Source organism: Streptomyces olivochromogenes (assembly GCF_001514115.1).
Taxonomy (GTDB): domain Bacteria; phylum Actinomycetota; class Actinomycetes; order Streptomycetales; family Streptomycetaceae; genus Streptomyces; species Streptomyces olivochromogenes.
The window spans coordinates 1-57232 of sequence record NZ_KQ948487.1 but is presented as its reverse complement, the minus strand read 5'-3'; the positions used below and the strand labels follow the sequence as shown (position 1 = coordinate 57232).

At 69.2% G+C, this 57232-nt stretch carries 52 protein-coding genes, 1 tRNA gene and 7 pseudogenes (1 of these 60 cut by a window edge); 42 read left to right on the top strand and 18 right to left on the bottom strand.

Going from position 1 to position 57232, the window contains the following annotated elements:
• A protein-coding gene (locus AQJ27_RS47945) for an SMI1/KNR4 family protein (RefSeq protein ID WP_235613961.1) crosses the window boundary here: on the bottom strand, positions 1-163 show its start. Its footprint begins 575 nt before the window's first position; only the first 163 of its 738 coding nucleotides appear in the window; it begins with the start codon at positions 161-163; its stop codon lies beyond the left edge, outside the window.
• Between the two features lie 62 nt (positions 164-225).
• Positions 226-1380, bottom strand: coding sequence for a Gfo/Idh/MocA family protein (locus tag AQJ27_RS47940; protein ID WP_067384534.1), 1155 nt, complete (start codon positions 1378-1380; stop codon positions 226-228).
• Positions 1381-2064: 684 nt separating this feature from the next.
• Between AQJ27_RS47940 and AQJ27_RS47935 the strand changes: the two genes are divergently transcribed.
• Entirely contained in the window at positions 2065-2949 is an 885-nt protein-coding gene (locus AQJ27_RS47935; protein ID WP_067384532.1) for an NmrA/HSCARG family protein, read from the top strand.
• A 330-nt stretch (positions 2950-3279) separates the two neighbouring features.
• Here AQJ27_RS47935 and AQJ27_RS54080 read toward each other — a convergent pair.
• Positions 3280-3676 (bottom strand): annotated as a pseudogene (locus AQJ27_RS54080) (transposase); the annotation flags it as partial.
• A gap of 562 nt (positions 3677-4238) precedes the next feature.
• Here AQJ27_RS54080 and AQJ27_RS47930 point away from each other — a divergent pair.
• From AQJ27_RS47930 to AQJ27_RS47920, 3 genes and pseudogenes are all read left to right on the top strand, one after another.
• Positions 4239-4543 (top strand): annotated as a pseudogene (locus AQJ27_RS47930) (helix-turn-helix domain-containing protein); the annotation flags it as partial.
• A gap of 366 nt (positions 4544-4909) precedes the next feature.
• A complete protein-coding gene (locus AQJ27_RS59805; RefSeq protein WP_235613960.1) occupies positions 4910-5401 on the top strand; it encodes a hypothetical protein in 492 nt (163 codons plus the stop codon).
• 37 nt (positions 5402-5438) lie between these two features.
• The gene (locus AQJ27_RS47920) at positions 5439-5789 is read left to right on the top strand and encodes a hypothetical protein (RefSeq protein ID WP_159064636.1); all 351 of its coding nucleotides are present in this window, start codon (positions 5439-5441) and stop codon (positions 5787-5789) included.
• A gap of 160 nt (positions 5790-5949) precedes the next feature.
• Here AQJ27_RS47920 and AQJ27_RS59800 read toward each other — a convergent pair whose 3' ends face one another.
• Entirely contained in the window at positions 5950-6138 is a 189-nt protein-coding gene (locus AQJ27_RS59800) for a hypothetical protein (RefSeq protein ID WP_235613959.1), read from the bottom strand.
• A gap of 74 nt (positions 6139-6212) precedes the next feature.
• Positions 6213-6284 (bottom strand): annotated as a pseudogene (locus AQJ27_RS59795) (hypothetical protein); the annotation flags it as partial.
• Positions 6285-6983: 699 nt separating this feature from the next.
• Here AQJ27_RS59795 and AQJ27_RS47910 point away from each other — a divergent pair.
• Genes AQJ27_RS47910 through AQJ27_RS47890 form a run of 5 tightly spaced genes read left to right on the top strand, consistent with a single transcriptional unit; the run spans position 6984 to position 11158 of the window.
• Positions 6984-7544 carry an RNA polymerase sigma factor gene (locus AQJ27_RS47910; protein WP_067384527.1) on the top strand — a complete coding sequence of 187 codons (561 nt, stop codon included), beginning with the start codon at positions 6984-6986 and terminating at the stop codon, positions 7542-7544.
• Positions 7541-8359: a zf-HC2 domain-containing protein gene (locus AQJ27_RS47905; protein ID WP_067384525.1), complete on the top strand. Its 819-nt coding sequence runs from the start codon at positions 7541-7543 to the stop codon at positions 8357-8359. The genes AQJ27_RS47910 and AQJ27_RS47905 overlap by 4 nt, the downstream gene beginning before the upstream one ends.
• On the top strand, positions 8356-9189 hold the full coding sequence (locus tag AQJ27_RS47900; RefSeq protein ID WP_067384523.1) for an ABC transporter ATP-binding protein: 834 nt from the start codon (positions 8356-8358) through the stop codon (positions 9187-9189). Before AQJ27_RS47905 ends, AQJ27_RS47900 begins: the two co-directional genes overlap by 4 nt.
• Complete coding sequence (locus tag AQJ27_RS47895; RefSeq protein WP_067384521.1) at positions 9186-10580, top strand: hypothetical protein; 1395 nt, start codon at positions 9186-9188, stop codon at positions 10578-10580. Before AQJ27_RS47900 ends, AQJ27_RS47895 begins: the two co-directional genes overlap by 4 nt.
• Positions 10577-11158 carry a hypothetical protein gene (locus AQJ27_RS47890; RefSeq protein WP_067384519.1) on the top strand — a complete coding sequence of 194 codons (582 nt, stop codon included), beginning with the start codon at positions 10577-10579 and terminating at the stop codon, positions 11156-11158. The genes AQJ27_RS47895 and AQJ27_RS47890 overlap by 4 nt, the downstream gene beginning before the upstream one ends.
• Before the next feature lie 1008 nt (positions 11159-12166).
• Here AQJ27_RS47890 and AQJ27_RS47885 read toward each other — a convergent pair.
• On the bottom strand, positions 12167-12520 hold the full coding sequence (locus AQJ27_RS47885) for a DUF6417 family protein (protein WP_067384518.1): 354 nt from the start codon (positions 12518-12520) through the stop codon (positions 12167-12169).
• 240 nt (positions 12521-12760) lie between these two features.
• Here AQJ27_RS47885 and AQJ27_RS47880 point away from each other — a divergent pair.
• The 3 genes from AQJ27_RS47880 (at position 12761) to AQJ27_RS47875 (ending at position 15271) form a co-directional block, all read left to right on the top strand.
• Positions 12761-12834, top strand: a tRNA-Met gene (locus tag AQJ27_RS47880).
• A gap of 311 nt (positions 12835-13145) precedes the next feature.
• Positions 13146-13277, top strand: a complete 132-nt coding sequence (locus AQJ27_RS60415) for a hypothetical protein (protein WP_268814648.1) — start codon at positions 13146-13148, stop codon at positions 13275-13277.
• 1091 nt (positions 13278-14368) lie between these two features.
• Positions 14369-15271, top strand: coding sequence for an SAM-dependent methyltransferase (locus AQJ27_RS47875; RefSeq protein WP_067384516.1), 903 nt, complete (start codon positions 14369-14371; stop codon positions 15269-15271).
• On the opposite strand, the pseudogene argS reads toward AQJ27_RS47875, so the two are convergent.
• A pseudogene (argS, locus tag AQJ27_RS54055) lies at positions 15272-15793 on the bottom strand (arginine--tRNA ligase domain-containing protein); the annotation flags it as partial.
• 238 nt (positions 15794-16031) lie between these two features.
• Here argS and AQJ27_RS47870 point away from each other — a divergent pair.
• Both AQJ27_RS47870 and AQJ27_RS47865 read left to right on the top strand, forming a co-directional pair.
• Complete coding sequence (locus AQJ27_RS47870) at positions 16032-16700, top strand: hypothetical protein (RefSeq protein ID WP_159064635.1); 669 nt, start codon at positions 16032-16034, stop codon at positions 16698-16700.
• Positions 16681-17250 carry a hypothetical protein gene (locus AQJ27_RS47865; protein ID WP_159064634.1) on the top strand — a complete coding sequence of 190 codons (570 nt, stop codon included), beginning with the start codon at positions 16681-16683 and terminating at the stop codon, positions 17248-17250. Before AQJ27_RS47870 ends, AQJ27_RS47865 begins: the two co-directional genes overlap by 20 nt.
• Before the next feature lie 109 nt (positions 17251-17359).
• Here the strand turns inward: AQJ27_RS47865 and AQJ27_RS47860 are convergent, their stop codons facing one another.
• Positions 17360-18628: a hypothetical protein gene (locus AQJ27_RS47860; RefSeq protein WP_159064633.1), complete on the bottom strand. Its 1269-nt coding sequence runs from the start codon at positions 18626-18628 to the stop codon at positions 17360-17362.
• A gap of 817 nt (positions 18629-19445) precedes the next feature.
• Between AQJ27_RS47860 and AQJ27_RS47855 the strand changes: the two genes are divergently transcribed.
• The 10 genes from AQJ27_RS47855 (at position 19446) to AQJ27_RS47820 (ending at position 28890) form a co-directional block, all read left to right on the top strand.
• The gene (locus AQJ27_RS47855) at positions 19446-21482 is read left to right on the top strand and encodes an ATP-binding cassette domain-containing protein (RefSeq protein ID WP_067384507.1); all 2037 of its coding nucleotides are present in this window, start codon (positions 19446-19448) and stop codon (positions 21480-21482) included.
• 121 nt (positions 21483-21603) lie between these two features.
• Positions 21604-23070 (top strand): NUDIX hydrolase, encoded by a 1467-nt coding sequence (locus AQJ27_RS47850; RefSeq protein ID WP_067384505.1) that lies wholly within the window; start codon positions 21604-21606, stop codon positions 23068-23070.
• A complete protein-coding gene (locus AQJ27_RS59790; RefSeq protein WP_235613958.1) occupies positions 23067-23204 on the top strand; it encodes a hypothetical protein in 138 nt (45 codons plus the stop codon). The genes AQJ27_RS47850 and AQJ27_RS59790 overlap by 4 nt, the downstream gene beginning before the upstream one ends.
• Entirely contained in the window at positions 23205-24335 is a 1131-nt protein-coding gene (locus AQJ27_RS47845; RefSeq protein WP_235613957.1) for a methyltransferase domain-containing protein, read from the top strand.
• Positions 24336-24365: 30 nt separating this feature from the next.
• Positions 24366-24896 (top strand): methyltransferase domain-containing protein, encoded by a 531-nt coding sequence (locus AQJ27_RS47840; RefSeq protein ID WP_067384503.1) that lies wholly within the window; start codon positions 24366-24368, stop codon positions 24894-24896.
• A complete protein-coding gene (locus AQJ27_RS59785) occupies positions 24893-25741 on the top strand; it encodes an NUDIX hydrolase (protein ID WP_235613956.1) in 849 nt (282 codons plus the stop codon). Before AQJ27_RS47840 ends, AQJ27_RS59785 begins: the two co-directional genes overlap by 4 nt.
• Positions 25742-25744: 3 nt before the next feature.
• A complete protein-coding gene (locus tag AQJ27_RS59780; RefSeq protein ID WP_341866168.1) occupies positions 25745-26275 on the top strand; it encodes a phosphotransferase in 531 nt (176 codons plus the stop codon).
• A gap of 44 nt (positions 26276-26319) precedes the next feature.
• Positions 26320-26940 (top strand): class I SAM-dependent methyltransferase, encoded by a 621-nt coding sequence (locus AQJ27_RS59775; RefSeq protein WP_067384500.1) that lies wholly within the window; start codon positions 26320-26322, stop codon positions 26938-26940.
• Positions 26826-27584 (top strand): NUDIX domain-containing protein, encoded by a 759-nt coding sequence (locus AQJ27_RS59770; protein WP_167552158.1) that lies wholly within the window; start codon positions 26826-26828, stop codon positions 27582-27584. The genes AQJ27_RS59775 and AQJ27_RS59770 overlap by 115 nt, the downstream gene beginning before the upstream one ends.
• Positions 27585-27723: 139 nt before the next feature.
• A complete protein-coding gene (locus AQJ27_RS47820) occupies positions 27724-28890 on the top strand; it encodes an alanine--tRNA ligase-related protein (protein ID WP_067384495.1) in 1167 nt (388 codons plus the stop codon).
• Positions 28891-29081: 191 nt separating this feature from the next.
• Here the strand turns inward: AQJ27_RS47820 and AQJ27_RS47815 are convergent, their stop codons facing one another.
• Positions 29082-29450, bottom strand: coding sequence for a hypothetical protein (locus AQJ27_RS47815; protein WP_067384491.1), 369 nt, complete (start codon positions 29448-29450; stop codon positions 29082-29084).
• A gap of 145 nt (positions 29451-29595) precedes the next feature.
• Between AQJ27_RS47815 and AQJ27_RS58185 the strand changes: the two genes are divergently transcribed.
• The 6 genes from AQJ27_RS58185 (at position 29596) to AQJ27_RS57700 (ending at position 33248) form a co-directional block, all read left to right on the top strand.
• Positions 29596-30474: a hypothetical protein gene (locus AQJ27_RS58185; protein WP_067384487.1), complete on the top strand. Its 879-nt coding sequence runs from the start codon at positions 29596-29598 to the stop codon at positions 30472-30474.
• 93 nt (positions 30475-30567) lie between these two features.
• Positions 30568-30918, top strand: coding sequence for a hypothetical protein (locus AQJ27_RS47805; RefSeq protein ID WP_079065856.1), 351 nt, complete (start codon positions 30568-30570; stop codon positions 30916-30918).
• Positions 30919-30957: 39 nt separating this feature from the next.
• Positions 30958-31506: a GNAT family N-acetyltransferase gene (locus tag AQJ27_RS47800; RefSeq protein WP_067384559.1), complete on the top strand. Its 549-nt coding sequence runs from the start codon at positions 30958-30960 to the stop codon at positions 31504-31506.
• A gap of 183 nt (positions 31507-31689) precedes the next feature.
• The gene (locus AQJ27_RS58180) at positions 31690-32028 is read left to right on the top strand and encodes a hypothetical protein (protein ID WP_235613955.1); all 339 of its coding nucleotides are present in this window, start codon (positions 31690-31692) and stop codon (positions 32026-32028) included.
• 7 nt (positions 32029-32035) lie between these two features.
• A complete protein-coding gene (locus AQJ27_RS47795) occupies positions 32036-32524 on the top strand; it encodes a DUF4265 domain-containing protein (protein WP_067384558.1) in 489 nt (162 codons plus the stop codon).
• 490 nt (positions 32525-33014) lie between these two features.
• The gene (locus tag AQJ27_RS57700) at positions 33015-33248 is read left to right on the top strand and encodes a hypothetical protein (protein ID WP_162489377.1); all 234 of its coding nucleotides are present in this window, start codon (positions 33015-33017) and stop codon (positions 33246-33248) included.
• A 302-nt stretch (positions 33249-33550) separates the two neighbouring features.
• Here the strand turns inward: AQJ27_RS57700 and AQJ27_RS47785 are convergent, their stop codons facing one another.
• Positions 33551-34216 (bottom strand): hypothetical protein, encoded by a 666-nt coding sequence (locus tag AQJ27_RS47785; protein ID WP_067384481.1) that lies wholly within the window; start codon positions 34214-34216, stop codon positions 33551-33553.
• Between the two features lie 425 nt (positions 34217-34641).
• Positions 34642-34767 carry a hypothetical protein gene (locus AQJ27_RS60410; RefSeq protein WP_268814647.1) on the bottom strand — a complete coding sequence of 42 codons (126 nt, stop codon included), beginning with the start codon at positions 34765-34767 and terminating at the stop codon, positions 34642-34644.
• Positions 34768-35113: 346 nt separating this feature from the next.
• On the opposite strand from AQJ27_RS60410, the pseudogene AQJ27_RS54030 reads away from it, so the two are divergent.
• Positions 35114-35356: pseudogene (locus AQJ27_RS54030) on the top strand (DNA glycosylase AlkZ-like family protein); the annotation flags it as partial.
• Positions 35357-35358: 2 nt separating this feature from the next.
• Here the strand turns inward: AQJ27_RS54030 and AQJ27_RS61120 are convergent.
• Positions 35359-36437 (bottom strand): IS630 family transposase gene (locus tag AQJ27_RS61120; protein WP_425275291.1). Its coding sequence is split into 2 segments (ribosomal slippage): positions 35359-35957 and positions 35957-36437, totalling 1080 coding nucleotides; the frame shifts between segments, so codons are not numbered across the junction.
• Positions 36438-36475: 38 nt separating this feature from the next.
• Here AQJ27_RS61120 and AQJ27_RS47770 point away from each other — a divergent pair.
• Positions 36476-37423 (top strand): winged helix DNA-binding domain-containing protein, encoded by a 948-nt coding sequence (locus AQJ27_RS47770; protein ID WP_235613954.1) that lies wholly within the window; start codon positions 36476-36478, stop codon positions 37421-37423.
• A gap of 20 nt (positions 37424-37443) precedes the next feature.
• Here the strand turns inward: AQJ27_RS47770 and AQJ27_RS47765 are convergent, their stop codons facing one another.
• Both AQJ27_RS47765 and AQJ27_RS47760 read right to left on the bottom strand, forming a co-directional pair.
• Entirely contained in the window at positions 37444-37626 is a 183-nt protein-coding gene (locus AQJ27_RS47765; RefSeq protein ID WP_067384475.1) for a hypothetical protein, read from the bottom strand.
• A gap of 276 nt (positions 37627-37902) precedes the next feature.
• Positions 37903-38898 carry a TrmB family transcriptional regulator gene (locus AQJ27_RS47760; protein WP_067384472.1) on the bottom strand — a complete coding sequence of 332 codons (996 nt, stop codon included), beginning with the start codon at positions 38896-38898 and terminating at the stop codon, positions 37903-37905.
• 878 nt (positions 38899-39776) lie between these two features.
• On the opposite strand from AQJ27_RS47760, the gene AQJ27_RS47755 reads away from it, so the two are divergent.
• The 6 genes and pseudogenes from AQJ27_RS47755 to AQJ27_RS47730 all read left to right on the top strand — a co-directional run.
• Entirely contained in the window at positions 39777-43946 is a 4170-nt protein-coding gene (locus tag AQJ27_RS47755) for a S8 family serine peptidase (RefSeq protein WP_096240542.1), read from the top strand.
• 983 nt (positions 43947-44929) lie between these two features.
• Positions 44930-46171 (top strand): aminotransferase class I/II-fold pyridoxal phosphate-dependent enzyme, encoded by a 1242-nt coding sequence (locus AQJ27_RS47750; RefSeq protein WP_067384466.1) that lies wholly within the window; start codon positions 44930-44932, stop codon positions 46169-46171.
• Positions 46168-47304 (top strand): GNAT family N-acetyltransferase, encoded by a 1137-nt coding sequence (locus tag AQJ27_RS47745; RefSeq protein ID WP_067384463.1) that lies wholly within the window; start codon positions 46168-46170, stop codon positions 47302-47304. The genes AQJ27_RS47750 and AQJ27_RS47745 overlap by 4 nt, the downstream gene beginning before the upstream one ends.
• On the top strand, positions 47301-48221 hold the full coding sequence (locus tag AQJ27_RS47740; RefSeq protein WP_067384460.1) for an NAD-dependent epimerase/dehydratase family protein: 921 nt from the start codon (positions 47301-47303) through the stop codon (positions 48219-48221). The genes AQJ27_RS47745 and AQJ27_RS47740 overlap by 4 nt, the downstream gene beginning before the upstream one ends.
• Positions 48222-48231: 10 nt before the next feature.
• Entirely contained in the window at positions 48232-49431 is a 1200-nt protein-coding gene (locus tag AQJ27_RS47735; RefSeq protein WP_067384457.1) for a condensation domain-containing protein, read from the top strand.
• 318 nt (positions 49432-49749) lie between these two features.
• Positions 49750-49965, top strand: a pseudogene (locus tag AQJ27_RS47730) (response regulator transcription factor); the annotation flags it as partial.
• Positions 49966-50148: 183 nt separating this feature from the next.
• On the opposite strand, the gene AQJ27_RS47725 reads toward AQJ27_RS47730, so the two are convergent.
• The gene (locus AQJ27_RS47725) at positions 50149-50712 is read right to left on the bottom strand and encodes a TetR/AcrR family transcriptional regulator (protein ID WP_067384450.1); all 564 of its coding nucleotides are present in this window, start codon (positions 50710-50712) and stop codon (positions 50149-50151) included.
• Between the two features lie 122 nt (positions 50713-50834).
• Here AQJ27_RS47725 and AQJ27_RS47720 point away from each other — a divergent pair, with 122 nt between their 5' ends.
• Positions 50835-51665, top strand: a complete 831-nt coding sequence (locus AQJ27_RS47720; RefSeq protein ID WP_067384447.1) for an SDR family oxidoreductase — start codon at positions 50835-50837, stop codon at positions 51663-51665.
• Positions 51666-52176: 511 nt separating this feature from the next.
• Entirely contained in the window at positions 52177-53151 is a 975-nt protein-coding gene (locus AQJ27_RS47715; RefSeq protein WP_067384444.1) for an NAD(P)-dependent alcohol dehydrogenase, read from the top strand.
• Between the two features lie 88 nt (positions 53152-53239).
• Here the strand turns inward: AQJ27_RS47715 and AQJ27_RS47710 are convergent, their stop codons facing one another.
• The gene (locus tag AQJ27_RS47710) at positions 53240-53611 is read right to left on the bottom strand and encodes a hypothetical protein (RefSeq protein ID WP_067384440.1); all 372 of its coding nucleotides are present in this window, start codon (positions 53609-53611) and stop codon (positions 53240-53242) included.
• Positions 53612-53800: 189 nt separating this feature from the next.
• Positions 53801-54766 (bottom strand): alpha/beta hydrolase, encoded by a 966-nt coding sequence (locus AQJ27_RS47705; protein ID WP_067384437.1) that lies wholly within the window; start codon positions 54764-54766, stop codon positions 53801-53803.
• Positions 54767-54936: 170 nt separating this feature from the next.
• Between AQJ27_RS47705 and AQJ27_RS47700 the strand changes: the two genes are divergently transcribed.
• Complete coding sequence (locus tag AQJ27_RS47700; RefSeq protein ID WP_067384435.1) at positions 54937-55842, top strand: helix-turn-helix transcriptional regulator; 906 nt, start codon at positions 54937-54939, stop codon at positions 55840-55842.
• Positions 55843-56418: 576 nt separating this feature from the next.
• Here AQJ27_RS47700 and AQJ27_RS47695 read toward each other — a convergent pair.
• Positions 56419-56886 (bottom strand): GtrA domain-containing protein, encoded by a 468-nt coding sequence (locus tag AQJ27_RS47695; RefSeq protein WP_079065853.1) that lies wholly within the window; start codon positions 56884-56886, stop codon positions 56419-56421.
• A 123-nt stretch (positions 56887-57009) separates the two neighbouring features.
• On the opposite strand from AQJ27_RS47695, the pseudogene AQJ27_RS60635 reads away from it, so the two are divergent.
• Positions 57010-57232, top strand: a pseudogene (locus tag AQJ27_RS60635) (hypothetical protein); the annotation flags it as partial.

The window sequence follows — 57232 nt, the reverse complement described above, 5'->3', positions numbered from 1 at the left end:
CCGCGATCCGCGGTCGGCGCAGAGTGACGGCGGCCCGCATCCGTCCGTGAATACGCGACACCTCATCATGCGAGCCCACCAGTCCGGGGCCGGTTTCGCAGATCGCCCGGAAGCTCGTCATCACCTCGGGCAAGAACCAGGGCAAGCGCCCCTCGGCTGCCACGGCCTACCGCATCCTCGCCGAGGGCGAAGCGGTTGAGTTCATGGCCTGACTCACTTCGGGGCTTACGCGCCCTGCTCTGCAAGTGTGACCTTCCGGCCCGTGCGCGCCGCCTCTCGGACCCGTTCCAGCATGGCGTGCCGCCGTACGGCGTGCCGGAAGTCGGGAACGCCGTCCTCGTCCGGCGCGAGGCTCCCGTTGATCTGGTCGCGCAGAAGCGCGTACTCGTGAGCGACGCTGCAGGCGGGCTCGGCGGATCGCTCGGTCCATTGCGTCAGCGAGCGCTGATAGCGGGCGGGAACCGGAAGTCCGGTCAACGCGCCTGCTTCTCCCCGGGCGCCGTACAGCTGTGTCCCCCCGTACCACCACTGAGCCCGGTCGGCCTTGACGACGAGATCACCCTCCGTGCCGTTGATCTCCCAATGAAACGCAGTGGCGCGGGACGTCCCACCGCGGAAGTGCATCGCGGCCACGGCCCCCGACTCGAGCACACCAGTGACGGCGATCTGGTCCTCTGCGCTCTTGGCCGCGACCGCCCCGCTCGTGACGTTCGTGACCTCCGGGCGCAGGTTCTCGATGAGAGCTGACACCTCGCGGAACTCCCCGAGCACCATGGTCAGCGCGTCGACCGAGTGCCCGAAGGGGATCGACAGCAGCGTGGCGCCGCTCGTGACGTCCAGCACGTACGCGTAGTTGTCGTCGTATGTGGCGCCCCCGATCCAGCCCGACCCGAGCATGCTGGTCGACAGCACCCGCCCCACGTAGCCCTCGGCGACCAGGTCCCGCAGATACCGAAGCGGCGGAGCCGACCGGGCCTGCAGACCGACAGCCGTGAGAACTCCCCTGCGATGCGCGAGGTCGGCCAGTTCCTCGGTCTGCGCGAGGTCGGCACCGAGCGGCCACTCGCTGAACACCATCTTCCCCGCTTCCAGCGCGGGTCGGATGAGCTCCAGGTGATGCGGAACCTTCACCGTCACCACCACGAGATCGACTTCCTCACTGCGGGCCAGCTCCTCTGCACTGGCGAAGGCCAGCGGCACCGCGTACTTCTCGCCGGCCGCACGCGCAGATTCGGCGCTGCTGGCGCTCAGCGCCCGCAACTCGTATCCGTCGAGCCCGGCCAGCGCCGGCACATGGGCGGTGGCCGCCCATCCGCCGCTCGCGCTCAGCCCCACGACACCGACACGAATCAACTCCCGATGAGGGGAAGTGGACGTCATGTGCACCCCAGCGTTCGTGACCGGCTGCTCTCTCACTTCAAAACGGCCCATCGCCATGGAGGACACGGTCTGAGCATCACGTTCAGCTACATGTCGATGGTTCGCCGTTCGTCAACGACACGAAGCCCGCGGGTTCAAGCGAACTGAAGGGTCATCAGCGGGAATCCGAGGGTGCATTGGCGCCTTCGCGGAGTCAGCTCCTTGGGGTCGAGGTGAACCGGCGACCTTGGAGGCCGTCCACGGCGCACGCCGAGGACGGGCTCACCTCGACTCCATGGGCAGGACACTGCGGGCGGCGACTCGGTGGACCCAAAGGCGCTGGCAGTAGTGAGGTGACCAGTGCCGACGCTAGCCGGCTTGCCCGGCTCGACCGGAGACTGCTCGACCGACCGCCAAGCCCCGAATTCGCCCGGAGTGGGCTTCTCCTTCTCCGAGCGGAGAGTCGGGGGCCCTTGTCGTTCACCGGGGTGGCAGGGCGCGTAGGTGCTCAATCTGTCGCTCAGCGAGTTCGGTTGTGCGGCGCGTGTGTCGGCTGAGCAGGGCCATCTCTTGTCCGGCGCAGCCGTCGAACATCGCCTGCCAGTCCTCGGCGGGCGAGTCCCAGAAGTCGCCGAGGCGCTGCATGGCGGCGGGCACCCAACTAAATACCTGCGTGACACAGAGAATGTGTCGTACATTGGCTGCATGACACAGGCAATCTACCAACCCACCGTCACTGTCACTGGCGCGACCGGCGCCCAGGGCGGCGCTACCGCCCGGGCCCTGCTCTTCCACGGGTTACGGGTCCGCGCGCTGACCCGTAACCCGTCGTCCGCGGCCGCCGAGCAGTTGCGCCGGCTCGGCGCGGAGGTGACGTACGCCGACTTCGACGACCGCGTCGGCCTGGATGCCGCGCTCGCCGGGGCCGACGCACTGTTCGCGATGTCCACGCCCTTCGGCACCGACACCGACGCCGAGGTGCGGCAGGCAGTCGCGCTGCTCGACGCCGCCGCCGCGAGCGGGACCGTCCGGCACATCGTGTTCACCTCGGCCGCCAACGCGGACCGCGGCACCGGCATCCCCCACTTCGACAGCAAGCACCGCATCGAGCTCCACCTGCGGAGCCTGGGCATCCCCTGGACCGTTATCGCCCCGGGCGTCTTCATGGACAACTACACCGGCGAGTGGACGATGAGCGGCCTACGCGAGGGCCGGTTCGCCCTGCCTCTGCCCGCCGACCTGCCGCTGCCGTTCATCTCGGCCGCCGACATCGGCGCGTTCGCGGCGCTCGCCCTCCGGCACCCCGAGGAGTTCGCCGGGCGCCGCATCGACCTCGCCTCCGATCGTGTGACGTGCTCCGAGATCGCCGAGACCCTCTCCACCGCCTGCGGTCGTCCGATCGAATTCGTGCCGGTCCCCCTCGCCGAGATCGAGGCGTACTCCGCCGATCTCGCCGCCATGTTCCGCTACTTCGCCGGTACCGGTCTCGACGTGGACGTCGAAGGGCTGCGGCGCGACCACCCCGAGGTGGGCTGGCGGAGCTTCGCCGACTGGGCAGCCGCCCAGCACTGGGATCTGGAGGCTCGGTAAAGGCGAAGGGGCCCATCGCCCCGAGACGGCGATGGGCCCCTTCTGATGCCGAGAGATCAGCCCCTGTACTCTCACAGGCCCTTCAACACCTGGTCGAGCAGGGACTGACGGCACCCGTCGGCTCGGCCTCCGGTTTGGCGACCGTCGAAAGGGTGACGCCAGCGGCCAGGGGAGGCACTGGCCGAGTTGCCCCTCGCCGCCCTCACCAAGTTACTGGCGGGTTACTTGCTACCTGGTTTGCTGCTCGTCAGTACCGTCAACTCGGTGAGTTCGCCCCGCCGCGCCCTACCCTGCAGTTCGTCGACGCCTTCGAGCCGGCCGAGGGACAGAACGGCTGTGGTGCATGAGCCAGCCGAAGGTCCGCTCGACGACCCAGCGTCGCGGGCTCACCTTGAATCCCTTCGCGGTCGGATCCCGGTGGACGGCTTCGACGTCGATACCGAGGCGGGCGCCGTGGTCGATGGCTTTGGTGCGCGATCATCTTGCCTGCGTCGATGCCCTGACCCGCGATCGGCACGTTCGCGGAGGTCTTGACGCTCTGGGCGTCGAGCACACAGGCACTCGGCTCGGCGTCCCGGCCTTCGGCCTCGCGCACCAACTGACTTAGGAGACCGTTCAGTTGGTCAAGGATGCCGTCCTTCTGCCAGGCTGCGAAGTACCCGTAGACGGTTTCCCACAGCGCGAAGTCCCGCGGCAGGCAGAGCCAGGGGAACCCGGTCCGGTCGACACGTCTGACTCAGAGGGTCGTATCGGCGCTGAACCCGGATGTCGACCTCGCCGATCTCGGTGAGGATCTAACACAGATTGGATATCTCGTCCCGTCGGTGAGACGTTCCAGGAGTTGGTCGAGGGAGGCCTGGCCGTCGTCCACGGCGGCGCGTTCGTCGTCGGTGAGGGGGGATGTTGGCCAGCATCTTCTGCAGGTTCTCCTTGGCCTCCAGCAGCTGACCCTTGCTGGAGCCCTTGGGAGCGTAGATTCAGACCGCTGCCACACGGAACCGGAGAGTGCCGAGTAGGCTGCTTTCGCGTTCACGCTCGAAGACCGCTCGGTTCGGTTTCGCGTGGCCAAGACCACCCCGGCGAAGGTGTGCCAGTTCGTCACCCGCGCCGGCGGTGAAGTCGCCGTACCGGGTTCCGGGACGGTGACGCCGCTCGGCCCCCGCCCGTGTTCCGTTCCCGGGCCGGTCCTGCGTCCCGCTCGTGGCTCCGAGTGCGCTGGCGCCAGCCGCTTGCAGCCTGCCCTTGCCAGCGTCAGGCTGCCTGGCGTCCTGGTGCTCGATACTCGGCTCATGGACAAGAAGCCGCGGTTGGGGGAGGTCCTCAAGATGCGTCGGTCGCAGTTGCAGCCGGCGGATGCGGACTCCGGGATTTCGGAGAGCGCCGTCGCGTGCCGGGTCTGCGCCGTGACGAGCCGGCACAGCTCGCCGGGGTGGGCCTGTCCTACTACACGCGGCTGGAGCAGGGGCTCTCGCTCAACGCGTCACCGGAGGTGCTGGACGCGCCGGCCCGCGCCCTCGGGCTGGACGAGGTGGAGCGGGCCCATCCGCACGACCTGGCCCGCGCCTCGCGTCGCACCGGCACCCGGCGCAGGCCCGCGCGTGTGGAACTACGAGTTCCGCGCCACCGCGATCAACGGAACGGCCGAATCCGGCACATCCAACTGCGTGGTCGCACCAAAACCTCCAGGCTACTGACCACCACCCCCTGACCGACCCGACCCACCGGCGATCAGAGCCCCGGAACTCCTGCCCCTTGGGTTCCTGGGCTCTGCCGAAGCCGAAGTCGCAGGTGCCGGTTGCCGTGAGGGGCCTGGTCAGTGCTGTGAAACCTGCGCCTGAATGGCCTGACATGTATTCCATTGACGGCATGCAGCCAACGATGAAACGGTGAAACGGCGCCACCAATGGGGCGCTTCGTACACCAACTCCCCGCTGACCACGGGGAGAACAGAGGGGAACGCATGCTTCACAACACTGCCGTCAAGGCAGCGCTGTCTGCTGCTGCCGTCATATCGGCCCTACTGATTCCGGCAGCCGGTTCTGCGTCCGCCGCGCCCGCCGCGCCCGCCGTCTCAGGGAAGACCGGCACCGCGGCGGCCGACAGCTTTGACGCCAAGTGCAGGAGCCACAGCCGCAACTACGTCCTGAAGAAGTACTACCGCCAGGTGCCCGTCGGTCCCCCCACCTTCTACACCCTGCGCTGCGGCACAAGCACGTGGGGCTGGAAGCACATCAAGGCGGGGCACGGCTGGGACAGTACGATGGACCGGAAGATAAGCACTGCCATCGGGTCCGGGGACGGCAATGGCCGCGGTGGTTACTCCACCTACACCAATCAGTGCCCGCGAGTGGAGAAGTTCCGCACCATCATTGGTACCCCGGCCGGGAGGAACGACCTCCTGACGGCCTACAAGGTCGACCAGCCGGCCGTCGCCGGCGCTGCTCGCTGCTGAACACGGTGTTGGGGTGCGGGCCGAGGTGAAAGGGTGGTTGCCCTCTGTGGAGGAACGGACACCAGCCGAGCAGGCCCTGAGCCGCTCGTACGTCACCGCTGACGGACTGCGGTTCGACGTCGTCAGAATGACGGTCGAGCACCATCCGGACCGCAGCGCGACGTTGACGTACTGGCTGACTGTAGGCCGACAAGACCACCCGGATGAACGTTGGGTCGTCACCCTCCCCTGGGACGACAAGTCCTGGACGGATGTGCTCACCTCGCCCGCACCCTCTCCCGACCGACTGCTGCAGCTCGTGCACCTCGTCCACGCCCATCTGGAAGAGTGGTGGGACACGAAGGGACACAACCGGAAGTCAGCAAAGATGGGACGGCGACTTACCTGACCCATCCCGCCCACGCAGCCAACACCTCCCTTCCTCGGGCGAAGTCGCGTGTCTGGCGCTGTGCGGCTTCCAGGCCATCCGGGCGGGCCCGTGCCATGGCCCGCCCGCGGGGCGGTGGCCGGGCTGCGGGGTCAGCCGGGCGGACAAAGTCACGTCGTGGTCAGTTTTCGGTGAGGCGGCCCTCGAGATCGGCGATACGCCGGTCCTGAAAATGAAGGTTGGAGCGGGCGGCCTTGAGTCGTTCGTCAAGGGTGCGGTTGTCGGTGTTGAGTTGGCGGACGCGCTGTTCGTGGGTGGTGTTCTCGGTGGTGATTCGCTGGATGACGTCCTCGGTCCACTCAGCTGGCAAGTCGCGTAACTGACCGACTGCGGCATCACTGTGGTGACCGCGGTTCTGGCCTCGGCGTCGTCGTAGAGGAAGGTGCGTGAGACGTACGCCCGGCGGGCGACGACGGCGACACTGACCTGGGCTGTCTCGCGGCGGAGCCGGGCGATGGCCTGGTGGACGCACGCAAGGGCGGCTTCGGTCTTGCGGCGGCGGGCGGCCAGGGCCGCGGCGGTGCGGGGTTCGGGAACGGTGGTGGTGTTCGTTCAGCCTCCTGTTCGAGGTCGTCGCCGTCGGCTGTGCACGTATCGCTGCATTCGTCCGGCTCGTCGCTGCCCGCGTCGGCGAGGTCGGCGGCGCGGAAGGCAGTGGACCACACGCGGTGGAAGTAGTGCTGGGGTTTGCGCAGGTCGAGGGCGAGGGCGTCGTCGAGGAGGCCGAGTCCGCCCAGCGCCTTCTCCAGGCCGTCGATGACGCGGGCGGTGAGCTCGAAGTACCGGTGGATGTAGTCGGTCTCGCGGGGCGGGGCAGCTCGGTCCACGCCGAGCCCGGCCTGCGTACGGCCGGGGTCGGCACGTTGAGCGCCTTGGCGAGTTGGGGCACGAGACGGAGGCCGGTGGTGTGTCCTGGATGGCCACCGTGCCCTTCCCGGTCCGGCACGGAGAGCCCGCCGGGGCGGCACAGGTGGACATCGGGCAGTCGTACGATCCCCCGCGCTTGAAACCGTCGCTCACGAGCCCAGTTCCATGGGGGTGTTTCACGAGCGACCACTCGTGAAACACCGATGAGTGAAGCCCACGGGTTTCCCACATGTGGCGGGGATCACGTCGAGGGGAAAACCTGCGGCCCGGCTCGGGCGTCTAGCCGGTGTGAGATCAGTCAGGAAGGCACCGCGCGCGCTGGACGAGGAGCGTCTCGTCCAGCTGGTGGCCAGGGGTGACCGCGCGGCGTTCGAGGAGTTGTACCGGCGCACCGCGCCGTGGATGGCGTTGCGGTTGCGCCGTCGCTGCGCCGACGAACAGATCGTCGCCGAGGTCATGCAGGAGACGTATCTGGCGGTGTGGCGCGCGGCGGGCGCGTTCGCGGGGTCATCGACGGGCGGGACGGCCGCCGGATGGCTGTGGACGATCGCGGCACGCCGCCTGGTGGACGCCTTCCGGCGCAGGGCCCACCACGCCGAGCCGCCGGCGGCCGCCGCGCTCCCCGACGCGGCGCCCGCCGCCGAGGAGGAGGCACTCGCGACGACCGTAGGCGGCGACGTCGGCGACGCGCTGCGGCGCCTCGCGCCGGAACTCAGACAGGTATTGCAGGCCATGGTGCTCGACGGGCTGTCCGTCCGGGAGACCGCGGTCCTGCTCGGACTGCCCGAGGGCACGGTCAAGACCCGTGCCCGCCGGGCCCGAATCGCGATGCGGGAGGCGCTGGCATGAGCGTGGAACACGCGTCGATGCGGATCATCGACGGTTACGCACGCGGCGACACGGATTTCGCCGCCGACGAGGTATGGGCCCTGGAGGCCCATCTGGAGGCGTGCGAGGGGTGTCGTGACCGGCTCTCGGCCGCCGTCACTGCCGAGGCGCCCGCCGTGGCGGCGCTGGTCGGCACCGTGTGGTCCGACCTCGAACCCCAGCTGGCAGCCTCCGCCACGATGCCGCGCCAACGACGGTGGTCGGCGCGGCTGTCGAGGTGGATGACGCCCACGATGGTGCCGTGGCTGGCCATGGTCGTGAGCGTGACACTGCTCGCGCTGCTGCTCGACCTGGTCGACACGGGCTCCGGCGAGGTGTCGCTGGTGCTGCTGCTCGCCCCGATCCTGCCCGTCCTCGGCGTCGCGGCGTCGTGGTCGCGCGGCCTGGACCCGGCGTACGAGCTGACGGCCTCGGTGCCCAGGGCCGGGCTCTATCTGGTGCTGCGGCGCACCGCGTCCGTGCTAGCCGTGGTCGTCCCCGCGCTGCTGGTGGCCGGATGGGTGACCGGTGTGACGGCCGCGCAGTGGCTGCTGCCCTGTCTGGCCTTCACCTCGACGACCCTGGCGCTCGGCGGCGTCGTCGGTGTGACCCGGGCCGCTGTCGCGCTGGCGGCCGTGTGGGCCGCCGCGGTCGTGGCGCCGACCCTGGCCACCAGCCGTACGACCTTCGCCCTGCAGACGGGCAGCCTGCCTGTGTGGGGACTGGTCCTCGCGCTCGGTACCGCTGTCGTGATCGCCCGCAGGGGCGCGTACTCCGTATTGGGAGCCCATCGATGACGATCGGAAAGGAACACCACATGACGTCCGCGGTGAGTGCGGCCGACATCGCGCCGACGGCCTACGCCTGGGAGATCCAGGCGACCGGGCTGAAGGTCAGGGTCGGCCGGAAACGGATGGCCGTCGACGGCCTCGACCTGTCGCTGGGCACCGGCGTACACGGCCTCCTCGGCCCCAACGGGGCGGGCAAGACCACTCTCATCCGGACGCTGGCCACCGTACTGCGCCCCACCGAGGGCACTCTGGAGATCCTCGGCGAGTCCACGGGCGGCATGGGCGAGCACCGGGCGCTGCGCCGCCGGATCGGCTACCTGCCGCAGGAGTTCGGCTACTACAAGCGCTTCACGGTGCGCGAGTTCGTCGAGTACATGGCGTGGCTGAAGGAGGTGCCCAAGGCGGACATCCCCGCCGCCGTGCAGCGCGCCGTGGAGAGAGTCGGTCTGGCGGACCGCGCCGACGACAAGATGAAAACCCTCTCGGGCGGCATGGTACGCAGGGTCGGCATCGCCCAGGCCATCGTCAACGACCCGACGATCCTGCTGCTGGACGAGCCGACGGTCGGCCTGGACCCGGCGCAGCGGCTGCGCTTCCGTGAGCTGCTGCAGGAGTTGGGTACGGACACCTGCGTGCTCGTCTCGACCCATCTCGTCGAGGACGTCGCCGCCGCGTGCACCGACGTGGTGGTCTTCGCCGAGGGGCGGCTGGTCTTCCAGGGCCCTCCGGACGAGCTGGCCTCGGTGGGCGGCCCCGAGCACGTGGGTGACAGCCCGCTGGAGCGCGGCTACTCGGCGCTGCTGCTCAACCCCGAGCAGGGAAGGGGCACTTGGTGAACGTCCGCGTCCTGCGTATCGAGCTGAAGCGCTCCGTCGCCCCGTGGGCCGGCGCCGTGATCCTGACGCCGGCGTTGGCGTTCCTGTACCTGATTCCCGGATCGTGGTGGACGGGCACCACGGCGTGGACGGCCCAGTGGACGTCCATGGCCCTGTGGACCCGCTCCCTGCTGTTCTACCTGTGGCCGCTCGCCGTAGGACTCGGGGCGCTGCAGGGCCTGCGCGACCACCGCTCGAAGATGTCCGAACTGCTGACGAGCACGCCGCGGCCCGCCCGGCACCGCGCGGCCACACTGGCGGGCGCGACGGCGATCACGCTGGCCTCGGCCTTTGCGCTCCTCGTCCTCGTGGGCGCGGTCCAGGTGGTCGCCAACACCGAGTACACGCACCTGGGGTGGCTGCCGATCTCGCTGGTAGGGGCCCTCTCTCTCGTCGCGGGGGCCGTGCTGGGCATGGGGGCCGGGCGGGCTCTGCCGTCCGTGCTCACACCGCCCGCGCTGGCCATGGGCGCCTTCGTGTTCACGGCCCTCATGCAGATGTCGTTGGGCCGGACGGAGACCGCCACGGCGACGGGGCTCCCGGGCACGGAGCCGAACCGGATCTCCCTGCTGTCACCGGCGGTGCAGGAGGTGCGCGATGCACTCGTCACGCTCTCCGCCTCCGTGCACGTCGGGCAGACGATCTGGCTGCTCGCCATGGCCGCGACCGGCTTCGCGCTGCTGGTCGCCGCGACCCCGCGCACCCGGCTGCTGTCCCTGACGCCCGTCCTGGCGGGCGCGGTGATCGCTCTGCTCGTCCTTCCCTCCGACCCGCGCCGGATGTATGTCGTCGACAAGGCCGCCGCTGAGCTGGTGTGCGACGGCCCGGTGTGCGTGACGAAGACGCAGCAGGCGCGACTCGCCGACCTCGCGGGTCCGGGTAAGAAGGCGCTGCGCCTGCTGCATGGCGCCCTGGGCAGCCAGGCGCCGGTCTCGGTCCGGGAGAACACCGCCGTGCTGCCGCAAGGCTCCACGCCGCAGTGGTCCCGCAAGACGGTGCTCTTCGACTTCGACGACGACATCATCGCCGCTGCGAAGGGCGAGCAGCTGACCTGGGCCCTGATCGCCAAAGGCATGGTGCCAGGCTGCACCCCCGTCGGCTGGAGCAGCTTCGGGGGAGATCTGTTCGCGCAGACCGTCGCGGCGGGCTGGGTCCTCGGGGACCTCAGGCCGCTTCCTGGCACACCGGCAAGTCTGCGCCGCGAGGTCGACGCCGAGACCCGCCCGGTGTGGAAGGAACTCAAGGCACTGCCGCGGGCCGAGCAGCTCTCGCGGATCAACGCGATGCGCGCCGCCGCGTTCTCCTGCAAGGGCGACCCGTTCGACGCGCTGAAAGGCGGTGCGTCCCGGTGAGATGGCTGACGCTGTACGCGCGCTCACGGCAGGTACCCGCGTCGCTCGCCGCGGTGGTGATCAGCGTGGTGGCGGTGTGGGCACTCGCCCGGAACGGCAGCGGGGGGCCGGGGCCCGGTGATCCGCGGCTGCCCGTGCTCGTCCTCGCTACGGGGGCTATGGCAGCTTCAATCGGGCTCAGCGGGCAGGACCTCGCGCTGGACCGGACGGCCGCGATCCGCTGGGTGCCCCGCAGAGCGGCACATGTGCTGCTCTGCGGGGTGGTCGTCGGCGCGGTGCTGCTGGCCGTGCAGGCGATGGGCGAGTCCATGGCCACCACCGCGTTCGTCGTCCGGGACAGTGCGGGCCTGATGGGACTGGTCGCCCTGGGCGCGGCGCTCTCGGGCGCCCTGTACGCCTGGACGCCGCCGTTCGCCTGGCTCTCGTTCTCCTTCTTTGCCCCGCCCCCGACGAGTGCGCCGATGCAGGTGGCGAACTGGATGTTGCTGCCGCCCGGCACGGCAGCGGGCACCTGGACGGCCGTGGTCCTCGCGGTTACCGGCACCGCGGCCTACGCCGTCGCGGGACCGAGACGGTGACGCCCGCGGCGCGGTCGCGTGCGGCATGCGCACGCATCGGATCGAGCACCCACCACGCTGCCTTGTTCATCTGGGGACCAGGAGTACTTCAGTGTGTCTCCGTGTCCGATCGGTCGGCGGTGTCTGCCCAAGTGCCGGGGGGCGGGGCGCCGTGAGCCCCAGGCCGAGGCGCTTGTCCATGTCCATGTCCAGGCGGATGGTGCCGTACGGGTTGACATTGGACCAGAACAGCGCGGTCAGACCACGCCGGTCCTCGTCGCTGAGCTTCTTCGCCCACTTCAGCTCGGCCAGGACCTGCTGGAGCAGCGGTGCGCGGACGTGTTCTCTGGACTTCGCTTCGCCCCGGTTCAGGCCCTTGGCCGCTCGGCCGCGGTGACCGTGCGACCGGCGACTTCGCGGAAGGCCGACAGGCCGGCATGCCGAGCCGATGCCGCCGCCTCCGGCACCCGGCTACGACCCGGAAGCCATGGACGTGCTCTTCGGGCGGTCTTCATGACCATCACCACAAGGCACTCGACGCGCCGACAACTGCAGACCGCGCATGCACCAGCCGAACAGGCCCGGGCACGGAACAACGTACTGCGGGAACGGTTCCCGCCCCGCGCCGCGGAGGCGCGGTGGCCGGTGGCCGGTGGCAGCGCAGTCGGCGGATGAGGTGCTGCGGCGGCTTACGCCGCCATCGTTCTTGCCAGCGGCCAGCGCCACCCGGGCCGGGCGACGGCGCGGAGTCGCAAAACTTCGGCGCCGGCTGTCCAGCCTCCCAGGGGAGACCTGGCAGCAGCATTGGAAGACCAGCCGCGTCGAGGAGATCCCCGGCGCGGACTGGACAGATCTCCCGCTGCGCTTCTTGCGCCAGGGTGGGCCGTCGCCGTCGTATGAGCGCGTGGACTTGACCTCCGGGCTGCTGATGCTGGTCTGCGGCGATGTCATCCGTCCCGACCTGGCCTGGATGCCCACCCGCTCCCACAAGCACCTGGCCCCGGTCATGACCGAGGTCCGCGACGCCGATCAGACGCAGCTCAGATGCAGCTGCCACCGCTTGATCCCGTGGCCGCACGAGGTCGTACGGACCTGCTCGGCCAGACCCGCAACCGGCGGCACCCAGAGCCGGCCAGTGAGGCCGACGAACACGCGCAGTGCCGCCATCTGCCAGGGAATCAGTTTCACCAGCTGCCGTTCCGGGTCCGCCTCACCGGACGTGGACTCGGGCCGGGGACGGGACTCGGCGTAGGCAAGGGTGTCGTGGCCATACGGCGTCAGACGGGCCGCCCACCGCACGGGCCAACCCTCCAGCGCCGACAGCTCCGCGCGGTCCTCCCGGCAGGCAAGCTCCACCAGGCCCTGGCTCTCCAGGGCGTTCACCTGCTGCTGGTGCGCCGGGAGGAGCTCCGTGCCCAGCGTCCAGCCGTGCCCGGCCGCTCCTGCCCGCGCTCGCGCAGCGCCTCCAGCACCGACAGCGCACTCTCGGTAACGGACGGATTCACGGCCTGGCGCGAGTGAGGGGCCGGAGGAAGTGGCAGCCGCGACTGCCGATACCCCTCGCGGCAGGCAGGCGATGATGGTCTCCAGGCCGGGATAATTGGCGTAGGGTGGAGGAACCGACGCGGGGTGGAGCAGCTCGGTAGCTCGCTGGGCTCATAACCCAGAGGTCGCAGGTTCAAATCCTGTCCCCGCTACTGAAACCTGAGGGGCCGGCACATGGTGCTGGCCCCTCAGGCGTGTCCCACCCCGGGGAGAGCCGACGACGCTGCCGTCAATTCTCGTGAGCATCTGCCAGCGCGCTGATCGCCAACTGCTGATGAAACCCATCGGCAACACTGCCGCTGAACGTGAACGAAACCACCCCTGATCGCCCCGCGTGCTTACGGCAGTCGCGCGCACGCGCCCCCACCCGGGTGCCCGACTCCCGAACGGCGTCCCGCGCGGCGTCGCGCCCGATACGATCACTGGTAGGTGTTGCGTCAGGTGATCGGGCTCGGGAGTCGCGGTGGCTGAGCTGATCCAGCAGCAGAAGCTTGATGTGGAGTTCGACTTCTACGGTTTCGCTCTGCAGGACCTCGACGACGCACAGGTCCCCCAGCGTATCCGGAAGGCCGCGAGGCCGGCGGTGCGTTCCTGACCGCCCATGAGGGCCGGCTGGACGTCAAGAGCGCCGGCCACACACACCGCCGCCATGACCACACAGAAGTACGGGACGGGCAGCCACCCGCCGCCGATGACCACGGCGACTGGGAGGAAAAGTCGGAAGCCCAGCTCCACTCCCCCTCAGGTGAACTGGCGCTGTGGAGTGTCGCAGCCGGGCCCATGGACGCCCATGTACACCTGTCCGATACGGACGACATGTGGCAGGCACTGGTGTACTGCGAGGGCCGCCGCGAGGTGGCACGCCTGACATGGGAGGCCGTGCCGGAGGGCGTCGAGCGGTACCTGGTCCAGATCTGGCCCGCCGCCTCGAGCACACTGACAGCGACGGCCATCACACCCTCCCCTGGTCTTCACCTACCTGATGAGTCCCGCGAAGGCCGTTCCATGTCCCCCACCTCACCGGTGTACTCGGGGACGGCGCGAGATCCACTCCTGGCGCACGGCGATGCGGTCGGAGGGGGGACGCGACCGCCGACAGGTTCCTGCGGATCGTCTCGAACCAGGCGCCAGGCAGGTCGAGTTCGTCGCGCGGGACGGGGTCCGGCGACAGCGGCGGCTCGTCGACGAACGCGGACAACTCAGCGCGGTAGGCGCATCCATCGCTGGTCCGGTCGAACAGGGCGTGGAGCGCCGGTTTGCGGACGCCAGGGAACGCGGCGGCGGCCCGCTCGAAGCCTTCCCAGAGTTCCCCGCCCGGCCGCCCGGCCGCCCGGCGGAGACGGATGCCAGGCGCAGCCGGCACGCACCATGAACGGGGTGCGCGGCGCGGTGGCCGAGGGTACGGCCGCACCAATCCCAGGCCCGCGGGTCATGAACCGTGGCGCCGAGTTTGTCGGCGGCGTGCGTGTGCGCAGCGGTCATGCGTCACGAGTCGGTGTCGTCAAAGGGTGGCGAGTACATCAGGAGCCGTCCGGAGACGTCTCTGGAGAGATATCCCGGGAAGGTCGTGTGATGCGAGGGGCGCGGCTCCGTACGTGAAGGTCTTGTCGACCCCTCCCCGATCAACTCACCCCGGGGGCTAGGTTGTTTGCCCTTGAACAACGCGGCTCTCCGGGGAGAGGCTTTATGTTCGGTGATGCTTTGGGTCAGGACGCCGCCGTGCTGAGGTGGCGGGTCGACATCACCAAGGCGCACCCGGCGCGCGTCTACGACCTGTTTCTCGGAGGCACGGACAACTACCCGGTCGACCGGGCCGCGGCCACCGCGGCGCTCGCCGCCAACCCACGGGGTTACCTCGACATCCGCCACAACCGGGACTTCCTACGCCGGGCGGTGACCAAACTGACGGCGCAGGACGGCATCCGGCAGTTCCTGGACATCGGCACGGGGCTGCCGACGCAGGAGAACGTCCATCAGATCGCCCAGCGGATCAACCCGGACTCACGGGTCGTGTACGTCGACAACGACCCGGTGGTGCTGGCCCAGGTGTACACCCTGCTCACCAACGGCCCCGAGGGCCGTACGGACTACATCGACGCGGACCTCAAGCAGCCTGCCCGGATCCTCGAACAGGCTGCCAGGACCCTCGACCTCGACCAGCCGGTCGCACTCGTGCTCGCGGCCGTCCTGCACTTCGTCGAGGACGAGGAGGCCTACCGGGCCGTACGTGAACTGGTGGACGCGTTGCCGTCGGGCAGCCGGCTCGTCCTCAGCCATCTCACCGAGGACGTCAACCCCGAGGCCATCCGCGCGGTGCGACGGACGTACACCGAGCGCGGTTTCACCTTCGTGCTGCGCTCGAAGCGGGACGTCGAGCGGTTCTTCACGGAGACCGGGCTCGAACTGGAGGAGCCGGGTGTCGTCCCGGTCCACCGCTGGCGCCCCGACGGCGCGGCCCCCTCCCCCGAACAGGCCGACCCCGCCCACCTCGCCACCCTCGACGCCATCGACATGATTCCCTTCCATGACATCAACGACGTCGCGGAAGCCGACATCAACATCTACGCGGCGACAGGCCGCAAGGCCTGATCACGGTTCGATCAGGCCTTGACCAGGGATCGGCCAGAGGCGCTCGGGCGTCCTGTGCCCAGCAGGGCCATGCCCCGGTGCAGGGTGCGGGCCGTGAGGTCGCGCAGGAACGGGCGGTTCTCAACCTGGGCCGGGGTGGCTTCCTTCAGGACCGGGCACTCCGAGTAGAAGGTCGTGTGCAGGGACGCCGGCTGGTACAGGTCGAACTCGTAGTCGCGATTCGCCGACGCGACAGGTCGGCGTACTTGACCGCGCCGATGCCCACCTGCGTGCCTCGCTCGGAGATCTCTTCCTCCGACAGCTGTCCCTGGGCGCCCTTCTCCCGCACGACGGCGGTGGCCCGCTCGATCGCCTCGTCCAGGAGATCCACCAGCCGGGCCGTCTCACCCTAGCCGGACCGTCTCACCCTCACGCGTAGACGTGGGTGTTCGCCTTGGGGTTGAAGACACGGTCCCTGATCGCCATGAGGTCGGTCGCCGCGTAGCCGTAGCCGCCGTCTGACTTCTTCACGATCAGCGGGACCGCGCCTCGGCACCGTCGGCGAGCAGGCAGACCTGTTCCGGCATGCACACGCCGGGGACACATTCTGGTACGGGCCGTACTCGCCCATGCGCGCAGAACCATCGACCAACTGCCCTTACCCGTCAGCCTCACACGGGCTCGAGTGACACAGCTTCTTCACATGTGATCAAATCCAGGTGTTCCAGCAGGTCAGACCTCTGCTGGGCATCCTTCTACTTGCACCGCAGAAAGGGACTCCATGAGAGTCCGGGCATCCCGCCACGCGCACCCGGCCATGATCGCCGCTGCCCTTGCCGGGAGTGTCGTGGTTCCGCTGGCCGGCGCACAGCCGGCTGCGGCCGCCGACTGTCTCACCTCCGTACCGACCTACGTGTGGGAGCCGAACACCACCGGCAACATGGCGGCGCCGCGCGTGCTGCACAAGTACATGGACTGGGGACCCCAGATCGTTACCACGGACACGTTGATCGACACCCTCTACACGGCGAACCTGCCGACCACCAGCGATCCCGACACCACCGGTCAGATCGCCAAATACTCCACCGGGCCGTGGGCTCAGCTCGATCCAGAGGTCCGCGCCGGAATCGTCGGCACGATCACGGCGGACGCCGGACCCCGCCTCGCGGACCCGGACCCCTCTGTGCGGCCCTACTTCACCACCCCGCCGGACGAGACCGGAGAGGTGGAGGCCGTCGACCCGGCCGAGGAGCCCGCCCAGACCCCGTCGAACACGGTCACCGGGAAGTTCACCCTCGGCAACGGGCAGCCCGCCGCGGGCCTTCGGGTCACCCTGACCGCGAACGACCTCGGCGACGGCGCCACCGGCCAGACGCAGGTGCCGTTCCCAGGCATGGCGACGACCGCGTCGATCAGCAGCGGCAAGGCCGATGTCTTCTACTCCAAGTAAGCGCGCCCGGCTGATCGCCGGAATCGCGCTGCTGATCGTGGCGGCGGCCCTGGCAGCCTGGCTGGTCCCGCAGCGACCAGACGACACAGGTGCATGGAAGGGTCACGCGCTGGGTGCAGGACTGCTCGAGCAGGCCAACCTGGAGTACGACCAGCTGCGAATCGGCAAGGAGTACTGGCTGAACCTGCCCCAAGCGACCAACACCAGCGGTGTACCGGTGACCATAACCAAGGCCCAGTTCGTCAACCTGCCGAAGGGGCTGGAGCTGATCGGCTACAAAGTGGTGAGCGTCTACGACACCGGCGGATACGGAATCGGTGTGCGCCTGGTGAAGTCACCGAACGATGACATCACCGGCCTGCCGGAGCGATCGAGCACTTTCACCGTGAAAGCCCACAAACCGGCCAACAGTTTTCACATGGCCCGGTTCAGGGTGACCGGTCCGGTGACGGGCGACACGTCGCAATGCCGGTTCTGGTACCAGCAAGGTTCGGTGAAGTACCGGCAGGACCTGCGGTGCGTCAACCAGCTCCGCCTCGCCAAGAAATAGAGCAACCAAGCGCGCCCCCCAGAACAGGTGGTTCTGGGGGGCGTCTTGACGTCGCGAACCGGGGCGATGGACTCCGGGCGCCGACCGAGTTGTTGCTGCCCCCGACCGCTCAGTTCACGGTGAGGTCGGCGGAGTCGTTGCGGCTGTCCGGATCGAAAGCGGGCCGGTGGGAGTCGGCCGGATCCGGGCCCCAGACCAGCTGGACGCCGCCCTTGGCGTGCGTGACCACGTCGTCGACCCGGACGGTCAGGGAGAAGTCGGTGACCTGTCCCTTGGGCACGATGATGCCCGGCAGGCTGCAGACGTACGGTCCCTTTGCCTCGGCTGCCGGATTGTTCTCCTGCCACGGGGCGCAGTTGGCCGAATGGCCGACGGCGGTGGTGCCGGGCGGGAGCGTCACCCAGGCGGTGGGCACTCCCTCACCGCCGCTGCGGTCGTACAGGGTCGCCGGACCGTTGGCGCTGAGGTGGAAGGCGAGGGTCGCGGTCTTGCCCGCCCCGGCCTCAGCACTCGCGCCGGACACTGCGAAGTCGGCCGTGTTGCGGGCCCTCAGGGTGGCGATCCAGTAGTCGGTGACGCTGCCCGTCTGCGGCAGGGAGACGGAGCCCGCCGGGGCCGAGGACCGCCGGCCCGCCTTGATCACCTTCAGCTTGAGCGCGGCCCCCTTGCCCCACGTCCACTTGATGCCCTGGCCGTCCGGCCAGCCTGGCTGCCCGAGGGGCGCGGTGAGCGCGTCGAGGTAGGTGTTGAGGGCGGTGGAGCCCACGTGCAGACGGACCGGGGCGGCAAGGGCGGCCGTCTCGCCGATGTTGATGGCGCCCTTGGGGTAGCACTCCGCGAAATGGATCGCGCCGTTGAACCCGTACTTGCAGTTGGAGTAGTGGTCGGCGAAGTCCAGGCCGGGTGAGGCGGCCAGAACGGTCTGCACGCCGCGGGCCGGACGGTTGCCCACGTTGGTGAACCGGACCGGTTCGGCGACGTTACTGCCGACCTTCAGGTTGGTGTGGTCGGCGAGGCGGTCCAGGCCGAAGGACGGCCCTCCCACGGTGACCGATCCCGTGCCGCCCACGATCTGCGCATGCGCGGACCGGCCGGTGATCTTGTACGTTCCCGTGGCACCCAGTCGGCTGCCCCTGAGCGCGGTCAGGGTCAACCGGGTCATCGACCCGAGGCCGATCTTCGGGTTGGAGCCCGACTCGAACGACTCCGAGCACGTGGCGACCAGGCCACGGACGGTGCAGTTGCTCGAGAACGCCACCTTGGCGATCTTCGCCAGACCCCGGGCGTCCACGGTCAGCGTGGCATCGTCAACCGTCAGGTTCTTGGCCTTGGTGTGGAAGTCGAAGTACACGCCTGCCGTGGCAGGAGCAGCCGGCAAGGCCGCCGGCGTCGGCGCGTCAAGAGTGATCACCGGCCGGCCGGAAGCAGCAACAGCACCGGCAGGGCCGGCGCCCAGCAGCGACGCGGCCAGACCCGCAGCCGAAACGAACACCGCGGCTAAACCGGTGAGGGAATTACGTCTCATCAACGTCCTTGCGTTTGAAGGGGCTTTACGTAGATTCACTGAACGACCGGGTGGGACTCCAGCCCCCCGGCCGCACCACGCCGACCGCCGGTCGGCGGCATCGTCCGGTCTCCTTCGCGGCTGTTGCTTGAGCACCGCATCGGCAAACCGGTCGCGCGGCCACACCCCCGGTGGTGACGAACAGCGCGACCTTAGATCACCGGTACGACAAACGCCCACGCCTTTTCCTTTGAGGGACCGTCCCTCCCAAGGCAGGGGATCGGGCCTGCAAGGGATCGGGCCTGCAGGGGATCGGGCCTGCAGGGGATCGGATCTCATGGTCGGCGAACGAGTCCGTCTGGGGAACGGCCCAGTCCTCCTGCAGCATCCTCGACAGCAACTCCGCCTGCTCCTAGAGGAGTTGGTCGGCGATTCATGTCGCGCGACCGCTATATCCCTGCAGCCCCGCCCGGGGGCTCTGGGGCGTCGGCCTTGCTCCCGACAGAACATCGGCGTTTCGGCCAACCAGCCCTTCCGAAGTGCTCTTGCGGGACAAGGGTCCTTGTATTTCGCACCTTCCCGCAGCCGCACAGCGCCGGACTTCGCAGACCGACCGAAAAACACGTGTTCGAAAGCCAGGTGGCGTCGTTGAACTCGATGACACCGCCACGACCGTCAGAGGGGAGCGACGTTGACAACGGCCGGACCACACCGTGACACGCCGCAGGATGCGAAAGCCACGGCAGTTGAGGACGGGATCTCAAATGCGGAACGCGAGCTCTACGGGGGCCGGCTCCGCTACGACCAGTCCTACGTGCGCCACGAGGGCCCGCTGACCAGGCTCTCGTTCGGGCACATGGCCGCCGCGCTGCCGCGCATGGTCGGCATGGTGCTGCGTACCGGCTGGGAGACGGACCGGCGGGCGCTGGCCGGGGTCGTGGTGGCGCAGCTCGGGCAGGGGGTGACGGCCGCGTGGGGGCTGGTCGCGGTGAACTCGGTGCTCACACGGCTGTTCGCGGACGGTCCGACCGCGGACAAGCTCCGCGACGCCCTGTCGTCACTGGTGGTGCTGGCTGTCACCGCGGTGGGGGCGGCGCTGTTGTCGGCGTGGTCGACGGCGATGTCGGGCCGGCTGGAGCCGCAGGTGGAGCGGGTGGTCTCCGCGCGGTACTACGCGGCCGTCACCCGGGTCGAGGTGGCGGCGACCGAGCGGCCGGAGATCCAACGCGTCCTGGAGGCAGGCAAGTTCGGCACCGACTCCGCCCGCAGCATGCTGCGGCTGTCGGTCGGCGTGGGCAACGTGCTCATCGGGATGGTGGCGGCCGCCGCCGTCCTGGCGTCCCTGCACTGGACGCTTCTGCCGATGCTGCTGGCGATCGCGTTGCCCAAGGGGTGGGGCGCGGTCCGCTCCGCGCGCCGCGACTACGTCTCGCGGCTGAACTGGGTCGATCACCGGCGGGCCATCGCGTCACTGCTGGCCTACCTGACCCGCCCGCACGCGGCGGGCGAGATCCGCGTGCACGCGGCCGGGACCAAGCTGCTGGACAGCTACGAGGAGATGTCCCGGCAGACCGAGGCCGAGCTGCGGAGGCTGGCCCGCGCGCAGGCATCCACGGACCTGGTCGCCGGGACCTTCGCCGGCCTGGCGTCGCTCGCCTGCTACGGGGTGCTGTGGTGGCTGCTGGCGAACGGCAATCTGCCGCTGGCCGTCGGCGGGACCGCCGTCATCGCCATCCGCACCTCGACCGCGCGCCTGACCTCTCTCATCCAGCAGGTCAACCGCCTCTACGAGGAACTGCTGTTCCTCACCGACACCGAGACCGCCATCGAACTGGCCACCAAGCACGCCATCCCGTCCGCCGGCACCCCGCTGCCCTCCTGCGTTGACCAAGTACACGTGGAGGACGTGTCGTTCACCTACCCCGGCGCCGACTCCCCAGCACTGAAGGGAGTGAGCCTGTCGGTACGCCGGGGCAAGGTGACCGCGCTGGTGGGCGCAAACGGCTCCGGCAAGACGACCCTGACCAAGCTGCTCGCCGGGCTGCTGCTGCCCACCGAGGGAAACGTGTGGTGGAAGGACGACAAGGGCGGACAGGTCGAACTCCGAGAGGCCGACCGGGCCCAGGTCTTCGCCGAAGTGGGGCTGCTCGCCCAGGACTTCCCGCGCTGGGAGATGACCGCCGCCGCGAACGTGGCCATCGGCGCCGGTAACCGCCTCCGGGACATGGGCCGCGTCAAGGACGCCGCCCGGGCAGCGAACGTGCTCACGCTCGTCGAAGGACTGCCGCACGGCTGGGACTCGATCGTGTTCAAGGGCTACGAGCGCGGCGTCCAGCTCTCGGGCGGGCAGTGGCAGAAGCTCGGCACCGCCCGCAGCCTGTACCGGGGCGCACCGTTCCTCCTCGTCGACGAGCCGACCTCCGCGCTCGACCCGCACGCGGAGATCACCGCGTTCGAAGGGCTGTGGGCCCTCGCCGAAGAAGGGGACGCGGTCGTGCTCGTCACCCACCGGCTCGCAGCGACCGCACACGCGGACCGTATCTACGTCCTCGATCAAGGGCGTGTGGCCGAAGAAGGCACACACGATGAGCTGATGGCTCTCCAGGACGGGCTCTATCAAGGCATGTTCACCGCCCAGGCCGCCCAGTTCGGGCTCACCATTCCCCCGGAATCACCGGTGCCCGTACCCCGGCGCGCGTCTCCGCCCGTCCAGGAGGACGCCTCGTGACACGACGACCGTGCCCGGCGCCCGCCCGACCGCCCGACTCCTTGGCCGACGGCCGAAGCCGAGCGTCGGGATCCGCGTCTTGTCCGCGACAGCAAGCCCCCGTCGACCGTGAGGTGATGACGTGCCGCCCACCCGTTCCCACATCCGCCAAGCCGTCGACGCGTACCTGGACCGCCATCCGCAGGAGCGGGATGCCCTGGACGGGCTGCTGGCCGCCCTCGACGGCCCCGCCGACCCATGCAGCCGCGCCACGCTCCCGGGTCACATCACCTGCAGCGCAGCCATCATCGACCGCGACCGACGAGTGCTGCACATCGGGCACAGAGCGACCGGGCTGCTGCTCACCCCAGGCGGCCACATCGAGGCTGACGACCACACCCTCCTGGCCGCGGCCCTGCGGGAAGTGCGCGAGGAGACAGGGATCCGGTCCGGGGACCTTTGCCTGACCCCGCTCCTGGACGCTCCGATCGACGTCGACGTCCACGACATCGACGCCAGGCACCATCGCGGCGAGCCCGAGCACCGGCACTTCGACCTCCGGTTCGTCTTCTACCTTGCCCACAAAACCCCTGAGCTCGTCCTGCAGGACGAAGAGGTCTCGGGTGCGCAGTGGCGCCCTTTCGACGAGGTCAGCTCTCCGACACTGCGCGCCAAGCTGCTGGAAGCCGGCCTGGACGGTCGGATCGAGCCGGTGAACGCCTCAGCATTGATCTTCGACGATGCCGGCCGCTACCTCCTCCACCTTCGCGACAACTACCCGGACATCTGGGAGCCGGGTGCCTTCGCGTTGCTCGGTGGCGGCCGAGAGCCAGGAGACCGGTCGCTGGAAGCCACGCTCCGTCGCGAACTGGCCGAGGAAGTGCCCGGTCTGCACCTGTCCGACCTCAAGCCCTTCGCTGTGGAAGAGGCCACCGGTATCGACGGCATACGCGTACCGATCCAGATTTTCGCCGGTCGATGGAACGGTGACCCCGACGCCCTGACCTTGAATGAGGGCATCCTGCTGCGCTGGTTCCCACGGGAGATGCTGCACCGGCTGCCGCTGAGTCCATCGACGGCCGACCTCCTGCACCGGCACGCCGACCAGCGCACCCCGGCGAACGGCCCGTCGAGCAGTGCGCGCCCGGTGCGGGAGGAGGCACCGGGCGGGACGGAGCTTCATGTCGTCGGCGTCCACCTCTACGTTGAAGACGGCCGCGGCCGTCTCCTGCTCGGTCTGCGCCACCCCGACTCCGCGTACGCGGGGAACCTCTGGCACTTCCTGGCCGGGCACTGCGAGAGGGAGTCCGCCGTCAGCTGTCTGGTGAGGGAAGCCGAGGAAGAAGCCGGCCTGATCATCGACCCCGCCGACGTCGAGTTCGTGCACGCGGTCCACCTCGTCGACTCACCAGGCGCCCGGCCGCGCATCCAGCTGGTCTTCCGGGCCCGAGCATGGTCCGGCGCCCCGAGGGTCCTGGAGCCCGACCGATGCGTGGAGTGGCGGTGGTGGCAGCCCAAGGACCTTCCGGCGGAGCTGGTTGCGTATACCCGCACAGCCATCGAGGGCATCCTCGCGGGCCGCCTGTACTCGGAAATGGGCTGGCAGTGACCGCAGAGTTCACCACCGCGACCGCTTCCGCCAGCCGTCCTCTCCCCCGGAAGGCGAGAGCCATCTCTCCTGACCTGCTCGCCGTCACGACCGCCGCACGCGCCGTCATGGTCGACCGCCTCGACGCCGACTGAGTGCTGACCGACCCGCTGCTGCGCGACGCCCTGCTCCGAGTCCGCCGAGAACTGTTGCTCCCCCACGCGGTGAGCAAGCCCGGCATCGAACCGATCGAGTGGCGGCTCCTGGACGGCGCGCATCCCGACGACCAGGACGAGTGGCTCGACCTCGTGCACGGGGCGGACTCCGTGCTGCTGCAGCGCGACGGGGAACCGCTCGACTCCCTGGAGCGCGGACGGCTCTCCGGCGGGCACATGACGTCGATGTCGACGTACACCCCGCTCACCGCCGAGGCGCTGCAGGCCCTGCGGCCGACCCCCGGCGTGCGGTACCTGGACCTGGGCACGGGCCCGGCGGTGTCGCTGGCGTACGCCGCTGCGATCACCGGCCCCGGAGACGCGACCGGCGTCGAACGGGATGGGCACATGGCCGCGTTCGCGCGGCGGAACCTCGAGCGGCTCGGCGTCGGTGCGACGGTGGTGGCCGGTGACGCACTGGAGGGGCACGCGGCCGGGGCACCGTACGACCTGGTGCACTCCGGGATCGGCGTGCCCTGCCTGCCGGCGGCGTGGGTGGAGCAGCTCGCGCCCGGCGGGCGGCTGCTGACGACGGTGACGACCCGTACTCCGAGCTGGGTCGGCCAGGTACTCGTGACCCGCACCCCGGCCGGCCGGGTCGAAGCAGTCCTCACGGGCGGTCCGCGCGGGCACCGGCCGCTGCACGGCTACGCCTGGCTCACCGCTGTGGACCACCGCTCGCGGATCGCCGCCAGTCCTGGGCGCCCACGGCCGACGCGGCTGACGCCGCCGCCGGACGACGCGTACGGGTTCTGGCTCGCCGCCGCATACCTCGCCCCGGGCCTGGTGCGCGACTTCCAGGCCGAGACGATGACGATCGTCGCCCCCGAGGAGGACTCCTGGGCTGTCGCCGATCCCGACGGCACCACGGTGCGGGTCCACGGCCCGAGGGATGTGTGGGCCGACCTTGAGGACATCCACACCCGCTGGGTCCGGGCCGGCCGACCCGGTGCGTTCCGTGTCGACGTACCGGAGGACGGTGGGACACAGCACGTCGCCTCCGGCACCGGTCCCGACGCCCTGGAGTGGGTTCTGCCCGCGTCTTCAGCCCCACCCCGGCAACCCGCCTGACGCCCAACCCCCTGATGTGAAAGGAACGCTGTGAGCCTGTTCGAGTCCGCGGCCGTCGACTACGCCCGCCACCGCCCCGGCATTCCCGATGAAGTGGTCCGGCTGTTGGCCGGAGTCCTGGAGGGAATCGACCGACCGGTGCTGCTCGACCTGGGTGCGGGCACCGGCCAGGTTCCGGCCGCCCTGGTCGCCGCGATGCCGGGGATCGTCCGGGTGGACCTCGTGGACGCGGACGAAGGCATGCTCCGCGAGGCCGCCGCCCGGCTTCCGTCTCTGCCCAGCGCGGGCACGATCGCCTTCCACACCATGTCGGCCGAGGAGTTCACCACCCCGCACGCCGGCAGTCGCGCCCATCTGATCACCTGCGCGTGCCTTCCACTGGATGTCCAGGCCCGCAGTTCTGGCGAAAGCTTCGCCCGCCCGGCCCTGTTCAGAGGCCGGCACGCACGGTTCGAGCAGGAGGCCCACTCGCTGCTGGAGGAGCATGCCCGCGGCGAAGGGCTCGTCAAGGACGCCGTGTTCACCGTGCTGCTCGCGCGCCGCCCTGGTGGTGACCTGTGAGCGGCGGGCGGCACACCGAGCCGCTGGACGTGCACCTGATCGCGCTCCGCGACAGTGAGACCGGACCCGAGGTGCTGCTGTCCCGGCGGGCCGGCGATGTGTACGCGGCAGGCCTCTGGCACCTTCCGTCCGGGCACCTCGACGGGCCCGGGGAGGACGTCGTCACCGCGCTCGTGCGGGAGACCCGGGAAGAGACCGGCGTCCTCGTCGCCCCCGCTGCTGTCCGCGCGGCCGTCACCGTGCACCACCGCTCCCCGGGCGGCGGCGCACGCGTCGGGTTCTTCTTCGAGGTGCGGTGCTGGAGCGGCACGCCGCGCGTCATGGAGCCGGACGTGTGCGACGCCATGGGCTGGTTCCCGCTTGATGCACTGCCGGAGCCGATGGTCGCCTACTGCCGGGCCGGGCTGGACGCATACCGGGTCGGCGCCCGGATCGCCCTGCACTTCCAGGAGCCTGGCGATCCGATCGCCTACACGTCGGCCGTCGACCGGCTGCGCCTCGTTTCCGAGGCCGGTTCCGACAGCGTGGTGCCCGAGGACGCGGTACGGGACTTCGCCGAGCGGGCGGTCGGCCGGATCACCGGCTGGACGGATGCCTCCTGGGTGCGGAAGGGAAGCCAGGTGTGGCGGGCGGATGGCGCCGAGGACGGGGTGTGGTTCGTCAAGGTCCACCAGAACGACCGATTCCACCAGCGCGAGGTGGGCGCATTCCGTACCTGGGTCCCGAATCTGGGCCCGGCCGCGCCCCGCCTGGTGGCCGCCGATGAGTCCCTGCGGGCCGTCGTCATCACCGCGGTGCCGGGCCGCGCCCTGCACGGTGCCGTCTACCCGCCCGCAGAGGAGTAGCGGATCTTCCACCGCATCGGACAGCTTGCGGCCGCCATTCACCGCAGCGCCCCGGCCCGGCCGACCACGCACGACGCCTTGCCGCTCGGGAAACTGGAACGGCACCTCGATGGTGCGCGCGCCTACTTCGCGCCCGGGGACGAGGCGTTCATCCGCGCGATCGCCGAGAGAGCTTCGGGTCTGCCCGCCCTGGCGGTGGGGGCCACGCACGGTGACTTCCAACGGCGGAACCTTCGCTGGGAGGAGACCGCCGGCACCTTGTGTGTGATCGATTTCGAGCGCAGTGAAGACGGCCCGGCTGTACGGGACTTCGTGCGCCTGTCCGACGCCTGGCACGGGCGGCCGGACCTGTATGAGGCCGTGGCGGACGGCTACGGCCGCCCCCTCACCCCGGCCGAAGAGGAGCACCTGGCCGTCCTCTCGGTACTGGACGCCGTCTCCGGCATTCAGTACGGCATGGCCCATGGCGATCTGGAGCTCGCTGAGCGAGGCCGCCGCACCCTGGCCCGGCTGCGCTCCACGAGCCCTCCGTGAACACCACACCGCCCACCGCATCACAGCAGTCGAGGAGTAGCACCGTGGGGTACATCGTCCGCGATCAATGGCAGCAGCACTATGCCGACGGGAAAGGGTTTCGGCAGCTCGGTGAGCGTGAGCGGGCACTGCTTGCCGAGCACACCCCCGTGCCCGACGGCGGTGGACGGGCGCTCGAGGTGGGCTGCGGCGCCGGGGGCCTGGCCGTATACCTTGCGTCCCTCGGCTACGCGGTGGATGCCGTCGACTTCACCGACAGCGCCCTCGCGCGGGCTCGGGACGAACACGCGGATTCCGTGGAAGTGCGCTGGATCTGCCTGGACATCGAGCGCGACGACTCGGCAGAGCTGGACGAGGACGGCTACGACCTGATCACCATGCGGCTGATGTATCCGTTCCTGCGGGACCGCAGCCGCGTCCTGCACGCGCTCGGTGAGCGGCTGCGGCCCGGCGGCGCACTCGTGGTCATCACGCCCACCACCGAGCACACCCCTGAGGAGCGGCGGCACATCGCTCTCGACGAAAACGAGATCCGCCTGCTCACCGCGGGCTGGAAACAGGTGGAACGGCTGGACGCGGACAACCTCGCTGTCCTGGTCCTGCGCGGCCCCTGCCACGCCCGCACCACAGCGGTGGAGAAACGCCCGACCACCGGCCACGCCTGACCGGAGCCGTCGCCGTCGTCACCGACGAGGCCGGGAAGGTCCTGCTCGGCCGGTCCACCCGGGGCACGTGGGAGCTGCCCGGCGGCAAGACCAACGGCCAAGAGTCCTTCGAGCAGGCGGCGGTGCGGGAACTCGCGGAGGAGACCGGCCTGAGCGCCTCGGCCTCGGACACGTACGCGGTGACGATGCTGGTCGACGACAGCCACGGCGTGCCCCGGCTCACCGCCGTCATCCGGATCACCACCTGGTCCGGCACTCTCACCAACCCCGAGAAGCGCCTGTTCGAACGATGGGAGTGGCACGACCTGCACGCCCTGGCCTGCGTCGGCGACGTTGTCACCCCGGCCGCGCAGTTCCCTGCCAAGTTCCTCTGTTCAGACCCGCAGGCTGCTCCTGACGTCCGGGAACAGGTACGACTGAGCGCTCGTGTTGGCACTGCTGAGCATCAGAGGTGGCGAGGCAGCTTCACCGCCATCGAGTTCCCGGCCGCCTGCCTGGCGGGACCCGCGCGAGGCCAGACGTTCTGGCGGAAAATTCGTGTGCCTCAAAGGACTGGGCGCTCTATTGTCGCCCGCATGAACGTCACCGGCCGAAGCATCATCGCGACCGCGCGAGCGACCAGCTCGCCGGTTGCCGCCGTCTGACCTCCTCCCTTTCCCACCGGCGACCGGAAACGGCCCGTCGGTGGTCCCGTGGCGTTCTTGGCTTCTTGCCCCGGTGCGATGACCAGCGTGGTCCCGTTATCCGGTGCCTTCCCCGCTGTGACGCGAAGGAGCCACCCTCATGAACACGGAGAAGATTGTCCGCACGTTCGTCGAGTACTTCCAGGAGCGTGATCACCGCCGGATCACCGGCTCGACGCTGCTGCCACCCCCTGGCGACTCGGTGCTGTTCACCACCTCCGGCATGCATCCGCTCACCCCGTATCTGGAGGGGCGCCCCCATCCGCTGGGCCGGCGACTGGTCAATGTGCAGCGCTGTCTGCGCACCACGGATCTGGAGGAGGTCGGCGATGCCACCCATCTGACTGTGTTCGAGATGCTCGGCACCTGGTCGCTGGGCGACTACGAGGGCTCACTGAGTCTCGACTGGGGGTACAGGCTGCTCACCGATGGACTGGGTGTCGATCCGGGCTTGCTGCATGCCACCGTCTATGGCGGCGATGACCAGACCGGGCCAGACACTGCTTCCCTGCAGTTGTGGCAGGACCTCGGCGTTCCCGTCGAGCTCACCGTGGAGGACAACTGGTGGTCCAACGGACCGGTCGGCCCGTGCGGCCCCGACTCGGAGATCTTCCTGTGGAGCGGTGACACCCCACCCCAGTCGACACCCACACGCGACGACCGCTGGGTAGAGGTCTGGAACCACGTGATGATGCGCCATCGTCGACTCGAGGACGGTTCCCTTGTACCGCTTCCCCAACGCAACGTCGACACTGGGCTCGGCCTGGAGCGGCTGGCCTCTCTGCTGCAGGGCCAGTCGTCAGTGTTCGAGTGTGACGTCTTCGACCCATGGCGCCGTATCGTGCCAGCTCTGTGGCCACTTGACGAACCGTCGCTGCGCCTGGTCTACGACCACCTGCGCTCGGCCATCGTGGTACTCGGCGACGGAGTGCGCCCCGCCAACACTGGACGGGGCTACGTGCTCCGCCGCCTGCTGCGACGAGTGCTCACCGTTCTGTGGCGGGACGATCCGTCGCGCGGTCTCGGAGATCTGCCGGACGAGTTGGTCTCACACACCCTGGACCACTTCCGCCAGAAAGTAGATCCCAGCGACGTGCGCCGACTGCTGCTCGAGGAGGAGTGCCGGTTCAGTCGGCTCCTTGAACGAGGTAGGCAGGTGCTTGCTCGATCCCGGTTCCAAGGCCCGCTGAAGGATGAGGACTTCCAGTACCTCCACGACACCCACGGTCTGCCTCGCGATCTGGTCACAAGCCTGCGGCAAGAGTGATGGCGGGGATGAGCGCGGGTGCAGACCAAAATGATGGAACCGGCCCTACGGCCCGACCTTATGGACTGCGACGTGATTCCTGAGCTGAGCGCTTCACCTGACGGATGGCGCCAACGGGAGGGCTCAGTCACAACAGGACGGGGCCGCCCCGGTGTTCAGTCGACCGGGGCGGCCCTGTGTAGGTGGGGATCTCAGGTGGTGGGTGGATGAAGCGGGATGACGTTGTCAGAAGCCGTGACGGGGTTCGTTGACGCGCTCTTCTCTTCTTCGGTGAGAACGGCGCTGGCAAGGGTGAGGTTGGTTACCAGTTGGCGGAGTTCTTCGATCTCGGCTTTCTGGTTCGCGATGGTCCTTTTGAGTTTGGTGACGGTGTCTCTGAGTCGTTTCTCCGTTTCTGGAATCTGCCTGGCCTCCTTGCGGACGCGTTCCTCGAACTCGCGCTTCAGATCGACGTGTCTCTTGTAGAGAGCCATGCGGTGGACGCCGACTTCGGCGGCGAGGGCGGCCGCGGTCATGCTTCCGTTGGAGACGGTGGCCTGACCGGTGAGGAGCCGGTCCATGGCCCCGCGGATGCGGGTCCGTTCGTCTTGGTGGTCCTGATTCCTGCCAGGGCCTCGGCGGTCTGGGCGGCAGCATCGTGGGCGTCAGCGGTGGCCCGGAGCTGGTCGGCGTTGTTCGCAGGCGCTTGCCGATGGGCTCTGGCGTGTGGGCGGCCAGCTTGTCGATTTCGTCGGCTCGCTCGCGCGGGAGGGGAGCGTGTGTGTCGGTGCGGATGGCGTTGCCGCAGCCGGGGCGGCAGTCGTACTGCCTGGGGGCGGTTGCTCCGAGGTCGGGTTCGCAGAGCGCGTTGTCTCGTTTGAATGCGCAGATCAGGAGAGCGTCGGGGTTGTCGAAGAGTACGACGCCGTCTTGGGCGAGGAACTTGGCTGCCTTCTTGGCGAACGTCTTGGGGACGATGCGGTCTTCGAAACGCGGTGTCTGGGCGGCAGCGGTGAGGGCCCGAAGGGCAGCGGGCCCGGAGATCTTCTCTCCGGCGGCGATGCGGTCGCGCAGGCGGGCGGCGGTGTCGGCGGCTGCGAGGACGGTTTCGACGTCGAGGACGCTGTGGATGCCGCGGCGGCTGCGGCTGCCGTAGCCGCTGGAGGTGCAGGCGTCCAGGACGGTGCGCATGTGTCCGTACTGGATGGCGAGCGCGATCAGGCCGCTCGGCCGGCGGGCGATGTGCCAGGCCAGGGTGCGTCTGAACCAGCTTATGCGGATGGCGCCGTGCGGATCGGCGGGGACGACCTGCTCAGGCAGTCCGTGCGCCTCAGCTTCCTGGTTGACCCAGACCACGAAATCCTCGATCCGCCTGTTCAAGGTCGACTTCTTCAACGCGCCGTGGTGGCCGCGCCCGTGCTGGAAGTCGTGGTGGGCGGCACTGTGAAGGAGCTCGTCCTGCGCGACCATGCGCTCCAGGACACGGATGGCTCGACCTCGATCTCCAGCAACCGCTCGAACGCGGCTGCCATCGACAGGTTCTCGGTCCGGACCTGGTCCAGCACCCGCGGGAGAGCCTCGAACGCGTCGTTGAGCTTCGGGTAGGACAGGTGGGCCCGCAGCTGTGAATAGCTCTCCCGCCTCACCGTCGACCACATCGAGGAGACCGGCGGAGCCGTCCGCATCCGCCTCGGCGCCGTGCCGGTCGAGCTTCCCGCGCCCGTCGCCGAACTGGCCCTCCACCAGGTCGCGATTCGCCGCAGCCACGCCGTCCTTGGCCGGACAGAGTCACCCTGGCTCTTTCCCGGCGGCCAGCCCGGCCGACCGATCAGCGCCTGGGCCATGGGCGAGCGACTCCGCAAACTCGGCATCCGCCTCGCGGAGGCCCGCTCGACCGCACTGTTCCAGCTCGCCACCGAACTGCCCGCCGCGGTCCTCGCCCGCACTCTCGACATCGACATCACCGTCGCCGTCAAACGGCAGCGAGCCGCCGCCGGCGACTGGGGCGCCTACGCGGCCGAGGTCAGCCGCCGAAACTCGGAAGCCTGACTCGTCCCGATGTCAGACCCCGCTGACATGCTGCTTCTCATGACAACGTCCGAAAGCATGCCCGACCTCGCTCAGATCACCGACGGCCACGAGGTCACTCCCGAACTCCGACGCCAGCTGATCGGCTGCTGGATCGCGGCCACCAACTCGGGCGGTGCCGCCGGATTCCCCTTCCCACCCGTCCAAGACAACGACGTCGCACCAGTCGCGGACAAGCTCCTCGGCCGTCTCCACCCACAACACAGCCGACTCATCACCGCCAGATTCGACGACGTTCTTGCCGGATGGGTCGTCCTCAACCGCGATCCCTACCGGCTCATCGGGCACTGGGGCACGGTCAACCACCTTCAGACCCACCCCGAATTCCGCGGACGCGGCGTCGGCTCCGCCCTCATGCGTGAGCTGCAGAAGATAGCGCGCAACGACTTGGGGCTCGAACAGCTCCATCTGGCTGCCCGGGGAGAAGAGGGGCTGGAGGACTTCTACAGCCGACTCGGATGGCGTGAGGTCGGTCGCTGGCCCGGGGCCCTCCGCCTCGCGCCCGACGACACCCGGGACGAGGTCCTGATGCTCCTCGATCCCCTCTGAGCGCGGGGGTTATTCCGGGAGTTCCAATACCCGACTCCACCATTAGCGGTCTACCCCGCGGAGACGATCGAAGCCCACCGAGCGTTCATCGCCCGCCGCCGAGCCTCTCGCCCCGGCGAAGAGTACCGAACCCCAACCGAGGAGGAGTGGGACGCTTTCCTCGCCCACTTCGAGAAGTGGAAGGTGTCCATCGGCACCTGCGCACGCGCCTTCGGATCTCCTTGTATTCATGAGCACGCTTGTGTCAGATGCTCACTCCTCCGACCGGATCCGGCCCAACGGACACGGCTCGTCGACATCCGCGACAACCTCATCGCCCGCATTGCCGAAGCCGAACGCGAAGGCTGGCTGGGCGAAGTCGAGAGACTTCAGGTCAGCCTCACCGGAGCAGAGGAGAAGCTCGCGCAGCTCGACGCCAGGCAGGACCGAAGGTCATCGAAGGCATTCCTCGGAGTCCCGTCGTTGGACCAGATCGGCACTCGTGATCTCGACGCTTCCGCTCATGTCGGCCGCCATAGATGATGGCGCGATGAGCAACATCAGCGATGCCCACGTGAAGGTTCACTTCCGAATGGAGGTGGACGAGGATGGCTGGCCTCCGGCGTCAGTCGAGAGCCTATGGGCCGTGGACCTGGGCGATGGGACGGTGCGCTTGGACAACACCCCGTGGTTCGTTCGCGGGGTCGCGAGCGACGACATTGTCAAAGTCGAGGTCGACGACGAGGGCTTGTGGTGGGCCGGGGAGACCGTTCGCGCCTCGGACAACTGCACCATCCGGTTGATCGTGCTGAAGGACGGGGGTTCGGCAGCAGCTAGACAGACCGTGCTGGAGACCTTCCATCGGCTTGGCACGACAGGCGAGGGCATTGAGCAGTTCCGGATGGTCGCGCTGGACATCCCGCCGACGGCGGACCTTCCCCGGATCCGCAGGTTGCTGGAACACGGCGAAGTCAAGGAATGGTGGCACTGGGAGGAAGGGTGCGTCACCGCGGCCTGGACAGCTACGGCCTCGGACTAGGGCCAGGACAGCCGCGGTTTGATCAAGCCCTCGGTCGGCTCGCGGGGCAGCCGGTCGGGGACAAGAAGGGTGATGAGCACGGCTCCGGGTCCATTGGGCAGTCCTCCGGAGATATCACCCGCTCACACCACCTGCCGACCAAATCAGCTCGCCCAACAACCGCGTTGAGGCGGCTCGCTGTATCCACCGCGGCCTCGAACCATGTCCGATCCACAAGCGTCGTCGGAGCGGCTTCAAGCAGCTGCTTGCTTCGCCACGCGCTCAGCCCAGTCACTGACCGAATCGCCCGGACAAGGTCGAGCCCCCGGCCTCCGCTCGAGGCCAACAGCACGTCGAACTCTGGTTCCTCCACCATCCCCCTATCAGATGCAACCACACCGTCTGGTGGGCAGACCTCACCACGGGGTGTCGGATCATGCTGCCTGGATCCACTTTCAGGCATCAACTTCAATAGTTCAGAGAAGCCTGTGTCAGATGTCCCCTACTTCCCGTGGACCCAGCCCAGATGCCACGCCTCCAGGAGATCCACGCCAACCTCATCGACCGGCTCCAGGAGGCCAAGGACCAGGGCTGGCTCGATGAGGTCGCCGCGATCGAGACCAGCCTGGCTGCTGCCGCGCAGAAGCTGAGGGCCATGCGACACCGTGCAGCGCAACCGTCCACCGTCCATCTCGGTATGCCCGAAATCCGCAGCAGCGTTGGTCGCATTACTCCGAGGCTGTGACACACACGGCCGCGCAAGAAGTCAGCATCCCCGAGGCGTATGCGAGGCGATGGACCTGGACCTGGCTCCGACCAACATCAACAACGTCCGAATCAAGCTCAAGCGCCTGGCCAGGCGCGGCAGCCTGACCGAGCCCGAGCCGGGCCTGTTCACCCTGCCACGACCATAACCGTCCGCTGTGGCGCCTGGGGCCACTCGCTACTTTCCACAGTTCAGAGCATGATCAGCGTTTGAGGCATGTTGCCGTGGCAGGCGCGGGCCAGGGGGTACGCGTAGCCACCTTCGGTCTCGGGCAGAACCGATCATTTGTCCGTTCTCCTGAGTGCCTGGGGCGAGGTGGTGAACCTCCGCCAGACCGGGGCATGATGGTCGACGCCGAGGAAGTTCTGGAAGTCCCAGTAGACGCCTCCTTCAAGGCGGCCGTACCCATCGCTCGGACGGACGGGACTGTTGAGAGGGTCGTGCTCGTTCTCCCAGTCGATGTCCTCGTACCCGGGGTCGTCGATGCTGTAGGGGGTCAGATAGCCCCGGGCATGCTCGATGTTCAGGTCCAGAGCCGGGAACTGGGCCAGCAGGAGGTCGGGGCGCCCCTGGCACGGAAGATCGCCGAAGAACGAGCCATTGATGCCGGTCTCCTGCTGGAACTGGTCGATCGCTCTGCCGTGGTGGAACAGCTCGCAGCCCCAGAAGTCGTCGTCGTAGATGAAGACCAGCAGGCCCGGGCAGTCGTAGGCGCGTGAAACGTGAAGCTGGGCGCGTCGGCGCAGGACCCACTCCCAACCCCGGGTCCATTTCAGCACGGTCCAGTCGCCGCGCCGTTCGTGCAGGGCGTAGGAATCGAGGTTGACGTCGTGGACGTCCTCCAGATTGAGCGTGTGCTCCTCCTGGTGCCAGAACTCCTCCAACGCGGCGTACACCTGCTCGTGGTCGACGCCGTAGAACAGGTTGACGCGCTCGAATGTACCCATGTGTGCCCCCGAGGCATGTGGTCGGCGCCGGCGGCTGGCGCTCTCGCCTGGCAGTGTCGCAGCCGCCCGGCTGGAGCTGGTGACCGGGCCGCCGGCGACGTCGGCCGATGCTGCGGATGCTGAGACCCGCTGCACACCCATGAACTGCACAAACGCGCTGCGCAGAACGCCCAGACAACCAGCGCAGCTACTCCCTCCCGGGCCAGCGAAACGGACATCACCTCACATCCCGCCCTCTGAGAACGGTCAGATCTGTGTGCGGGACGCGATGTAGTCGAACCAGTCCCGTTTCGCGTAGGCGGTCCACCATGTGGCGTTGCTGATGCTCGTGCCGGTGAGGTCACTGGCGCCTGGCGGCCGGTCGGCCTGTCCGGTCCTCGCCCACCCCGACGGGTGGGCGAGGACCGGGCGGAGCGACCGGAGGGTCAGCGCGGGAACTGGAGGACGCTGTCGGGCTCGTCGCCGATGTCGTCGCCGACCGGGGGGCGGCGGCGGGACGTGAGGTGCGGGCCGGACGGCGGCCCTGGCCGGGCGTGCGGGGTAGATGACACGTCGGCGCAGGGTCATGCCGCGCAGAGCGAGCGCGCTGAGCAGCGTCCAGGCAAGGACGGCGAGCGCGGCGGCGACGGTACGGCTGGCGTGCGGGGTGGCCTACTGGTGAAGGGGCAGTGTTCCAACCCGGCGCTATTCCGGCTCCTGCACAGCCAGGTATTGCTCGCTGAGGCTGCCGGCATCCGCTTCGAGCGCGGTCAGATCACCAAGCGCCAAGGTTCGTCGCTGCTCGACCGACTCACCCTCAAGGTGGCGAACGTTCAAACCGACAAGCAGGTGCCTTCAACTGATAGACCCGTAGCGGCGGTTGCTTCGTGCGGGAGCGGAAGGTGGCAGGATCCGATCATGAGCCTCACCGCGCGACAGCTCGCCCTGGCCACGTTGGACCGTCAGCTCTTGCTCGAGCGCCAGCGCCTCGATGTGGCGGAGGCGGTTCGCCGGGTCTGCGCTCTGCAGGCACAGGCACCAGCGTCGCCGTACCTGGCGCTATGGAACCGTGTGCAGGACTTCGCGCCCAAGGATCTCGACGCAGCGTTCGCGCACGGCCGGATCGTGAAGGCAACCCTCATGCGGATACTGATCACGGCTCGTTAGGGTGATGAGGGGCTGTCCAGGGGCAGGCCGGTTCCGGCTATGAACCCATCGAGGGTGTCCGGTCGGTACTGCAGGCGTTTGAGCCGGTTGCGCACGAGCTTCTCTAGGCGATCGAGGGCGACGACGGCGAGGTTGGCCAGGCTGCGTTTGACGTGTGCCCACACACCCTCGACCGGGTTCAGATCAGGCGAGTACGCAGGAAGCAGGAACACTGTCAGCCACTCACGTTCAGCAACCAGTTCCTGCATCGTCTTGGAGACGTGGGTGTTGAGTCGGTCCCACACCAGCACGATGGGTGCTTTCACCAGTTGGTGGACGCCGTCCAGAAGAGCGATGTAGTCGCGCTCGCTCATGCTGCGGCGCGTGCCCTTGCCCGCGGGGTGGGTGAGCAGGCGGTGGCACAGCCGGGTGCGGGAGCCCGGGCGCCAGGCGATCAGCCCGGCCACCGACAGGCGTCCCGAGCGCCGTCCGCTTACGGTGACGACCGGGGTGTGGCCTCGCCGGCCCCAGGTGCGTCCTTTGGGCGGCCTGCGGGTGAAGCCCGCCTCGTCCTCGAAGCAGATGTAGCCCCTGCAGGCCGCCCGGGCCCGTTTACCTCCACCCAGGTCGCCTCCTTCCAGCCGGTCACGGCCTGTTCGTCGCGCTCGGCCACCCTGCGTGCGGGCATCTGCGGAGTGAAACCGAGCCGGCGCATCAGCCTCGTTGCGCCTGAGACGCTGTACGAGACGTGGAACTTCCTGCCGATCAGCGTGGCCACCCGTGCAGCCGTCCACACCTGGTCCTCGGTGCAGCCGTGCGCGGCCGGCCCCTGCTCGAGATACCCGGCGAGCTTCTCCAGACAGCGCGGTGACAAACGACACCGGCCCCCGCTCGGCCCTCGCGAAAGCAGCGCGTCGGCACCACCTTGTCGCCACAACTGCTGCCATTGGTAAGCCGACTTCACACTCACACGCAGCTGCCGGGCCACCTCGGGCGGTTTGACCTGCTGAGCGAACAGCTCCGCCGCCTGTATCCGCACCGCTTCCCGGCGCCGCCGTGCTGCAGGCGTCAGCCCGCCCCCATCCGCATATCTCACGCACCACGGACTATCGACAACACGACACCCACATCAGGATGTTCAGCAAAGATCACCCTAACGAGCCGAGATCAGTAACGCTGCACGTCGTCCATGCCGAGGACTACGAGCCCTACCGCGCTGCCATGCTGAGCACTCTGCGGGCGTCACGAATTTACGACCGCCGGTTCACCGCAACAGGGCTGACCCCCAACGACGCCGACGCGCTGCTCCCAGAGCTCGCGGGGTTCCTGGAGCGGCCCCGCACCGGCGCCCAGATAGAGGACGAGGTCACAGGGAGGCACGGCGACCACGCACACCGCATGTGGTGGGCGCTACGTACGTTCGCGCCGTTGCATCATGCGCCGACCGGCGGCCCGTGGTCGTTCACACAGCCGAACTCCTACCGCGCCTCGTCGGCGGCCCCTGCGGCCACGCCGCAGGAAGCCGACGCTGGGGTCCAGCGCCTGCTGCTCGCCTACCTGCGCGCGTTCGGACCCGCGTCTGCCCAGGACTTCGCCCGGTTCACCCTGCTGACACGCACCGCGATAACCAAAGCGCTGCATGAGCTCGGCGACCAGGTGGTACGGGTTCCGGGCCCCGGCGTCGCCGCCCTGTTCGACCTGGCCGACGCTACCGTGCCCGCTGATGACACCTCGGCGCCGCCGAGGTTGCTGCCGATGTGGGACAGCACGCTGCTGGCTCACGCCGTCCCCGGGAGACTCATGCCCCCGGAGTACCGCCCCCTGGTCGTCCGGCGTAACGGCGATGTGCTGCCCTGTCTGCTCGTCGACGGGCAGGTCGTTGGAGTATGGCGCGCAGCCGACGGCGGGCTGGAACTGACCGCCTTCCGCAGGCTCGGCAAGGTTGCGTGGCAAGGTCTGACCGAGGAGGCGGAAAAGCTGTCGGTGCTGCTCACCGACCGCGATCCAGCCGTCTACCGGCGCTACGGACACTGGTGGGACAAGGGATTTCCCGACGTCGAGCGGACGATCGTCAAGGGCTAACCGCGCCCGGCGAGCACGGCTTAGTCGGTGGCTTTGAGAGCCGCGAGGTACCCGGCCCAGCTGTCCTGGGCGAGCGCCGCCCACTGAGTCGCGGTGTTCCTGTGAACGCCGAAGAGATCGCTCACGATGATCGGCGGTAGTTCCCCAGCCATGCCGAACAGGGCCGTGTTGCGGGCGGCGATGGTGGGCAGGCCGTGCTTCATGAGTTGTCCCGACAGCGCCTCTGGGCTGCGAGGGCGACTGGCGGGCTGGCCGGGTAGAAGGAGTTCGGGATGCTCGCCGGTGGTAAGCGGTCGTTGAAGCCGTGGTTCGGGACATGCATGGGGCTTGCTTTGCCCGACTGCCAGACGACGTGGTGCGTCACGTCCGCTGTTGTCGAGTTGGGCGTCGCCGCTTCTCTCCGCCTCCTCGTCGTCAGCGGTTCGTGACGACGTGAGTTCCCGCCGAGACCGCCCCGCGCTCGGGTGCGGCGGTCATGGTCACAGCCAGCCGCGGCGAGCCGCGAGGAGGCCGGCCTGGAAGCGTGTGGGGGCACCCAACTGGGCCATCACACGCTGAATGCGCCTTTGCGTGGTGCGCTCGCTCCAGCCCTGGACCCGGGCGATGGCGGCGTCGGTGAGCCCGGCGGCGAGCAGCGTGAGCAGGTGGCGGGTCTCCACGTCGGGTCCGTCGGCCGCAGGCTCCTCCGCGGTACCGGCGTGCGGCGCCCGGCCCGTCACGGACACCGGAACGGCTCGCTCCCACTCCGCCTCGAAGAGTGACTCCAGGGCCACCAGCATCGGCGAGCAGTGCACCAGGTAGGCGGCGGACTGTCCGCCCGGCGCGAGACTGAAGTGGATAACAGCGTCCCGGCTATCGCAGATGACGAGCTTGAGCGGCAACTCGGCTCGGACCCGGGCCTGTTCGCCGGCCCGGACGCTGGGCAGGATGTCGTCGCTCAGGCGGCCCGGCAAGGCCACAGCCGCACGGTCGTAGACCACCCGGTGCGCCACGCCCGCGCGCTGCCGCTGGATCTGTCCCTCGAAGTTGCTGCCCGGGCGGTCGACATACGGGGGCCGGTCGAAGACCCGTACTTCGCGGCGGGCCTCGGCGGTCAGCCGCCGTACCGCAGCGATGACGTCGGTGCGGTCGGTGAGCAGTTCGACCGGCATGTCGGGGTGGCTGATCCGGGATGCCTCGCGGTGGGCGTCCATCAACTGGTGCACCAGCAACCGGGCCTCGCCCAGTTGCTCTTCCCGTCGGCGGATGAGGGCGGTGACCGCGACATCGGGTGCCACCGCGGTGAACCGGGGCGGCCGTCCGGTCGCTCGCGTCGCCAGGCCGTTGTTGACCAGCGCGGCCAAGAGCCGTGCCACGGCCGGCGTGGACAAGCCGCAGGCGTCCGCCAGTTCGCGGGCCGTGACCCGTGGCAGGCCGACCAGCGCGGCGTACGCGCGTTCCGTCTCGTCCGTCAGACCCAGCACGTTGAATGCCATGCGTTCTCACCGTTTCCATGACGGCTTCCGCCAGCTGGCGGGAGACGGCCATCTCTGTCGCCTTGTCGGCTCGTGTCGAGATCGACATCTTCCCTTCCGGCCAGGAGGTGTCCTGCGGCGGGCCCTCCGCGGCGGCGCCCGGCGGGCCGCCGCCCTCGCCGCCAGTGCCTCAACGGCCCCGGCGGGAGCCGCTTCCCCTCCTCCGCCCCCTTGCCGCGGGCCGGTGTCCCTCGCCGAGCGCCGGGCAGCCGAAGCGCACATCCCGTGGGCGTTCATCACCGTCATGTCCCGCCGCCCGGTCAGCCGGCTCAACCGCCGTGAAAACGGCAACAGCTTCTGACAGCCGCCCGCGGCGGAGCCGAACACCCGTTGGGCCGGGGCATCCATGGCATCCGACGGCCGTCTCATTCGGTTCATGCGGCGACCGCCTGGCCGTATTCGGCCGCGGGTGGCCGCGTCCGGCGCCGAGGTGGGAAGCGTTCGCGGCCGGCCGCCGCTGCCGGGCCACGCGGCGCGTGTGACCGCCACCGCGAGGGGACCGCCGTACGGGAGCCTGCGCCACACGGTGAGGCAGGCGGCCGATTCCGCGTCACGGGCCCTCCCCGCCTCCGCCCGCAACTCTCGGGCTACTCACCGCGGCAGGCAGCAGGCGTGTCACGGCAACACTCCGCTTCGCCGGTCTCACCCAGCACGTTGAACGCCACGCAATCAAGGCGTTCCGGTGGCGACTTCTTGCCAGTTGGCAGAAGTCCGCCGCCCTCGTGATCTTGTGCCGGCTTCGCCAGGTTGACAGATTCCCCCAAGCGCGGGCGCTGTCCGGGGGGTGGCGCCTTCCCTGTTCTTCCCCCTGCAGTTCTTTTGCGAGAAGTGGAGTGCCCATGAAACGGCGGAGAAGAGCGATCGCTCGCGGTGTCGCCACCATAGCCAGCGCGGCCGTACTGCTCGGCACACCCGCGCAGTACGCGGCGGCCGCCGGAGCCCAGACCCCAGCGACCGATTCCGGCACGAAAGGTACGTCTGCGGGGGCTGCGCTCCCCTCCATATCCGGATCCTCAGCGCTCGGTCCGTGGCGCTCGTTCCTGAAGCCCACGCCCGCGCAGTCGGCGAAGAACAGCCCTCACCAGGTCCTCGTGGTACTCGGCTCGGCCACCCACGTGACGGGCAAGTCACTGGGCAAGCAGCGCAATCTGCAGGCCCGTACCCCGCTGACCACAGACACCGCGGTCAACACCGCGCTCCAGCGGGCCCACGCGGTCTCCATGCGGCCCCTGCTGCCGGGTCTCGCGGCCGCCCAGGCCCAGCAGTTGCACTCAGCCGCCCAGCTGAAGCTGGGCTCCGGGGCGATCGACCTGTCCAAGGTCCAGGTCGTCCAGCTGGCCGGCGGCGACGCCTCAACGGCTGCCCGGGCGCTGGCCGCCGCGCCCGGTGTCGTCTACGCCGAGCCTGACCAGACCGTCTCCCCCATGAACACCGGCTCCGTGCCGCTGCCCTCCTCGGTGAGCGCCATGGCAGGGAAGGCCGACTCGTCGGCGAAAGGGCACAACACCGCAGCGACCGGCTCCGACGGTGTGCCCGGCAACGCGGCTCTCGGCACCTCGCTGCAGAGCTTCCTCAACGCGGGCGGCGTGAACGCGACGGGCGCCTACAGCCTGTTGAAGCAGAAGTTCGACCAATTGCCCGGCACGGGCGAGACCATCACCAACGTCTCGGTCGGCGACCTCGTCGACGCGGGGCAACCCGACGTCCCGGCCACCGGGGCGACGACCGTCGTCCAGAACGGCCAGCGGTACCTGGACATCCCCACGATGCCCTTGATCCCCACCTACACCGCGGATGCGACCGGCGCACTCGACCCGACCGGGTCGACCCAAGGGGAGGACCCCTATCTGGGTGAGGTCCTGCTGGACTTCTCCGTGATGGCGCCGCTTCCGCACGAACTGCAGCGTCCGGGCACCCAGGGCAGCGGATCCTCCGACCTGCTGGGCATCGCCCCGGGTGCCGACTACCGGCTCGTCGTCCCGCAGCAGCCGACGTTCAGCCAGATCGCGGTGGCGCTGCTGGCCGCGGCCCGGCAGCAGCCGCGACCCGACGTGATCACCGCCAGCCTCGGTTACGGCACCGACGCTGCGGGGCTCCCCGGCCGCTACCTGGAGGACGACCCGGTCCAGCAGGCCGTGATCGCGTCGATCGTGCAGCAGTACGGCATCACCGTGGTGGTCTCGTCGAACGACGGGACCAGGCTGTACACCAACGCGGCCGTCGGGCCCGACGGCGGCAGCACCGCGACCGACGTGACCCGCAAGGCCGCCGACGCCACCCGGATCGACGACGACCAGCTGTCGACCACGCCCAGCAAGGTGCTGGACTCCGGTGCGATCGCCGCGGGCGGTACAACGACCGACGACACGCTGTCCGTTCCGCCGCAGAACGGCGGAGCCGCGTCGGCCAACGGGACCTGGGCGACCACCAGGCTCAACGGTTCCGGGGTCTTCTCCTCGGGATTCGGCACGCGCGTGGACGTCTCGGCGCCCAGTGACGGCATCCCCGCCTTCGAGCACCAGGGCCAGAGCGCGCAGTCGGTGGCGGAGGTCCTCAACGGAGGCACTTCGGCGTCCGCGCCCGAGATCGCGGCCGCTGCCGCGGTCGTGCTGCAGGCCTCCCGGCTGACCGGGCAGCACCCGTCGCCCGATGACGTCCGTTCGCTGCTGGAGCGCACCGGCCGGGCCGTGCCCACTCCGCCGCAGATCGACCAGCCGCTGCACGTGGGACCGCAGCTCGACGTCACAGCCGCTGTGCAGGCGGTCCTGGCGAAGGCGCACGGCAGCCACGCCGACACGGGCACGCCCCGCATCGTCCGGCTCTCCGTGGCGCATCGCCAGACCACGGGCGGACTCGGGAGCTCGTACGTGGAGGCCACCGACCCCGGACGCATCGACCTGGCCGGACCCGGCGACACCGGGGAGGGCCTGGTGGGACCGGTGACCATCGGCGCCGATGTGACCGGCCTGCCCGACCGGCACGGCGTCAGCTACGCACTGCGCATCGGGCATCACCAGTTCACCTCCGATGTGCCGGCGATCCGGCTGACCCCCACGCAGATGCTGACCGCGGCCGGACTGCCGGTCGTCTCCACGACGGACCGTCAGGTCTCGCTCACCTTCGAGGTGCGCCACGGCCACCACGTGCTGGCCTCGGCCGCCCACGAGCTGACCTTCGGCCCGACCGACGGCGGCTACGTCGAAGCGCTCGCCCCGGTGGTCCAGCCCGTCGTCAGCACGGGACACTCCGTTCAGGTCAGCTACGACCTCACCGGAGTGCGGAACGTCAGCTCGCCGAAGTTGGTCGTGTCGGGAGTCGGCCACTGGAACCCCGCGTTGGCACCCATCTTCTCCGCCTCCTACACCGCCCCGCTGACCGGACTTCACGGCACGGTCACCGTCCCGGCCAGCGCCTTCTCCGCCGGCGGCGGCATCTACGGGATAGGCATCATCGAGAACCCCACAGGCAACCGCAAGGGTGGCCCGCTGTACGGCGAGTTCGCCTCGATCCGGGTCAACGGCGGTGACCCCTCGCAACGCCCGGCGGCGCCGACCCTGGCCGCGAAGGCATCCGGAGAGTTCGGTCACCTGCTGGAGATCAACCGAGCCGCACCGAAGTTCTCGGTGCACTACGACGTATCGGGGGTCAAGGGCGCAACCGGCACGCTGCTGGAGTTCTCCGCGCCCGGGCCGAACTTGTACAACTCGTACAACCTGGTCAGCAACCAGAACGGCACCACCCGCGACCACAACGGAGTGGACAGCCCGGCCACGCTCGACCGCCCGCTGAAGGGCACGCGGGGCACGGCGGCACTCGACGCCCTCGCGCTCAAGCTGTCCTCATCGATCGCCTACGACCTGCGGGTGTTCGCCGTCGACGAGCACGGCAAGATAGTCGGGCAGGCTTCGCCGACGTCGCTGCTGGGATACGACGACGGACTGGCCCCCGACGGCACCAACCTGACCAACTTCGCGATCGTCCCCGGCGGCACGTCCGTCGCGGCGGTCGAGAGCCCCACCGGTGAAGGCTCGGTGTACGACTACAACGCCGCCACCGGAATCTATGGGCGCAAGTTGACGAGCGACCCCGCGTACGGCTCCATCTACGAGGTGTTCGGCGTCGACTCCGCCCACCACACGCTGGTCCTGCACAAGCAGACCACCACCGGCGAGCAGTGGCTCGAGACCTACGACACGAGCACCGGCAACGAGGTCGGCAGCCCCGTCCGGGTCGACGACCAGTACGTCGTGACGGGCGGGCGGGTGGACGCCAAGCGCCACCGTGCAGCGGTGCTCGCCTCCCGTTCGGACGACAAGGCGGGCTTCGTACTCCCCGTGGACACGGCGACCGGCGCTCAGGGGATGCCGCTCCAGCTCGAGCCCGCCCCGGACCACTTTTCCACGTACGGCCTGCTGGACGTGGACGAGTCGACCGGCGTCTTCTCCGCGCAGAAGACCGGAAGCACCATCAACTGCCTGGCCTCGGCCGGGTCCGGCACCGTGGCCGCGATCAACCTGGACAGCGCAACGGTCACCCACAGCGACGCAGGAATCCCTTGCGCCGGGAACCTCGCCTCCGACCAGAAAGGCAACCTCTACGAAACGTGGTACCACTCATCCAGCGTCAACTTCGCCGGCACCGGGTACTACGCGCAGTTGCCCAGCGGGGACCCGGTGAATCTCGGAACGAACCAGGCGGCTGAAGCGCTCGCCATCGACGGCGTGCACCAACTGGGGCTGTTCGCCTTCCGGTACCCGGATCTGAAGCCGACGGGCGGCTTTCAGCAGTACGGCTTCGGCGACAACAACGCCACCGGCCGCATCGCCGTCGTCGACCTGAAGACGGGCAAGACGGTGAGCACCGTGACCGGCGTCGAGTACCTCCCTGCCGGTGCCTACAACGGCCGACTCCCCAGCCATCACGAGCGCGCCATCCAGCTCGACCCGACAACACGGACCGGCTGGACGTACGCGGCCGACGGCAGCCAGATCCAGCAGTTCTCCTACTGACCCGATCCGCTGCTCGACCACCCGGGTCCGCGGGCGCCACGGCGCCCGCGGACCCGCGGCGTTGCGGAGGACCCGCGGCGTTGCGGAGGACCCGCGGCGTTACGGAGAACCCGCGGCGCAAGCCCATGGTCGAGCTGAGCTGGTCGGGTCTGCGCGTGCCGACCATCGCTGTGGAGTTGGGCCGGTGATCCCGCGGACCGGAGAAGACCTGGGCCTACGGCGGTCTGCGACCAGGCGACGGCCAGACAGTCACGACGACCGCCATCCTCCCGCAACAGCGTCAACAGAGTTGTAGGCGTCTGCGTCTGGTGACTGCCCGCAGACCGAACCGTGCGAACCGGTGGCGGGTCCACACCCAGGTCTGGACTTGCCGCCGGGGACGACCAGTTGACGTTCGCCGCTGCCCAAGAGGTGACGACCGCCGCCGGCCGGCGATACACCGCGATGACGGGCCGGCGCCCCCACGTCCAGAGCGGGATGGACCAGATGTCGGCTCAGCGCCGGCCCCAGCAGCATCCGTCCCGAGCTTGCCTCGGGAGTCGGCGCCGACCTCGTCATCGACCGAGGCAGGTCTTCCTCCGCCCGCTGCGTCACCCGGCTGTGCCCGGATACCGCCAAGTCAATTGAGGTGGTGCCCGGTTGGGCGGAGAAGCAGCCGCAGCCGCCCACCGACCCGCCGTCCGCGTACGCCGCGTTCGGTGACCATTCTCCCGTTCGGCCGTTAGCTGATCATGGCCATCCGAGCGACCAGCCGTCCTGCCGGGGCCAGGGTCTGCGCTGCCGTCGCCCTGGCTCGCCCTGCCGTACCGACCTGCGCGGGATCCGACGCCACCGGCGCCGCCGTGGGACTCCGCTCCGCCTCCGATGTCCTCGGCGACGACATCAAGATCGGGGTGCGGCGGTGTGTGCCCTCGAGTCCTGGGCGGGGCCGGACGCGCTGAGCGGCGTTGGGCCTGTTGGACGCTAATGGGAGGAGAGATCTAGTGACGGACATCTTTGCCAAGCGGCTGTCGCCGGTCATGCAGACGATGACGGGTTTCGGGCCGAGGCCGCTGTACCAGGCTGTGGAGGCCAGGGACGGGGAGGCCCTGGTCGAAGGCAGGCGTGTGGTCATGACGGCTTGCAACGACTACCTGGGGTTGTCGGGTGACCCCCGGGTCGCCGTGGCGGCGGCCGCGGCGGTGAAGCGGTACGGCACGTCGTGCTCAGGAAGTCGGCTGATCGGCGGGACGCTGCCGCTGCATGAGGAGCTGGAGCGCCGAGTGGCTGCGTTCCTCGGCCGTGAGGCGGCGATCGTGACCACCACGGGCTGTCAGGCGAATCTGGCCCTTACGCCGTTGTTCGGCAGGGGAGACGTCGTCTTCAGCGACATGGCCAACCATGCCTCTCTGGTCGATGCCGTCCGGGCCGGCTGGGCCGACAGCCGCCGGTACCGGCACTGCGACATGAGGCACCTGGAGCGCCAACTCGCCGGAGCCGGCGCCGATGCCGCCAAGGTGATCATCACGGACGGCCTGTTCTCCGTGGAGGGCGACCTGTGCCGGCTGCCTGAGATCGCCGACCTTGCGCGGCGCCATGGTTCCCGGCTGGTGGTCGACGGCGCTCATGACATCGGGCTGATGGGTGCCGGGGGGCGTGGGGTCGCCGAGCACTTCGGCCTGATGGACGCCGTGGACCTCTACACCGGAACCTTCTCCAAGTGCTTCGGCTCCATCGGCGGCTTCGTCGCCGGCCCTGCCGAGGTCATCCACTTCCTCCGCTACACCTCACGGTCGGTGATCTTCACCGCGTCGATGCCGCCGGCCTCCGTCGCCGCCGCACTCGCCGCGCTGGAGATCACCGTGGCGGAGCCCGAGCGTCGCACACGCGCGTTCGAGGTGGCGCGGCAGGTGAAGAGCGGCTTGGGGGCGCTCGGTTTCGACACCGGTGCATCGGCGACTCCGATCGTGCCCGTCCATATCGGTCCGACCGAGCTGTGTGGCCGGATGTGGCAGGAGGTTCTCGACGAGGGGGTGTTCACCAGCGTGGTCGTCACCCCCGCGGTGCCGGAGAGCCAGGCCCTGATCCGGCTGTCGTTGCAGGCCGTCCACACCGACGACCACATCAACCGGATCCTCGACGCGTTCGCCGCGGCCGGCCGTCGCCTGGGCCTCATCCCCGCCGCCCCGCCTGCCGTGCCCTCTCAGCTCGCCGGCGCCGTCAAGACCCCCGCAGGTGCCCGATGACCGTCACCGTCACCCTTGTCGAAGGCCGCGCCGACACCACCGCCTTCATCCGCCTGCCCTACGCCATCTACCGCGAGGACCCGCTGTGGGTCGCCCCGCTCGAACGCGAGCAGCGCGCCCTTCTCGACCCGGCCCGCAGCCCTTTCCACCAGGTGGGCACCGTACGGCTCTTCCTCGCCCGGCGGGACGGCGTAGTCGTCGGCCGCATCGCCGCGATCACCGACCCCCGTTTCAACGAGCGGCACGATGCCCGGTGCGGTCAGTTCGGCCTCTTCGAGTGCGTCGACGACATCGAAGCCGCAGCCGCTCTCTTCAACGCGGCAGCCGGCCGGCTTCGCGAGCGGGGCCTGGACCGGATGCTCGGGCCGCTCAGCTTCTCCACCAACCACGAATGCGGGCTGCTCGTGGACGGCTTCGACCGTCCGCCCACCATGATGATGCCGCACAACCCCGCCTACTACATGCGGCTGTTCACCCATTGCGGATTCACCAAGGCCAAGGACCTGCTGTCCTGGCGCGTCCCCATGCCCTGCGACGGAGAGCCCCCCGCCATCGTCAAACGCGCCGCCGAACGTGCCCTCAACGCCCCTGAAGTCCAGGTCCGCTCCCTGAATCCCCGGCGCTTCGACGCGGACATGGCCGCTGTCCGGGACATCTACAACGATGCCTGGGCCGAGAACTTCGCCTCCGTCCCCATGACCGACCAGGAATTCGACCACACCATCCGGCAGATGAAGCCCATGCTGCGCCCCGAGCTGGTCCAGATCGCCGAGGTGCACGGAGAGCCCGCAGCCTTCGCCCTCGTCCTCCCCGACGCCAACCAGGCCCTTCGTGCCGCCCGCGGCCGCCTCACCGCCTACGGCCTGCCCGTCGGGCTCCTCCGCATCCACCGGGCCACCCGCCGCATCGACCGTATCCGGGCCATTGCCACCGGGGTCAAGAAGGAACACCGAGTCCGCGGACTGGCCGCCGCCCTGCTCACACAGGCCCAGCGCGCCGCGTTCCGCCTCGGCTACACCGAGACCGAACTCTCCTGGATCCTGGAGGACAACCGCGACGCCAACCGCTCCGCCAAAGCCCTGGGCGGCATCCACTTCCGCACCCACCGCCTTTACGAGCGCACCGCTGCATGAGGTATCTCGTCACCGGTGCCACCGGCTTCATCGGAGCGCACCTCGTCCGCAGGCTCGCCGAAGAAGGGCATCACGTCACCGCCCTCGTACGGGGCGAACGAAACGTCCGTGGCGCGCAGACCATCCGCGGCGACCTCGCCACCGGCGCCGGTCTGTCGGCAGCCGTCGACGGCGCCGACCGCGTCATCCACCTCGCCGGACTCACGCGCGCACGTACCCCACAGGGCTACGCCGAGGTCAACACCGAGGGAACCCGCCGCCTCTGCCATGCTCTCGCCGGCCTCCCGCAGCCGCCACGCCTGGTCTACTGCTCCTCCCTCGCCGCCGCCGGCCCAGGACGGCTACGCCACGAGGACGACCTCCCTAGCCCGGTGTCGCAGTACGGCCGCAGCAAGCTCGGCGGCGAACATGCCCTGCACGAGGCCGCCGACCGGGTACCGGGCATCGTCGTCCGCCCACCCATCGTCTACGGGCCCGGCGACCGCGAGTTCCTGCCCCGCCTGGTCACAGCCGTCCGCACCGGCCTGCTGCCCGCCGTCGGCCGTCCAGGACCACGCCACTACTCCCTCATCCACGTCGACGACCTGTGCCGCGCCCTGATCCTGGCCGCCGACCGCGGCACCCCCGGGGCGACCTACCACCTCAGCGACGGCACCGAACACCTCTGGCAGGACATCGCCGCCGCCGCTGCTACCGCCCTCGGCCGACGACCACCCCGCCTCGTCCACATCCCCGCCTCGGTGGCCATGGCCGCGGCCCGCACCCTGGGCCGAACCACCGCACTCAACCCCGACAAGGTCAGCGAACTCCTCCACCCCGCCTGGACCTGCGCCACCGGCCGACTGCCCTTCACGCCCCACATCACGCTGCGCCGAGGCCTGACGGCAGCCCTACGGCCGCAGCCCGACATGCCGTAAGGAACGCGCGATGCGACGACGTCTCTCCCCCTACGAACGCTTCGTGTGGGCCGCCGGCGAAGCACTTCCCTTCAACATCGCCGCCATCGCCCGCGTCCACGGCCGCGCCGACCCCGACCGGATCCGCGAATCCCTCGCCGCCGCACGACAGCGCCACCCACTCCTCGGGGTGCGCGTCACCGACTCCGGACGGTGGCGTGCGTGGCTGACCACCGACGGTGTCCCCGACCCACAGCTGCGCGTCGTCAAGGCAACCGCCCCCGACAGCTGGTCTCGCGTGGTCGAGGAGGAACTCCAACGCACCTTCGACACCGCCGTCGGCCCCCTCACCCGCTTCGTCGTGGTGGACGCCGGAGAATCTTTCGACCTCATCAGCGTCTACCACCACCTCGTCGGCGACGCGCACTCAGCAGGCACCGTCATCCACGACGTTCTTCGCGGCCCCGCCGACGTCCCGTCCGCGCCGGCCTTCGCACCACCCGCCGACACCCTCCTGACCCACGCCCGGCCAGAACTCTCCGACCTTCGCAAACTCGCCCGCTCCGTCAGCGGCCCCACCCGCCGACCACACCGCAGCGGCCGCCTCACCTTCACCACCTGGTCCCTGGACTCCGACGAGACCACCACCCTCCTGGCCCGCTGCCGAACCGAACGCACCACCCTGCAGGCGGCCCTCTGCACCGCCTTCGCGCGCTCCCTGCCCCACTCCGCACGCATCGCCGTAGCCGCAGACCTGCGCCGCATCCTCACCCCCGCCGCCCGCACGGCCGTCGGTCTCTACGCCACCAGCTTCATCGAGACCGTCAACGGCGCGGACCCCCGCGACTTCTGGGCCCTGGCCCGCGACGTCAGAACCGACATCCACCAGCGCCTGGTCCCCGAGGAACTCAGCCCGCTCGTACGCGCCTACCGCCTCCTGCCCTTCATCCCGAGCCAAACGATCGGATCCCTGCTGCACCGCAGCGAAACCCAAGGGGCCCGCTTCGACGTGTCGATCAGCAACGCCCGCCTGCTCATCCCCACCGACTACGGTCCCCTACGCCTGGCCGCCCTGTACGGCGCAGCCCACACCAGCCTCTCCGGCGCACCCCTGGTCTTCGTCGCCGGCTTCGACGGCAGGCTGTTTCTCAGCGTCACCTCCACCGGCGCCACCAGTTCCAAAGACCTGTGCGAACGATCCATGTCCCACCTCACCGTTGCATGCGGCTGACCGCCCACAACGGTCTTCGGTCCGCTCCGTCCCCGACCACTGGCACCGCGGTGACAGCAGGAGAGGGACGAGGGCCCGAACAGCGCGATGACGTGATGCCAGTGGCGACTGCTCGACACTTCTCATCGGTGCGCAGCGTTCGGGACGCATCGACCGACGTACGACGAAACTCGATGACCGGCTGACTGTGGTGGGCATACACGGTCGTCGAGTCGCTCGGCGGCTGGGACAGGAGTTGTTACACCGCCGGGTGAAACGATCTTGTTTTCGGACCTCGAACGGTTGACATGGACATGGACACGGACGTGATCCTCGCCGCGACCGGTGGAGGGCGTCACCGCCCGGGGGCGGGAGGTGCTCACCCTGGTCGGCCGCGGCCTGTCCAACGCGGAGACCGCCTCGCATCCGCACATCGGCATGGCCACGGCGAAGGCCCATGTGAGCAGGTTGCTGACGAAGCTGGCCGCCCGGGACAGGGTGCAACTGGTCATCATGGCGTACGAGCTGAGGCCGGTGACCGCGCCGCGGGGATAGGGACGTCGCCCCGGACGACCACGGGCTACCGGCCCACAACCAAGAAGCGCAGCGTGCCCACTTCTGAACACAGGCGTCCCGCCACGTCACGCCAGACTCCGCGATCTCGCCGATGCCCTTGCCGCCGGTCGGGCCGGCGTGTTCGTCGACCTCGTCCATGAGGTCAGGATCTACAGCTGGAGGCTAGGCCGCTGGGCGCGCCTGGAGCAGGCAGCGTTCGAGCCGCTGCAGAAAGCCGTCGAAAGCCTCGTCTTCAGGCCAGGTCTGGTACGCCGTGTTGATGGCCGCCAGTGCAATGTTCAGCTGCAAGGCCACGGTCAACGGGTCGGACTGGGCGGTACGGGAAAACACCCACTCCCTGAGGTCGGCGAAGAACTGCTCGCCGAAGCTCTGGGCGGTCTGAGCGAAGGCCGGCGACTCCGCTTTGAGGCGGCGTTGCAGCGGCATGCGGTCGCGCAGGCTTGTGCACCAACCTGTCAGGATCGCAGTCAGCGCATCCCACAAGGGCTCGTCCGCCGGGCGTTCGCGCATCGCCTCCTGCCAGTCCCGCCGCTCCTCGGGGTCCGGGTCGAGGACCGCGGCCTCCTTGCTGGCGAAGTAGTTGAAGAAAGTGGCGCGCGACACATTCGCCGCGGCGGCGATCTGCTCGACCGTCGTCGCGTCGTAGCCCTGTTCCGCGAGCAGCCCCAGCGCGGCGCTCCGCACGGCGCGCCAGGTCGCGAGCTTCTTGCGTTCCCGCAGGTTCATGGTTGTTCATTGCCTCCCTTCAGATCATCCTACGTCCCGGCACCCTCGATTTCTGGACGAGTGTTTTTTTGGACGCGTCTAAGTTTGGGGTTACGGTGGTGGCAGACCCGAAGGGAGAAATCATGAGCAAGGTCTGGTTCATCACCGGCACGTCCCGCGGCATCGGCCGCGCGTTCGCCGAGTCCGCCCTGGAGCGCGGCGACAAGGTCGCCGCGACCGTCCGAGACATCGCCACCCTGGACGATCTGGTCGTCAAGTACGGCGATGCGATCCTGCCGCTGCTGCTCGATGTCACCGACAAGGCCGCCGTCGACAGCGCCGTCACGGCCGCGCACGCGAAGTTCGGTCACCTCGACGTCGTGGTCAACAACGCCGGCTACGGTCTGTTCGGCACGATCGAGGAGACCACCCAGGAACAGGCGCGCGCGCAGATGGAGACGAACTTCTTCGGCGCGCTGTGGGTGACGCAGGCCGTCCTGCCGATCCTGCGCGCTCAGGGCAGCGGCCACATCATCCAGATCTCGTCGGTCGGCGGCGTCGCCGCGTTCCCGACCATCGGCGTGTACAACGCGTCCAAGTGGGCGCTCGAGGCGCTGAGCGAGTCCCTCTCGCACGAGCTCACCATCGCCGGCACCGGCATTAAGACCACCATCGTGGAGCCGGGCGGCTTCACCACCGACTGGGCCGGTTCGTCCGCGAAGCACGCCGAGCGGATCCCCGCGTACGACACGGTCCGTGAGGCCATCTCGGCCCAGATGGGTGACGCCAGCTACGCCGACCCGAGCGACGCGGGCGCTGCCCTGCTGCAGATCGTCGATGCGGAGAACCCGCCGCTGCGGGTGTTCTTCGGCACGGACGGCTTGGAGATCGCCAAGAACCTCTACGCCGACCGCCTGAAAACCTGGGACGACTGGGCGCACGTCTCCCAGCGGGCACAGGGCGTTCAGCAGTAACCCCCTGGTTCCGGGAGCGAGTTTCGGGGAGCCGATGGCAGTACGGGCGGAAGGTCGTCGATCGGCCAGGACGCGAGCACGTCCACCCGCCCATCACCAAGGAGCGGGACACCAGCTCGGTCTCGCCGCGGTACTTGTCTGAGGACGAGCGGTGCTTTCCAGGCACACGGCTCAGGCAAGTCCCGCGGGCTCGGGGGCAGGCAGGCCGACCGGTCCCTGACCAGCGATGCTTCGCAGTTCGCAATCAGCAGTCGGAGCGTCCCGGAGGACCGGGCGGCCACTCCGCCAGAGCCATCGACGTTCCTCCACGAGGCGGAGAAGATCCTCACCGTCGCCGACGAGTTCGACGAGTTCGACGGGAGACCAGCCCACGTCGTCGCCTGGTTCTGTGCATCACCTAGGGAGTTGCCCCGATGCCCGCACCGAGGTCACTCGCCTACCGTCATGAGTAGTGCTGAACTTCCGGTCAGCCGATCCAATCCGCATCGAACTCGTATGCCGTGGAGGCCCGATGAAGGCGATCGCCCAGGACCGGTACGGCTCACCTGACGTCTTGGAACTCAGGGAGGTCGACAAGCCGGTCGTCGCCGACGATACGGTACTGGTTCGAGTCCACGCTGCCGCGGTCAACGCCCGCGACTGGCACCTCATGCGGGGCGACCCGTACCTGGCGCGTCTGGTCCTCGGGTTGAGCGGCCCAAAGACGAAGATCCGGGGCACGGACTTCGCGGGTCGGGTGGAAGCGGTGGGCAGGAACGTGAAGCGGTTCCGTCCCGGTGACGAGGTATTCGGCGAAGTCGACGGGGCATTTGCCGAGTACGTGTGCGCCCAGGACAACACGGTGGAACCGAAACCAGCCGGCCTGTCGTTCGAGCAGGCGGCCGCGGTGCCGCTGGCGGGGAACACCGCACTGATGGGCCTGCGCGACCTGGGACGGGTACAGCCGGGACAGCGGGTACTGATCAATGGTGCGTCAGGTGGTGTGGGCACCTTCGCCGTGCAGATAGCCAAGGCGTTCGGCGCGGAAGTGACCGGCGTGTGCAGTACGAGAAACATGGAACTGACCCGGTCGATGGGCGCGGATCACCTCATCGACTACACCCAGGAAGACTTCACCCGGAACGGACGACGGTACGACGTCGTGTTCGACCTGGTGGGGAACCATTCGTTGACCGAGTGCCGACGCGCGCTGACACCCACGGGGAGGCTCGTTCTCTCCGGTGGGGGCGTATCCGAAGGCGGGAGTCTTATCGGGCCGATGGGTCTCATCCTCAAGGGGCAGGTGATGTCACGCTTTGTCCACCATCAGCTGCTCGTCCTCACGGCGACGCCGAGCAAGGACAACTTGGCAGCGCTGAGAGAACTCGCCGAGTCCGGGAAACTCACCCCAGTCATCGACCGGACCTACCCGTTGAGTGAAGTACCCGAGGCCATTCGGTACCTCGAAGTGGAGCACGCGCGCTCGAAGGTCGTCATCACCATGTGACGGACCGACCGCTGAGGCCCAGCACGTAGCGCTGTCGTCCGATCGCGAGCACTGTCCGGGCAGACCCGGGCGATCATGAGCGGATGGGCTACCGGTTGAGGGTGACCGAGTTGTAGGGCGTCAGGTTGAAGCTCCCGATTTCCTGCATCTCGAGCGCCACGTGGCAGCCGACGCCGTCGTAGCCGGTGCACAGGCTCATACTGGCGCCGCCGTACTGGTTGTTGAAGACGTAGTGGTCGCCATACTGGTTGCTCAGGTTGTGGGCGCCGTAGCTCCAGTACACGTGGGTCGGGTGGGGGTCGAGGTACGGGTTGCGGTCCTGGCCCCAGATGCAGACGGCCCCGTACGGGCAACCATTCCAGTCGCCTTCAGCGGGCTTCGCCTGCGCCGCGCCGCCCATCGCCACGACGGCGGTCGCCGCGGTCGCCAACGCGGCGACGCCACGCAAGATTTTGCGCATGTCATTCCCCCTGTGTCTGAACCGGTCGGTGGAAAGGACATAACCATCCGCTGCGTGCCGTCGTTCTGACCATCGTTTCGACGGTGCCCGAAAGGGGTTTGGGCCGGCAGTACCGCAGGAGGAAGGTCGCGAAGTCGCAGGCCCTGCAACGCACCGTCCTCCGGCCGACGGGTGAGCAACTGCGCAGGCCTACCGGCTGGAGGCGATACCGCGGGCGGCCCGCCCTGACGTCTGCTCGGTGTCGGGCAGCTGGGCCCGGAAGAATTCGGTCAGCTTCTCGACCGCGGGCCCGACGTACGGCTCCTTGTCGTAGAGGTCGACGTGGCTGGCGCCGTCGATCCAGTGGAGCTCCTTCGGGGCGCGGGCCTTCTGGAACGCTTCCACGCTCATCCAGGAGGTCACCGCCTCGCGCCCGACGATCATGAGGAGCGGGCGCGGCGCGATCAGGTGGACGAAGCGGAAGGCGTCGAAGAAGGCCATGCGATCGACGCTGGACCAGGTGAAGGACTTCGCCGAGCGCGGGTGCTGAGCGCGGTCCGAGCAGTAGTACTCACAGCCCTCCACGGCGTGCCGGCCCCCCAGCGCGCGGGCCTGCTCGACCGTGTCGGGGAAGAGCGGGAAGGCCGGGACTCCCTCACCGCGGGCCTCGGCAGTGCGTGCGGCCGCGGCCGCGGCGAGCATGCCCTGGAAGACGGCCGGGTCCTGGGCGCCGTCGGCGCCGTCACGGAACTGGCGGGCGATGTCCACGGCGCTGACGGTGCCGACGGCCTTGATCCGGTGGTCGGACGCCGTCGCGCTGAGGACGTAGCCGCCGGAGGCGCAGATGCCCAGCGCCCCGATACGGTCAGCGTCGACATCGTCACGGGTAGTGAGGAACGAGACTGCGGCCTTGATGTCCTCGACCCGGTGGGCCGGGTCCTCCAGGCCGCGCGGCTCGCCCTCGCTCTCGCCCTGGTAGGCGGCGTCGAACGCGAGCGCGACGAAGCCTTGCTCGGCCAGGCGAAGCGCGTACAGGCCGGCGGCCTGCTCCTTCACACCGCTGCCGGGGTGGCTGACGACGATCGCCGGGCGCGGGCCGACGGCCCCGTCGTCCGGCGTGTACAGGTGGGCGGCGAGCTTCAGGCCGGCACTGGGAAACGTGACGTCGGTCCTCACAGAGGTGCTCCAGTCGCAGCGGGACGGGCTCGCGGTGGGCGGGCTCCGGTGGCCTCCTGCCGGCGGCCACACCTCCACGGTGGCGTCGGCGCGTTGGGGGGACCAGGGACGGTGCTGCCTATGCACGCCAGTACCAGGCACGCGGCTGTCCGCCTGCGCACACTTAGGTCATGGACCTCCAGGACAATGCTTCCGGCGGCAACGAGCTGGGCAATTTCCTGCGCTCCCGCCGCGCCGCCCTCGATCCGCACCAGGTCGGCCTTCCCGACGACGGCCGTCCACGCCGAGTACCGGGCCTGCGCCGTGAGGAGCTCGCCCAGCTCGGACACGTGAGCATCGACTACATCGTCCGCCTGGAGCAGGGGCGCACCCGCCGGGTCTCGCGCCCGGTCCTCGACGCGCTCGCCGACGCGCTGCAACTCGCTCCGGACGAACGCGCCTACCTCTTCACCGTCGCCGACGTCACCCCCAGCGCTCCCACGCCGAGACCGGGCGGGCAGCAGGTCGACCCGCACCTGCAGCAGCTGCTCTCGACCATGCACGACATCCCCGCCATGGTTCTCAACCGGCGCATGGACGTCCTGGCCTGGAACCGGGGCGCGGCCGCCCTGCTCGCCGACTTCGGCGCGCTCGCCCCGGCCGAACGCAACCTGATCCGGCTGACCTTCCTCGACGACGCCTACCGCGCGCTGTACGCGGACTGGCCGCGAGCCGCGCGCGAGTGCGTGGCTGTTCTGCGCATGGAAGCCGGCCGCCACCCCAAGGACCAGGCCCTCGCCACGCTGATCGGCGAGCTGAGCCTGCGCGATCCGGACTTCCGCACCTGGTGGGCCGGCCACCGGGTCCGCGGGCCGCGCCGGCTCGCCAAGACCTACCTCCACCCCGTCGCGGGCAGCATCACCCTGGACGTTCAGCAGTTCTCCGTCGACACGCAACCTGACCAGCAACTGGTCGCGTACACCGCCCCGCCCGACTCTCCCTCCCAGGAAGCGCTGCGTTTCCTCCTCCAGTGGGCGGCCCGTCCCGACCGGGCGAACGACAGTCCAGCGACGCAAGACAATCACCGCAGGAAGTGATCAGGCGGTGCGCCCCCGGGCAGCGCCATCGCCGCGAGCTCATCCCCGTCGCCATCGGCCCTGCGTCAAGAGGGTGGAACACGTCACGGAGCATCGTGGCCTGTACGCGGAAGGCGTCAGCTCAACCGAGACGGGGACCAGATCCTTGGAGATTGGAGACAGGACACGGGGAGAGGCCGCGAGAGGCAGCAGGTGTCCCGTCTCAGATGATCTGATCTGCGAGCAGGGCTGTGACCTGGGGCGACCGGATCAGTTGAGACGCTGGGTGACTGAAAGTCTCAGCGGATCCCGCCCAGACAGTCTGGATGTCCGGTGTCGTCTCAGTCCATCTGGTCCAGCCAACCCGATCGACACAGGCCGGCAGGGCTCGTAGCCCCTCCCCCGCTCACGGTCTTCGCCGGCACCCGCGACCGGATCTCCCCCACAGCCGCCTCCTTGCGGGACGGGCCGACGTGTCCGGCCTCGCCGTCGGCCCACGAAGCCGACGGCCAGCCGCACGTCCATCCGCCACTACCGACCACCGAGGGACATGCCGCCCGCCCCGATCCCGGGCCGCAGTACCTTCCTCGCCGGTCCTCACGCCGCCGCGTCGTACGCGGTCCGCAACCGGACGCCGCCACCGGTCCGGGGTCGCGGGGCGCGCTCCGCGAACACAGCCAGACGCAGCACGAGAAAGCGACCGATCCCGACGAGCGCGGTGGCCGACAGGTACACCGCCTGCTGCAGAACAAGTCCGGCGCCGGGACGGAGCACGGTCAGCGAGCCGACCGCGGCGGACGTGACCAGCCAGCCGAGGGCCATGGTGGCCGCGCTCTTCAGGTGGCCGGCCAGACCGGGCCGTCCGTGACCGAACGAGACGCGGGCGTGCAGCTCGGTGGCGACCACGGTGGAGGCGACGGTGGTCAGCGCGTTCGCCGCCATCCACGGGATCCACTGCGAAAGCAGGACCTGGGCCGCCGAGGCAGCCAGGGTGACCCCGCTGCCCAGTCCGGCGAAGCGCCCGAAGGCCGCCGCGTGCCGACGGATCAGTCGCAGGCCGCTCACGGTGATCCCCTCCCGGTCTGCTGCCCCTGGCGGGGTCGTCGTCGTCATGCAGCAGAGCGTGGCCGACCCCCCATTCAGCGCGGTTTCAGAGCGTTCTCAGGGGTGCCGACGGTGGTGAAACCGGTGCGGCGATACACCGCCGCCGCCCGCCCCGACCGTGATCAGCTGCTCAACGGACTGGAGTTGCGGAGCGCCCCGAGTCAGCCGTGCCGACCGGCTGAACCACCGTCACCGTCGAGGCCGCCCCGCTCAACCACCATGATCTGTGGACCCTGGAGGGAGTCGGTATCCGCGAGGAACAGCAGGCCCCGCTGCCCCGGGCCAACGAACGTTGTGCGTGTGCCAA

Excerpts from the sequence above, each read along its gene's own strand:
- AQJ27_RS47745 (WP_067384463.1), top strand. The coding sequence starts at position 46,168 with ATGACCGTCACCGTCACCCTTGTCGAAGGCCGCGCCGACACCACCGCC.
- AQJ27_RS59805 (WP_235613960.1), top strand. The coding sequence starts at position 4,910 with ATGCTTCACAACACTGCCGTCAAGGCAGCGCTGTCTGCTGCTGCCGTC.
- AQJ27_RS47710 (WP_067384440.1), bottom strand. The coding sequence starts at position 53,611 with ATGCGCAAAATCTTGCGTGGCGTCGCCGCGTTGGCGACCGCGGCGACC.
- AQJ27_RS47785 (WP_067384481.1), bottom strand. The coding sequence starts at position 34,216 with ATGGGTACATTCGAGCGCGTCAACCTGTTCTACGGCGTCGACCACGAG.
- AQJ27_RS47725 (WP_067384450.1), bottom strand. The coding sequence starts at position 50,712 with ATGAACCTGCGGGAACGCAAGAAGCTCGCGACCTGGCGCGCCGTGCGG.
- AQJ27_RS47940 (WP_067384534.1), bottom strand. The coding sequence starts at position 1,380 with ATGACGTCCACTTCCCCTCATCGGGAGTTGATTCGTGTCGGTGTCGTG.
- AQJ27_RS47755 (WP_096240542.1), top strand. The coding sequence starts at position 39,777 with ATGAAACGGCGGAGAAGAGCGATCGCTCGCGGTGTCGCCACCATAGCC.
- AQJ27_RS47815 (WP_067384491.1), bottom strand. The coding sequence starts at position 29,450 with ATGGACCGGCTCCTCACCGGTCAGGCCACCGTCTCCAACGGAAGCATG.
- AQJ27_RS47865 (WP_159064634.1), top strand. The coding sequence starts at position 16,681 with ATGTCTTCTACTCCAAGTAAGCGCGCCCGGCTGATCGCCGGAATCGCG.
- AQJ27_RS47765 (WP_067384475.1), bottom strand. The coding sequence starts at position 37,626 with ATGAAGCACGGCCTGCCCACCATCGCCGCCCGCAACACGGCCCTGTTC.
- AQJ27_RS47795 (WP_067384558.1), top strand. The coding sequence starts at position 32,036 with ATGAGCAACATCAGCGATGCCCACGTGAAGGTTCACTTCCGAATGGAG.
- AQJ27_RS47905 (WP_067384525.1), top strand. The coding sequence starts at position 7,541 with ATGAGCGTGGAACACGCGTCGATGCGGATCATCGACGGTTACGCACGC.
- AQJ27_RS47770 (WP_235613954.1), top strand. The coding sequence starts at position 36,476 with ATGTTCAGCAAAGATCACCCTAACGAGCCGAGATCAGTAACGCTGCAC.
- AQJ27_RS47820 (WP_067384495.1), top strand. The coding sequence starts at position 27,724 with ATGAACACGGAGAAGATTGTCCGCACGTTCGTCGAGTACTTCCAGGAG.
- AQJ27_RS47875 (WP_067384516.1), top strand. The coding sequence starts at position 14,369 with ATGTTCGGTGATGCTTTGGGTCAGGACGCCGCCGTGCTGAGGTGGCGG.
- AQJ27_RS47800 (WP_067384559.1), top strand. The coding sequence starts at position 30,958 with ATGACAACGTCCGAAAGCATGCCCGACCTCGCTCAGATCACCGACGGC.
- AQJ27_RS47760 (WP_067384472.1), bottom strand. The coding sequence starts at position 38,898 with ATGGCATTCAACGTGCTGGGTCTGACGGACGAGACGGAACGCGCGTAC.
- AQJ27_RS47870 (WP_159064635.1), top strand. The coding sequence starts at position 16,032 with ATGAGAGTCCGGGCATCCCGCCACGCGCACCCGGCCATGATCGCCGCT.
- AQJ27_RS47900 (WP_067384523.1), top strand. The coding sequence starts at position 8,356 with ATGACGATCGGAAAGGAACACCACATGACGTCCGCGGTGAGTGCGGCC.
- AQJ27_RS47935 (WP_067384532.1), top strand. The coding sequence starts at position 2,065 with ATGACACAGGCAATCTACCAACCCACCGTCACTGTCACTGGCGCGACC.
- AQJ27_RS47735 (WP_067384457.1), top strand. The coding sequence starts at position 48,232 with ATGCGACGACGTCTCTCCCCCTACGAACGCTTCGTGTGGGCCGCCGGC.
- AQJ27_RS47715 (WP_067384444.1), top strand. The coding sequence starts at position 52,177 with ATGAAGGCGATCGCCCAGGACCGGTACGGCTCACCTGACGTCTTGGAA.
- AQJ27_RS47720 (WP_067384447.1), top strand. The coding sequence starts at position 50,835 with ATGAGCAAGGTCTGGTTCATCACCGGCACGTCCCGCGGCATCGGCCGC.
- AQJ27_RS47700 (WP_067384435.1), top strand. The coding sequence starts at position 54,937 with ATGGACCTCCAGGACAATGCTTCCGGCGGCAACGAGCTGGGCAATTTC.
- AQJ27_RS47740 (WP_067384460.1), top strand. The coding sequence starts at position 47,301 with ATGAGGTATCTCGTCACCGGTGCCACCGGCTTCATCGGAGCGCACCTC.